This window comes from Absiella sp. AM09-50 (genome assembly GCF_003433845.1).
Taxonomy (GTDB): domain Bacteria; phylum Bacillota_I; class Bacilli_A; order Erysipelotrichales; family Erysipelotrichaceae; genus Hoskinsella; species Hoskinsella hominis.
Genome location: NZ_QVFI01000010.1, coordinates 1 through 57,671 on the forward strand (window position 1 = coordinate 1; position 57,671 = coordinate 57,671).

The following is a 57,671-nucleotide window of genomic DNA, read 5'->3' on the forward strand; positions in this document are numbered from 1 at the left end:
CGGTGCTAATGTTTAATTATTTTTAAGACATTTTCATTTTTGCTTGACATGAAGAAAACAGAAATGAAAACCTTACAAAATTCTGAACTTGTAGCAACTCAAAATCATTTATGATATACTAAAGGACAGGAGGTGAATGCCTTGTTAAGAAATCCATTTCGTGACTTGGATCAAAAAAAATTAAGACGCAGCTCTGATGCATTAAAGACGCAAAATGATTATTATAAAATCGTAAATAAACGAATTGGTGTCTTTGCACTTGTGATTATACTGGTATTCTCAATTGTAGTAGTACGCCTTGCATTCTTACAGATACGAGGAGAAGAAACCTATACTGCAAAGTTAGAAAGCTATACAAGTAAAAAGCAGACAGACATGACACCACGTGGTATGATTTATGATCGTAATGGGAAAGTTGTTGCTGGAACTGTATCCGCATTGAATATTACATACTTTCCACCAAAGAACACGACAAGTGATGAACAGTGGGAGCTGGCACAAAAATTTGCGAAACAGTTTAAAACCAATCATGATCGTTTTACACTAAGCGATTATCAGGATGCCTATTTATATTTACATACAGATGCAAATGGTAAAAAAGATAATGGAAACAATTTGTTATCAGGTAATGAATTAAATCTTGGCAGCGCTGACGCAGAAAAACTAAAACGTGAACGTATCACGCAGGAGATGGTAGAAAAAGAATTTTCTGAAGAAGATTTAAATGCCTATGCAATCTTTGGTGCGATGCGTCGTGCCCCAAGCAGCCAGTTAAAAGTTGTTTTGGAAGATGTAGATAAAGAAATCGTATATTATCTGGAAGAACATAAAGATGAATATCCAGGATTTGATGTCGATATGGGTGGATGGAAACGTGAATATCCATATGGATCAACATTTAGAGATGTATTAGGTGGTGTATCAACCAGTGTACAGGGAGTACCTAGTGAATTAAAAACGTATTATGAAGCAAAAGGTTATTCCATGGTCGATCGGGTAGGTATAAAAGGACTTGAAGAACAGTACGAAGATTTATTGACAGGCACACGAAAAGTCAGTGAAATCACATATGATGAAAACGGCATTGCTGTTTTAAATGAAATCAACAGTGGTAAAAATGGCTATGATTTGCATATGAGCATTGATATTGAACTACAGAAAAAAGTTGATGATGTCCTTGAAAAGGTGTTAAAAAATGCAAGCAATGACAGCCGCCGACAGTATTTTAAAAATGCGTATGTGATCTTGATGAATCCACAAACCGGTGAGATTTATGCGATGAGTGGAAAAGCAAAAGGGGACGATGGCAAAATCACAAATTTTGCGACTGGTAATTATAAAGCTGGTGTTGTACCTGGGTCTATTGTGAAGGGTGCGACAGTATACATGGGACTTACAGAAGGTGTCATTGACGCAAACACCATATTTATAGATGCGCCAATTGAATTCAAAGGATCTCAGATAAAAGCATCTTATCAAAATCATGGTCCAGTCAATGCAGTAAAAGCTTTATCTGTATCCAGTAACGTGTATATGTGGTACACGGTTATGGCATTAGCTGGTGTAAACTATGTGCCAAAAGGCCCATTGATTGTAAACGATTATGCAGGAATTGTTCGTTTGATGCGTTCTTATTATTCTATGTTTGGATTAGGTACAAGTACAGGATTGGATGTTCCTGATGAAACATCAACTTCATTTGTTGGTAACAGTACCGATGTCGGTAAATTTTTGGACTTTGCGATTGGACAGTATGATCTTTACACACCAATTCAGATTGCACAATATGTATCTACGCTTGCCAATGGCGGCAAGAAAGTACAGCCAAAGCTTGTGAATACAGCTACAGAAGTCAATAGTGATTATGTGGTATATAAAAATGAAACAACAATTCTTTCAACATTAAAAGGCAAAGAAAGCGATTTAGATGTTGTCAGAGCAGGATTTCATCAGTGTGTTTTAGATGGTAACTGTGGTGGCGCAATCAAAAGTTTACCTTATGATATCGCTGCGAAAACAGGTACTGCCGAAAGTGCAGAACATGGTGGTAAAACAACCAATGCGGCTTTGATTGGATGGGCACCATATGAAAACCCAACATTAGCTTTTGTTTGTTTAGCACCGGATTCAGATACCAATATAGGTACGAACCTTGCAGGTAATATCTGTTATCAGGAAATTATGCCAGAAATCATTCAAGATTTCTTTAAAAAATATCCAATTGACAAGAAAGATTAAAAAGTATTAGCATTTTCCGATATTGTATGTTATAATTTTCTAGCACTAGTACGAGGAGGGTCAACATGAGAGATAGAATTACATTCAAATGTTCAGAATGTGGCGAAGAAAACTACATTGGAACACGTAATAAACGTAAAAATCCAGAACGTATGCAAATTCAAAAATATTGCCCACGTTGTAACAAGAAAACTTTACATAAGGAGAAAAAATAAGAAGGGCCAAAGACTTGGTCTTTTTTATTATGTGAAATGATATGAAAAAGATAGAAACATATGTATTAGGCATGGTGCAGGTAAACTGTTATGTACTATGGCAGGATAATCATGTATTGATCATTGATCCAGGAACTGCCTCTTCAAAATTGATGAAAGATATTGATGATCGAGGCGGTATTGTAGATGGCATCGTTTTGACACATGGACATTTTGATCATATTGGTGGTGTTGATGCGTTGGTAGAGCATTATCATTGTCCGCTCTATATGAATGCATGGGATAAAGACATGTTGAAGGATGCGTATTTGAATGCTTCTGGAGCAATGGGACTTCCTGAAATCATTGTGCATACAAAACCACAGTTCCTAGATGCAGGTAAGCATACAATTGGCGTGTTTGAATTTCAGTTTATTTATGCGCCAGGACACAGCAGTGGCTGCAGTATGATTTTATGGGATGAAAATCTGTTTAGCGGGGATGTTTTATTTGCGGGAAGTATTGGCAGAACAGATTTGCCAGATGGTGATATGGGCAAAATGCGAAATAGTTTACGTATATTCAAAGATTTAGATCCATCTATTAAGATTTATCCAGGACATGGTCCTGTGACTGATTTGAGATGTGAATTACAACAAAATCCGTACTTAAATATGTGAAAATGAAGGAATTTTAAAATTTCTTCATTTTTTTTAGGATTTTCACCTCCTTTTTACGTATATGTATTAATAGGAGGTGATTTTTTTATGCAAGAGAAAATGAATCAAATGCTTCGTCTTGCGCAACTGCATCATGCGACAGATATTCACTTCGTCATGAAGAAGGAGAAACTGTCGGTTAGTATGCGCGGGCTGTATGGAATGGAGGAAATCTATTCACCAGCCCTGGATGCTTCTTTATTTCATTATTTGAAATATTTAAGCAATCTGGATTTAGGAAATCTCAGTGTGCCCCAGAGTGGAAATTTTCAGTACACGTATGAGGGGAATCTGTTGTATTTTCGTTTTAGTCTGTTAACAACTCTACATATGCAGACTGCTGTGCTTCGTATATTAAACAATCACAGTGAAATTGAATTAAAAGATCTTACCAAAGATCAAGCCCAGCTACAGAGCTTTATGAACTGGACCAAAACAAGGAGTGGGTTAATCGTGTTATCTGGTCCTACCGGCAGTGGAAAGACAACTACTCTGCATGCAATCTTACATCAGATTGCTAATGATCATCATTTACAGGTCGTATCTTTAGAAGATCCTATTGAAATCTTTGATGACAGCTATCTACAATTACAGATTAATGAAAAAAACAATTTTTCTTATGAAGAGGGAATCAAGCAGCTCATGCGACATGATCCAGATGTCATCATGATTGGAGAGATTCGTGATCCTAGCAGTGCCAGGATGTTGCTTCGTAGTGCTCTTAGCGGACATTTGATTTTCACAACGATACACGCAAAATCCTGTAGTGAAGCAATCAAACGATTAAATGAGTTTGGCTTAAGCAATGAAGAATTAACACATACGCTAAGTGCAATCGTGAATCAGCGCTTATATCCATCAGCGAACGGAAAGGGGAGAGTGTGTATTTATGAAATCATGGAAAAAGAAGAACTGCAGTACTGCCTTGCCCATGGACAAAGCAAAAAAACTTATCGAGATATATCTGCCAACATTTGCGCGGCTGTTTCAAAAGGGTGGATTAAAGAAAAAGACGCATCCTACGATCTTGTCACTGAATGAACAGGAGTTTTATTTTCTAAGTGAACTATTGAAAAAAGGATATCCTTTGCTGGAGGCTTTATCCTTTCTGAAAAAGGATGAGGAAAAGGTGAAAGCGGCATTGGAGAATGGACAAAGTATACAGGATATATTTTTGGCTCACCATAAAGGGCGCTTCTATATGCATTTTGCTTTCTTTTTAGAAGTATCGTCTTTGGCAGATGCGATAGAAAGTGCGTTACATATGATGTCTTTTGAGAAAAACATTAAGAAAAAGTTAGTGAAGCAATGCAGTTATCCTTTGTTTCTTCTGGTATTTGCTTTTGTGATTCTGGTGTTTTTTTCACGCTTTATCATTCCCCAAATGTTAAACAGTTTTGATGCTGGAGATGATTTTCAGTTGCTGATATCTTTATTATCCATACTACAATACGTGTTTTACTTGTTTCTGGCGATGGTTTTATGTTTGGCGGGTTTCTTTCTGTATGGAGCTTTTCGTCCACGCAAACAAAGCGTATGGCTTTATCAGCACCACCAGCACATTCCTTTATTGAAAGATATTTTATCTTACCAACTGTCTGGCTATCTTTATGAACTGGAGGCCAAAGGGATCTCCACTAAGGCTGCCTTTCATTATCTGCTGCATTTAAAAAATACATCTATATTGCATCATTTTATGAAGGATATGATCTTCGCTTTGGAAAGTGGTGCCCAGTTACATGAAACCATGGAGAAAAGCACATTGTTAAGTGACGCATTTAAACAGATGTTTTTTATTGGCGCCCATAACGACAATATCTGTGAAATGATGAAGCTGTTTATGAAACAACAGGAACTGTATTGGGAAAAACTGATTAAAAAAGCCGGTATGGGGATTCAATGCCTTGCTTATGCGTTTATCGCATGTATGGTATTAAGTGTTTATCAGATCATGTTAATTCCTTTACAAATGTTAGATACAATGTAGAAAAGAAAGAGAGAACATACATATGAAAAATAATACAAAAGGTTTTACAATTTTAGAGATGATGATTGTTTTATCCATTATTGCACTGGTATTCTTATTAACACTCCCTAACATTCAACAGAAAGAAAAAATCATTCGTGATCAGGGATGCAATGCTTTACAAAAAGTAGTGGACGGACAAATTTTGCTTTATGAAGTAGACAACTTGACGCCTCCCTCCAGTATGAATGATCTCATACGCAAAGGATATTTAAAAGAATCACAGAGAAGATGCCCTAGTGGGGATATGATAGAAATCGTCAATGGTGAAGCACGTGTCAAATAAAGGCTTCACTTTGATGGAAATGCTGGTAGTACTATTTGTGATCAGTATGCTGGTGGTTATTTTTCCATTAATTAAGCCACAGAAACAAATTCAGTTAGGATATGAAATGCAGACAATCAAGCAGCTGCTGTTACAGACACAAGTATCGGCAGTGAATGAACACAGGGAAAAGATGGTGAAAATCTCCTCTAATTCCATGCTTTATGATCATAAGCGCTATACCTTTATGGATGGCATGGATTGTGCTCCTACAACCCTTTATTATTATGCAAACGGAAACGTCAGTCAGGCTAAGACCATTCGCTGTAACTGTCAGGGTAAACAAAAAAGTTTAGTTATAGAACTTGGAAGTGGTGCCATTTATGTCCGATAACAAAGGGATGATTTTAATAGAAACTCTGTTATTGTTTGTGATCGTTTCAATTTTACTGCTGATTATGACTTCCTGCATCTTATCTTTACATCAATTGAATGATACCGAAAGGGGATTGTATCAAAATGAAGAAATACAAAGGCTCTATGAATAATGGATTCACAATGGTTGAAGTGCTGGTGGCACTTTCCTGTTTATCTTTATGTCTGCTTTTATTTAGCGGCGTTTGTGGCTTACTACAAAAGGCATCCGATGATACCCATCAAAATGATGATATCATTGCCATACGGCAGTTACGAATGCTGTTTGCACAGGGATATGATATGCAGTGCGGTAATCAAGAGTGTACCTTTCGTTATCATGATTCAGATATCACATTAAAATTGCATAATCACCGGCTTGTGAAAACACCAGGATATGAAATCTTTGTAAAGGATATAAAGGAGGGATATTTTGCACAAGAAGGAAATTGTATCACATTCCACTGGAATAAGCAGGAAACGACGCTGTATTGCGAATAAACAGGGCTTTGTGTCTATTTACGCACTTGCTGTTTTATGTATTATTCTATCCTTTGTGACCTATTGTGTCATGAAAACACAAACTACGGCATTATTGATAAAACAAAGCAAACAGCATATCATTGAGTTATATTGTATCCATCAGGCAAAAGATAAGTTGAAAGAAACTTTGACAGATGAAAAGGAAACCAGTGAAGAATCAAAAGAAATTGATTTAGATGAACAATCTTTGAAAAAGGTAGAAAAAGTAACAAAGAATTATCAGGGCACAACAATAACTTTTAGCTATACAAAAGAAAGTGTAAATATCAGCTATCGTTTAAATCATATAGCTTATGCTATGGACATTTATGTAAATGAACAACATGAAATAATGGATATCCGCTATACATAGGCATAAAAAAAACAAAACAAGGAACAATAAAAGGGGAGGTGATGTTATGCTGACACTCAGTATTACAACATTATTTTTTCTATTATTTCTATTTCTTGGCAATGTGCTTCAATTCTTAAATGCACAGGCATACTGGATGATGCCAATCTTTCTTTTGCTGTTATGGGGTGTTTCCTTTTTCTATAAAGAAGCAAACACAAAATCTATAGAAGGAAAAGATTTTCTGTTTACTTTGATCATCACTTGGATTTTCTATCTTTGCTACCAGCTGATGGGGTTTACAATTTCCAAAGTATTTTTTACCTATTATTATCTTGTAGTCTTTCTATGTGTAGAACTTTACGCAGATAGTATTCGTTTTAAAAGCCTTATTTAAGAAAATATTTGACAAAAATGCGAAATGCATTACAATATAATAGGATAAATTAAGGAAAGGTGAATACAAATTATGATAAGCTCAAATGATTTAAAACCAGGTATGACAATTCAGCAGGATGGTGATATCTTCGTAGTCTTAGAACAGAGTCAGAACAAAACAGCACGTTCTGCCATGGTTGTTAAAGCAAAAGTAAGAAACCTTCGTACAGGTTCTAACGTAGAACTTTCTTGGGGTGGAGGAGATAAAATCCAGCCTGCTCGTATCGATAAAAAAGAAATGCAGTATTTATATGATACTGATGATGCTCTGGTATTCATGGACAATGAAACTTACGAACAGATTGAAATTCCAAAAGATCACTTAGAATGGGAAATCAATTTCATGAAACCAAATGACAATGTCATGATTTCTATGTTTGAAGGTGAAATCTTAGGTGTTATCCTTCCAGATAAGGTAACATTACAGGTTGTTGAATGTGAACCAGCTGTAAAAGGCGATACTGCAACAAGTGCACAGAAGAATGCTGTTGTAGAAACTGGATTACAGGTAAAAGTACCTTTATTCATCTCTCAGGATGAAATGATCGTCATCAATACAGCAGATGGTAAATATTCTGGCAGATCAAAAGACTAAGAAAACTCATACGAGTTTTCTTTTTTTCATAATTTATAAAAGAATTGCATATCTTTTGTATTCAAGCAAGCTAATTTTTGATATAATAAAGTTTAGGTTGGGAGGTTTACCAATATGGAAAAATTGTCACGCGTTAAAAAATATGAAGAACTTAGAAAATCAATCGAAACTGATAATCATGTAGATAAGAAAGAAGAAGCTACTTTACATAATGATGATACCTTAAAACGTTTTGATTCCTCCGTGCTGAAGAAAGCTGAAATCAAAGAAGATACTTATCAGCCAGGACGTGAAAAAGTAATCGAGGAAGTAAAAGAAGAAACTGGTTCACAAGGGGAAGAAGCCGGTTTCACAAATGAATATCTGGACGATTTTATTCGTGAAGTTCGTCAATATAATATTCGTAAAGGCACAAGAGAATGTGAAAATACACAAGTGGATATTTTAAATCAGCTGAATGCTGTCAATCGTGCAAAACGGACACAGTATGTAGAAAAAATTGAAGATGAAGTAAAAGAAGAGCCAATGGTTTCTACACCTGTGAAACAGATTTTGAAAAAAGAAGATATTGCGTTAGAAGTACAGAATCTTTTAAGAGAAGAAGATGAAGTAGAGGATGAAGAAGAAGTTAAAGAAGAAACACCAGTTTCAGCTGAGGTGAATGAACAGGCAGAAATGGATGTTGAGCAAACATTGTTGATTAAGGATTCCTTTTCCCATCTGGATGATGAAATCGAAGATACTTCAGATGAAAGTGAAGAAGAAATAGAAGAGGAAGAAGAACCAGCGCCTAAAAAACGAGGCTTTTTCAAAAAGAAAAAAGAAGAAACAGATGATGAAGAAGAGGAAAATGATGATATTCCTGTTTCTCCAACCATCCATAAAAAGCTGTTAGAAGAAACGCAGCAGCTTCGTGTACAAATGGATGAATATGAAGATGAATTAACCGATTTAAGTGATGGTGTAGAAAAAACAAATAAATTATTGAATTTTGTATTATGCTTTTTGATTCTGGTATTGTTGGTAATTATCGGATTCATTGCATACTCTTTATTAAAAGCCGGAGGTAAGATTTAATGAATAGAATTAATATCGCAATTGATGGACCTAGTGCTGCAGGGAAAAGCACAATCAGTAAACTGTTAGCCAAAGAATTAGGCTATGCCCATTTAGATACTGGTGCCATGTATCGTTGTGTTGGTTACTATTCCAAAGTGAAAGGAATCGATGAACATGATGAACAAGCACTTGCGGCAATGATTGATGATATGCAGATTTCCTTTGACAGTATGGGGAATGTATTCATCAATGGAGAAGATGTTTCCAAAGCAATCCGTACCAATGATATGAGCATGCGTGCAAGCAGTGTCAGTGCCCATCCTATGGTTAGGGAAAAGCTTGTGGAAATGCAGCAGAAGATTGCGAAGGATAAAGGATATATTCTTGATGGACGTGATATAGGAACAGTTGTACTACCTGATGCCGAAGTCAAGGTTTATATGATTGCAAGTGTAGAAGCACGTGCAAAAAGAAGATTTAAAGAATATGAAGAAAAACATATCGAAGCAGATTATGATGAAATCTATCAGGATATTGAGAAACGTGATTATCAGGATATGAACCGTAAGACATCTCCTTTGAGAAAAGCGGACGACGCGAAAGAAATCGATACCAGCGATATGACGATTGAAGAAGTCGTAAGTGCCATCCGTAATCTGATTCAACCATGTATTGAATAACAGGAGGTGAAGTTTCATCAGCATGCAGCTGATGAACAATGTATATGATAAATGGTATAGTAGCAATTGTCGGAAGACCAAATGTAGGAAAATCCACGATCTTCAATCGAATGATCGGTGAGAGAAAAAGTATTGTAGAAGATACGCCGGGTGTTACTCGTGATCGTATTTATGGTAAAGCAGAATGGTTAACAAAAGAATTTCGTATCATTGATACAGGAGGAATTCAGTTAGCTGATCAGCCATTCCAGGAAGAAATTAAAATGCAGGTAGAAATCGCCATTGATGAAGCAGATGCGATCGTATTTGTGGTAAGTGGTAAAGAAGGCTTGACACCGGATGATGAATATATCGCAAGATTATTACAGCGAAGCGGCAAGCCGGTGATTCTTGCAGTTAATAAAGTAGATAACCAGCAGTTGAATGATTCTATTTATGAATTCTATGCTTTAGGCTTAGGCGATCCTATCGCCGTCAGTGGTGTACATGGTATTGGTATTGGTGATGTATTAGATGCTATCATTCAAAGTTTCCCAAAAGAAACGCGTAAAGAATATGAAGGCATGACAAGATTTTGTGTCATTGGACGTCCAAATGTTGGAAAAAGCTCTTTGGTAAATGCCATTTTGAATCAAGAAAGAGTTATCGTCAGCAATGTAGAAGGTACAACAAGAGATGCTATTGATACACCTTTCAAACGGGAAGGAAAAGACTATGTCGTCATTGATACTGCTGGTATCCGTAAGCGTGGGAAAGTATATGAAAACATTGAAAAATATTCTGTCCTTCGTGCCATGAGTGCAATTGAGCGAAGTGATGTTGTGTTGGTTGTGATTGATGGAGAAACCGGTATCCGTGAACAGGATAAACATGTCGCAGGATATGCCCATGAAGCTGGTAAAGGTGTTATCATTGTGTATAATAAATGGGATACGGTAGAAAAAGATGAACAGACCATGAATAAAATCACAAAAGAAATCAGAACACAGTTTTTGTATCTGAGCTATGCGCCAATTCTGTTTGTATCCGCTAAAAACAAACAGCGTATTCAAACGATTTTACCAGAGATCGATAAAGTACATGATTATTCTTTGATGCGTATTCAAACGAATGTATTAAATGAAGTGTTGATGGATGCACAGTTGATGACGCCTCCACCAACCCATAATGGAAAACGTTTAAAAATCTATTATGCATCCCAGGTTGCAGTAGCACCGCCAACATTTGTGTTATTTGTGAATGAACCTGAGTTATTACATTTTAGTTATCAACGTTTCCTTGAAAACCGTTTACGTGAAGCATTCAGTTTTGAAGGAACAACGTTAAAGATAATCGCAAGAGAAAGAAACAGGTGATAAAATGAAGATCGTAGTCGCAGGAAGTGGCAGCTGGGGCTGTGCACTGGCACAAGTATTATGTGATAATCATGTGGATGTCATGGTTTATGGAAATAATCCAGCAGAAATCAATGATATCAATGAAAATCATCGCAATTCAAAGTTCTTTGAGGATGTAGAACTACATCATGATTTAAAAGCAACTATGGATTTAAATGTATTCCATGACGCTGATGTTGTCTTGTTTGTGGTACCTACTATTGCAATAGAATCTGTATGTAAACAGATTGATCCAATTCTAACAAAGAAGATCATTGCGGTAAATGCATCCAAAGGATTTCATCCTCAGACAAATGATCGTATGTCCAATGTTATTCGCGCCAATATTTCAAAGGAACATTTAAGCAGTGTCGTATCCTTGATTGGTCCAAGTCATGCTGAAGAAGTGGTTATCCGTATGTTAACAACAATTTGTGCGGTATCCTTAAATGAAGAAGATGCGAAAACCATTCAGAAACTATTCAGCAATGATTATCTTCGTGTATATCGTGGCGATGATGAAATCGGCAGTGAAACAGGAGTGGCATTAAAAAATGCAATTGCTGTTGCTAGTGGTGTATTGTATGGCTTAGGCTATGGAGATAATACAAGAGCAGCTTTAATTACACGTGGCTTGGCGGAAATGATTCGTTATGGGGTAGCCATGGGTGGCCGAAAAGAAACATTTATGGGAATGACAGGTATAGGTGATTTAATTGTTACCTGTACAAGTAAGCACTCACGTAATTTCCAGGCTGGATATGATATAGGAAAACACAACAGTGCAAAATACTTCTGGGATAACAACACAAAAACCGTTGAAGGTGTGCGTACAGCAAAAGTTGTACATGATGTAGCACATGAAAAGGGTATTGATATGCCAATCATTGAAGAAATTTACAAAGTGCTGTATGAAGATAAAGATCCAAAAGAAAGTGCAAAAGATTTAATGCTTCGTGATTTAAAACATGAAATGATATAACAATGTAGAAAGAAACGTTATAAATACTTGCGTTTCTTTCTTTTTGGCTAGATAAAGCCGATAATTAATGGTATAATAACTAACGCTGAATGAAAATTTTTCAGGGAGGAATGCAATATGTCTGATTTACAAAAAGAAATCAAGCGAAGAAGAACCTTCGCCATCATATCTCACCCGGATGCCGGGAAAACTACGTTGACTGAAAAACTATTGCTGTATGGAGGAGCCATCCTTCAGGCAGGTAGTGTAAAAGGTAAAAAAGCCAACAAACATGCTGTCAGTGACTGGATGGAAATTGAAAAACAAAGAGGTATCTCTGTTACTAGTTCTGTATTACAGTTTGAATATAATGACTTCTGTATCAATATTCTTGATACACCAGGGCACCAGGACTTTAGTGAAGATACTTATCGTACCTTAATGGCCGCAGACTCTGCCGTGATGGTCATTGATGCCAGCAAAGGTGTCGAGGCACAGACAAAGAAATTATTTAAAGTATGTTTATTACGCCATATTCCTATTTTCACTTTCATTAATAAAATGGACCGTGCTGCGATGGATCCCTTCAAACTGCTTGAACATATCGAATCAGAACTGGGCATGGAAACTTACGCTATGAACTGGCCAATTGGTTCCGGTAAAGAATTCAAAGGAGTTTATGAACGTGACCATAAACGTATCATCGCATTCCATGGTGGAGATCATGGTATGAAAGCCGCAGAAGTTACAGAAGGCAGCTTAGAAGATGAAACATTCCGTTCTGTATTAGGTGATCATTTCTTTGAAAAGCTGAAAGAAGATAGTGAATTGCTGGATATTGCCAGTACACAATTTGATAAAGACAAAATCAATCATGGACAGATGACGCCTGTTTTCTTTGGTAGTGCGTTAACAAACTTTGGTGTAGAACCATTCTTAAGTCATTTCCTTGATATGACAACATCTCCACTTCCAAGGGAATCATCCATTGGGGAAATTGATCCATTTGATGAACGTTTCTCTGCCTTTGTATTCAAGATTCAGGCCAACATGAATAAAGCACATCGTGATCGTATCGCATTTATGCGAATTTGCAGTGGCCGCTTTGAAAAAGGCATGGAAGTCACTTTGATGCAACAGAATAAGAAAGTGAAACTATCACAACCGCAGCAGTTTATGGCACAAGATCGTGAAATCATCGATGAAGCATATGCAGGTGATGTAATTGGTGTCTTTGACCCAGGAATCTTTTCCATTGGCGATACCTTATGTGATCCATCTATGAAATTTGAATTTAAAAAGATTCCAACCTTTGCGCCTGAACACTTCGCACGTGTAACACAGCGTGATACCATGAAACGTAAACAGTTTATCAAAGGAATTACACAGATTGCCCAGGAGGGTGCAATTCAGGTATTCCAGGAAATCAATATCGGTATGGAAGAAATCATTGTTGGAGGCGTAGGTGTCTTACAGTTTGACGTATTGGAACAGCGATTAAAGAGTGAATATAATGTTGATATCAAACTAGAAATTCTGCCATATCAATGTGTTCGCTGGATTGATGATCAAAGCATTGATCCAAATACATTGAATTTGACAAGCGAATCAAAACGTGTTCGTGATTTAAAAGGCAGAAATCTGATCATCTTCATGAACAACTGGGGAATCAAATGGGCAACAGAACAAAATAAAGGCTTAACATTAAGTGAAGTAGGTAACGCTGAATAAACAATGATCAAAAGTTCATACTAAATACGAGGAGTGTTAGATATGAATGATGAAGATATTGTTTGTTATTGCCTTGGTGTCAGTGTAAAAGACATCAAAGATGCAATAGCTTCCGGCTGTCAAAACTTTGCACAGGTACAGGAAAAGACAGGTGCAGGAACAGTATGTGGAGCATGTAATGATGAAGTTGAAGCATTAGTTGCTCAATTATTAAATCAGAAATAAGTCGATGAAAGAAAACATCGGCTTTTTCTTTTATTCAAGAGGCATAAAACATGAACAGATATCATAAGTTTAGAGTGACTAAGGGAGGATAAACAATGAATACCACAGAAATTTTAAAAAATATAGCACAGAGATGCGGTGGTGATATATACTTAGGTATCGTAGGCCCTGTACGTGTTGGAAAATCAACTTTCATCAAAGAATTCATGGAAAAAGCAGTCATTCCTTATGTGAATGACGAATATGAAAAAGCACGTATGATCGATGAACTGCCTCAGGCAGGCGTTGGAAAGACCATCATGACCACCGAACCCAAATTTGTGCCTAATAATGCCGCTACAATCGAATTTGAAGATGGATTTACTGTGAATGTACGTCTTGTGGACTGTGTAGGTTATGTAATACCGGAAGCCAAAGGATACAAGGATGAAGATGGTATCCGTATGGTAAGAACACCATGGAGTGATGAAGCAATGCCTTTTAATGAGGCAGCCAAAATCGGTACACAGAAAGTTATTCAGGATCATTCAACGATTGGCATTGTTGTAACAACGGACGGCAGTATTTCCGATTTATCTAGAGAAGCTTATATTGAGGCAGAAGCAGAAGTCATTGATGAATTAAAAAGCATTGGAAAACCATTTATTGTAGTTGTAAATAGCAGTGATGTAAATTCACTGGCATGTAAGGCAGTTGTAGATAAACTAAAAGAAAAATATGAAGTACCTGTACTTGCAATCGCAGTTAACAATATGAGTGAAAATGATGTCCACGATATCCTGAGAGAAGCACTATATGAATTCCCAGTTTCAGAAATCAATATCAACATGCCACAATGGATTGCAGTATTAGATGATGAACACTGGCTAAAGAAAAGCTTTAATCAAACGATTCAGGACAGTATGTCCAGTGTAGAAAAATTAAAAGAAGTTGAAAATATCAAAGATGTATTAAATGAAAATGAATATATCGATAGCAGTAATATTGCGACAATTGATACAGGTGCAGGGGTTGTGAATGTTGATATCACAATAAAAAACGGACTGTATAATGAAATACTCAAAGAAATCATTGGTGTAGAAATCAAAGATAAAAGCGAATTGATTGCATTGATGCAGGAATACAGCAAAGCCAAACGGGAATATGATACGATTTCCAGTGCCCTTAAAATGGTAAAACAGACAGGCTATGGGTTTGCCAGTGCTTCTTTACAGGATATTGAGTTAAGCAAGCCTGAAATCATCAAGCAGGGAAGCCGCTATGGCGTGAAATTAAAAGCGATAGCACCAAGTATTCATATGATAAAAGTCGACGTAGAATCAAGCTTTGAGCCGATTATTGGCAGTAAAGAACAAAGTGAAGAATTAATACGTTATCTGCTAAGAGATGAAGGAAACGATGATGGTTCTATCTGGGACAGCGATATTTTTGGCCGCAAATTAAGTGATCTGATTCGAGATGGTTTAAACGCAAAACTATCTATGATACCGGAAGCTGCAAGAATCCGTTTACAAGATATTCTGACGAAGCTTGTGAATAAGGGGAAAGGAAACGTTATCGCAATCGTTTTATAAATTATAGAAAAATGATGTGATTTCTTAATTCTTATTTATTTTTCTTAAAATGTATTGAAAAAAAGGCTTTGCAATGGTATTATATACTCATGTTGGAGGTAATAAACATGAGTGAAATTTTAAATAAAAAAGCATTAGTTGAAAGCGTTGCAGAAAAATTAGAAATGACAAAGAAAGATGCGACTGTTGCAGTTGATACAGTATTTGATGAAATTGCTGAAACTTTAGCAAACGGTGGCAAAGTTGATATTTCTGGTTTCGGTAAATTTGAAGTTAGCGAACGTGCTGCACGTAAAGGAATCAACCCAGCTACTAAAGAACCAATCGAAATTGCTGCTTCAAAATCTCCTAAATTTAAAGCTGCTAAAGCATTAAAAGACGCTGTAAAATAAGGATAAATAAAGGACATCGAATTTGTCCTTTTTTTGTTAAATTTTGGTTGTTGTTTCTCACACATTTGTATGTTATAATGTTGAGCAATTAGAGATATATTAGGAGGTAGAATCATATGATCCTGTCTGGTTATTACTCACAACAATATTTATTATATATATTTGCATTTGTAATCATCATGATTGCCCAATCTAGTGTACAACGTGCATATAATCGATATAAACAAATAAGAAACGAAAAAGGCATTACAGGAAAAGATGCTGCACGAATGATCCTGGATGCGAATGGACTTCATAATATTCCAGTAGAAGTTAGCACTGGTGGAAGTTTAAGTGATCATTATGATCCCGTACATCATGTTGTACGTTTATCAAGTGATATCTACTACAACACAAGTATTGCATCCATTGCAGTAGCAGCGCATGAGGTAGGGCATGTTATTCAGCATAAAGAACATTATGGCTTTATCGCAATACGTAACCGCATCCTGCCAGTTGCAAACATTGCATCACAGCTTGGCTGGGTTATATTAACAATTGGTCTATTCATGTTTGTATCAACACCAGTTGTATTATATATTGGATTATCCATGATTGGTGTGGTTCTGTTATTCCAGATTGTCACACTACCTGTAGAATTCAATGCATCCAGCAGAGCAATCAAACAATTACAAAGCATGCATATGATCAACGAAGATGAAAAACCTTATGTCAAAGGAATGTTAAAAGCTGCAGCCTTCACATATGTAGCAGCTGTGCTTGCCACATTGGCACAAATCTTAAGAATTTTACTAATGATCTTAGGTAATAACAGAAGAAACAACGATTAATGAATGAGTGGAAGTTTGGTATTTATTCTCCTGACTTCCACTTCTTATTTTATACGTAACTTCGCATAATATATATTATGTTATAATTTGAGATTATAAAAAATCTTTAAAATATGATATTTCATTAGATTTCTTTATAATTATTGATTCTTTGTTCAGCTTATCTTTTTTGTGAAAGCTATATTCTATTTTGCAACCAGATGTATAATCACCAGTCTTTTTACATCTCATTGCAAATTACATCCAAATAAATACCTATATTATTCCTTATTCCTTTTAGTATTGATTAGTATTAAGCATAATCTTATAATCTATTATACATATGTATCTTATCCTGTATTGTATAAAATCTTGAAATATCGAATCATTATACTTCATATTTTTATAACATATTTATTATAGATATGATATCTTATTGAAAAATCTATAAACTCAATCTTGTTTGCCGTAATAGATATCATATCCCTGTACAAATAACATTCATGATACATGCATTTTCATAAGATACACCATCATATATAAATTATCATTTATCATGTTTTACATCAAAAAAGCCAGGTTTTTTTCAACCTGACTTCCCTTGCCTGCTTTTTATGTATAGTTATTTTGAACTTAATCTTTTTAACATATATTCTTTAGCTTGATGCTCCAGCGTATCATCTAGTGGAGCTAAATCCTGTAATGTAATATCAGGATTTCTTTTCTTTAATGCTTTATAAATAACAAAATCTGTAATTTCTGGATTTTTTGGAAGTAATGGTCCATGCATATATGTCGCAAGTACCTGACCATTATAGAATCCTTCCTGTTTTCCTTCAAAGCTGTTTCCATATCCATGTAGAACATGTCCCAATGGAGTTTTGACATTGCGTGTTTGTCCACCATGATTTTCAAAACCAACAGCAGTAATTTTGTTGCCGTCAAGATCACATTCTATCGCAATATTGCCAATACAACGTGTTCCATTGGAGCCTGTTTCTGTATAATAATCAAAGAATTTCAATCCTTCGATTTTCTCATTGTCTGCGCTTATATAATATTGTCCAAATAATTGATAGCCACCACATATCAATAGTATAAAAGTATTTTCATTCATTGCTTTCGCAATATTTTCTTTTCTTGATAATAAATCGTCAATTAACATTTTTTGTTCTTTATCGGCTCCACCGCCAAGAAATAATAAATCATATGTTGATAAATCACACTCATCTTTGATAGACAAGGTATCTATTTTTATTTGGATGCCACGATCAAGGCAACGTTTCTTTAAAACCATCATATTGCCTTTATCACCGTATAAATCCATGATATCATGATACATCCAACATACATTCAACTCCATGTCAGCACATCCTTTCTTACGCTTTCATTTCGCTTATCAGCAGATTTCTCACTGGCTGTAGTGCGGTATAGGTCGCAATCGCATATAGCGTTGTATCAGCCTTCAATAATGCGCTGACGCTGTCTTTCAAGTTTTCATATACTTCCATTTCACCAGTATATCCACCATATTTGAAACGTAGCGCCATATCATAACACCGTGAACCAGATACAATGATTTTCGTTGTTTCTTCACACATCAATTTTTCAAAGAAGGTATCATAGATCCATGATACATCCGTACCATCCTGTGCATGATCATTTAATACGATCAAAATGGTTTTCTTACTATGATCCTCTTCAATGACTTTCATGACTTCGTTTGCGCCTGTTGGATTTTTCACCAGGTTTAAAATCAGAGAATGGTTATGATATGTAAATGTTTCATTTCTACCATCTGGTACTTTGATTTCTTTAAATGCTTTTTTTGCGCAAGTGGATGGAATGTTAAATAAATCCGCAACTGCTAAAACAGCGATACAGTTATACATCGTATATAAACCACCTTGAGGTGCACAGAATTCTTCGTTTTGCCATTTAAATAATCGTCTTGGGATATCAATCACATCTCCAGCAATATCTAGTTCAGGTGTTTTGAAATCACAGCCAGAGCAATGGAATACACCAATGTGAGAGTATTGATAGAAATCATAATCCAAACGCTTTCCACAACGAGGACAGAATTTTCCTTCACTGGCTTCATTTGTTTTTTTCATACTGGTTGCACATCCATGAATACCAAAGTATTGTGTTTTCGCCTTTGACGCAGCATCTTTTAAACGTACAACATTAGGATCATTGCCATTTAAAACAAGTGTACCATCATAATCTTTGATCGCTGATTCGATTTTTTGAATCAGCTGTTCCATCTCACGAGCACGATCTAACTGATCTCGAAAGAAATTTGTCACAACCAGCGCATCTACATGAAGATTCTTCATAATGAATGGAATATTTAATTCGTCTACTTCCAATACAATGGCATCCGCATGTACCTTTTTGTTAAATCCGGTATTGGTTAAAAGGGCTGTGGTGATTCCTTCTTTCAGGTTATCCCCTTTTCGATTATTGATAACTTTTTTATTGGCTTGCATCATCATATCCGCAATCATATTGCTGGTAGATGTTTTTCCATTGGTGCCTGTTACCAAAATGACGGGACAATTGATTTTCAGACTTTTCAAAACATGTGGGGATATCCTCAATCCTATAGAGCCTGGCATAGAGCCGCCTCTGTGAATCAGCCTTAATAAGAATGCTGAAAGTTTTGTTGCTAAAATAGAAATCGTATTCATATAATTCCTCCCTTGGAAGTAATTGTTCTTTTTAGACTTTTTTATTATACATGGAATGAGTGAAAAGTTCCACGTTAACATGTCTTTTTATGTCATTTTCTTTCTTATTATGTGTTTCCAGCTGTTGATTAATTGAAAAAAGCACCGTTTTTGTGTTTTTGATGAATAAAATCAGAAAAAAATTTTAAAAAAATAGTGTAAATGCCAAATTTTACATAGAAATTCAAAAAAATAATGATATAATAATCGTGTTATGATAAATGGAGGAAAATCATGAAAAAAATTTACGAAGGTAAGACAAAAGATGTCTACGCATTAGACAATGGAAACGTAATGTTGAAATTCAAGGATGATTGCACTGGAAAAGATGGCGTATTTGATCCAGGTGAAAACTCTGTCGGTTTAACAATCGAAGGTATTGGAAAAGCAAACCTTGAAACTTCTATTCACTTCTTTGAAATTTTAAAAGATGCAGGTATCAAAACTCACTATGTTAGTGCTGATATCGAAAATGCTACAATGGAAGTATTGCCTGCCAAAGTATTTGGTAAAGGATTGGAAGTTATCTGTCGTCTAGTTGCTACAGGAAGCTTTATCCGTCGTTATGGTGATTATATCGAAGATGGTACACCTCTTGTTGGGGGCTATGTTGAAACTACGTTAAAAGATGATGCAAAAGGTGATCCACTAATCACAAGTGAAGGTCTTGCAGCTCTTGGTATCATGAGTGAAGAACAATTCGCCAGCATGAAAGAACAGACTTTAAAAATTACACAGATCGTTGCAGATGATTTAAAGAAAAAAGGTCTTGATCTGTATGATATCAAATTTGAATTTGGTTACAACAATGATGAAGTAATTCTGATTGACGAAATTGCTTCTGGAAACATGCGTGTTTATAAAGATGGCGCGATTGTTGATCCTGTTGATTTAACAAACATGATTTTAGGTAAATAGAAAATTTAGAAACTGTAAATAGGAAGTTATATCATTCCCCTATTTACAGTTTTTTTCATATGTTTATTGACATCAAAAAAACACTGCCCTATAATTGAAAGGTAGAAAATTCAGGTGGGTGGTTCAGCTGATTTTTCTTACGCTGAATCATTGCCTCAAAGTGTTCTACATATGGAGGACGAACAAAATGAAAGAGTTAGAAATGTTATACGAAGGTAAGGCAAAAAAGGTTTTTGCTACTGAGAACCCTGATCAGGTGATCGTTGATTACAAGGATGATGCAACAGCATTCAACGGAGCAAAAAAAGGAACGATCATAGGCAAAGGTGTTGTAAACAACAAAATGACTAACTTCTTACTACAAAAGCTGGAAGAAAAAGGCATCCCAACACATTTTATCGAAGAACTGGATGATCGTAGAACGTTAGTGAAAAAGGTGGAAATCGTACCTTTGGAGGTGATTGTCCGTAATAAAGTTGCAGGAAGCTTCGCAAAACGTATGGGCCTTGAAGAAGGTATGGAATTGAAATGTCCAATACTTGAATTCAGCTATAAAAATGATGATTTAGGTGATCCTATGATCAATCACTACATGGCATTGGCAATTGGTATTGCTACCCAGCAAGATATTGATACTATTTCTGATATGGCATTTAAAGTAAATGAAGAGCTAAAACACATTTTCGAAGCCGCAGATATTGAATTAATTGATTTTAAACTGGAATTTGGCCGTTATCATGATCAAATCGTGCTGGCAGATGAAATCTCTCCTGATACTTGTCGTTTCTGGGATATTCATACACATGATCATTTAGATAAGGATCGTTTCAGACGAGATCTTGGAAATGTAGAAGATGCATACCAGGAAGTATATCGCCGTTTAGGCATCAAATAAAAGAAAGGAATCATACATATGTACGATAGATATGAAAGTCCTTTAGGACAGCGTTATGCAGGAAAAGAAATGCAGCAGTTATTCTCTCAGGACAAAAAATTCAAGACTTGGAGAAAGCTGTGGATTGCACTTGCGGAAAGTGAAAAAGAGCTAGGCTTGGATATCACACAGGAACAAATCGATGAATTAAAAGCACATGCAGAGGATATCAATTATGATGTCGCAAAAGAGCGTGAAAAAATCGTTCGTCATGATGTGATGAGCCATGTTTATGCATATGGTGAACAATGTCCTAATGCAAAAGGCATCATTCATTTAGGCGCTACTTCATGTTTCGTTGGAGATAACACAGATCTTATCATCATGTATGAAGCTTTGGAGCTGGTAAAGAAAAAGCTGGTAAATGTTCTTGCAGAATTAGAAAAATTTGCATTGGAATATAAAGATCTGCCAGTTTTGGCATTTACACATTTCCAGCCTGCACAGCCAACAACGCTTGGAAAACGTGCAGCAATCTGGGCACAGGATCTGTTAATGGATTATGAAGATATCTGTTATTTATTAGAAAATAAAAAGCTTCGTGGATGTAAAGGAACTACTGGTACACAGGCAAGCTTTATGGAATTATTTGATAATGATGAAGATAAAGTAAAGAAATTAGACCAGATGGTTGCGGATAAGATGGGATATAAGGAAAGCTATCCTGTATCTACACAGACATATTCCCGTAAGGTGGATTCTCGTATCTTAAATGCTTTAGGGGCTATTGCACAAAGTGCACATAAGTTCTCTAATGATATTCGTTTACTACAAAACTTAAAAGAAGTAGAAGAACCTTTTGAAAAGGGACAGATTGGCTCTAGTGCTATGGCTTATAAACGTAATCCTATGAGAAGTGAACGTATGGCTTCCCTTGCCAACTATGTGATTGCGGATACATTAAATCCTGCCATTGTTGCTGCTACACAATGGTTTGAAAGAACTCTGGATGATTCCGCAAATAAACGTATCAGTATTCCGGAAGCATTCCTTGCCATTGATGGTATTTTAGATTTATACTTGAATATCACTGATGGTCTGGTTGTATATCCTAAGGTTATTGAATCTCATTTGATGAAAGAGCTGCCTTTTATGGCGACAGAAATGATCTTGATGGATGCTGTAAAAGCTGGTGGCGATCGTCAGGAGTTACATGAACATATTCGTGTACATTCTATGGAAGCTGGTAAAATGGTAAAAGTAGAAGGTAAAGAAAATGATTTGTTGGAAAGAATCGCTCATGATGATGCATTCCCGCAGGATATGGAACAACTAAAATCCATCATGTCCCCTGAAAACTTTGTAGGACGTGCACCAAATCAGACAGTTGAATTCTTTAGAGATTATATTGATCCTATTCTGGAACAAGAAAAATCCGCACTAGGCATGCATGCGGATATCAACGTTTAATATATGAAAAAAAGCATCATACAGCTGTGATGATGCTTTTATTTATGCTTTAATGCATATCTCACAAAATTTACAAATAAAGGATGTGGCCGGTTGATACGGCTTTTAAATTCAGGATGATATTGTACACCAATATAAAAATCATTGTCAGAATATTCGATTGCCTCTACCAGTTCATCATCCAATGATGTACCAGATATGATCATACCATGTTGTTCAAAGGCATTTCGATACGCTTGATTGAATTCATAACGATGACGATGACGTTCACTTATTTCTATTTCTTGATAACAGGCATATAATTGTGTGTCTTTTTTTATACGCATAGGATAAGCACCTAATCGCATGGTGCCACCTTTTTGTAAATCATCATTCTGAGTATCCATAAAGTGAATTACAGGATGTGTGGTGTCTTGATCAAATTCAATAGAATTGGCATCCTTGTATTGTAGAACACTGCGGGCAAATGCAATAGAAGCAATCTGCATACCCAAACAGATCCCAAGATATGGAATATTGTGTTCACGTGCATATGTAGCTGCAAGTATCTTTCCTTCTACTCCCCTGCTTCCAAATCCACCGGGGATTAAGATGCCCTGCACATCGCTTAATAACTCCTGTATACTATCGTTTGTAATTGTTTCACTGTCGATCCACTTGATATGAATATGCGCATGGTTCACAAAGCCTGCGTGATGTAAAGATTCTATTACAGACAGATATGCATCATGCAGCTTGACATATTTTCCAATCAGCGCAATATTCACATGGTTCATGTTCTCTGTTTCCTTTATATAAGATGACCATGCAGATAAATCGGCTTGTGGAGTATCAAAGCTGAAACGTTTACATATGATATCATCCAGACCCTGCTGCTGCAGCATAAATGGTACATCATATAAGGAATCCAAGGTTTTATTTTCAATAACACAATCCTTTGGAATATCACAGAACAATGAGATTTTTTCCTTAATTTGTTCGTCAATAGGACGATTACATCTGGCAATCAAGATATCAGGAAAGATACCATAGGAATGTAGCTCTTTGACGGAATGCTGAGTTGGCTTGGATTTAGGTTCATTGCTTCCTTCAATAAAGGGGATCAATGTCACATGCATATAGATGCAATTCGCTCTGCCTTTTTCGAGGGCTACCTGACGTATGGCTTCTAAAAATGGCTGACTTTCGATATCACCAGTAGTACCGCCAACCTCACAGATCAGGACATCTGCCTTGCTTTTTTGCTGGGCCAAATAGATATGTTCTTTGATTTCATTGGTGATATGTGGTATTACCTGTACAGTTTCTCCTAGATATTTACCTGCACGTTCTTTTTGTAGGACATTCCAATAAACTTTTCCTGTTGTGATATTAGAATATTGATTTAAGTCTTCATCCATGAAACGTTCATAGTGACCTAAATCCAAATCCGTTTCACTACCATCTTCTGTCACAAAGACCTCTCCATGCTGATAAGGACTCATGGTGCCAGGATCCACATTGATATATGGGTCTAATTTCATCGCCGTTACATTTAATCCTCTTGATTTTAATAATCTTCCTAACGATGCTGCTGTGATACCTTTTCCAAGACCACTAACAACACCACCAGTCACAAATATAAATTTACACATATACTTATTCTCCTTTTTCTTCATATTTTTTAATATATCTTTGCGCTATCACAAGTTTACTACATCGTTTATCCATCGCTTGTTTTTCAATCATACGATGGGCTTGTGATTCGTTTAAATGTTCCTTTTCCATCAACAGATATTTTGCATGATGAATGATCTTTAATTCCTGATAACGCTGGTTTAATGCCTGCAGTTTTTGATTGTTTTCTTTCATCTGAAGCTGTGATTGTATACAGACCTGTAGGATCTGTGTGAATACATGTTTTTTTATTGGTTTCATCAAGATCACCATATGATGTGCCTTGCATTGATGAAGATATGATTCTTTTACTTGATGTTTCAAGCATACAATGATGCAGGAAAATTTTTTATGATAGATCATGAGGTTATGAATGTCATGGATACTATCCTCATTTACAATCATCATATCATATGTCATTTGTTTACATTCCTCTTCTATTTGATCAAGTCGATCACAGAAAGTGATGATGGATACACTTTCTTTCAATAGTATCTCTTTGATACGTTGATTCAGGCTTCTTTGACTGGATACGATTAAAACATTTAGTTTCATTTGTTCACCTCGTTTATCATTGTTAGTGTATCCACTTCATCCGAAAACAATAAAAAAAGCGTTTATGAAGATAGAAAAAGCAGTTGTTTTTCTCTTCATGAACGCCTTTGTTCAATAGATTATTTTATCATTTCTTTCACAACGATATTACAGTTTCGTTCTGGACCAACAGAGATCATGGAAATCTTTGTCTTTGTAAGTTCTTCGATACGTGCCAGATATTTTTTTGCGTTCTCTGGCAGTTCCTCATACGTATGCATTTTGGATATATCTTCATTCCAGCCTTCAAATTCTTCATAGATAGGTTTGGCTTTTGCTAAATCTTCTACGCTGCTTGGAATATAGTCATAACGTTTTCCATCAATTTCATATGCAACACACATTTTGATTGTTTTGATGCCTGTTAGGATGTCCAGTTTCGTAATGACCAAATCTGTTAAACCGTTGATCATTGCCGCATGACGTACAACATTGACATCTAACCATCCACAACGTCTTGGTCTGCCAGTTGTTGCGCCAAATTCATGACCTTTTGTTCTTAGTGTTTCTCCCATGTCATCAAACAGCTCACAAACAAATGGGCCTTCTCCCACACGGGTAGAATATGCTTTGGCAATACCAATGATCACATCCAGTTTTTTAGGTGATACACCTGCACCTGTACATACACCTGCACTCGTTGGTGAAGAAGATGTCACATATGGATAGTTTCCATAATTGATATCCAGCATAGCTGCCTGCGCACCCTCAAATAATACCTGTTTATTTTCATCTAATGCCTGATTGACTTCAATCTGGGCATTGATGATTCTTGGTGTTAACAAATCTTTGATCTTTTCAAATCTTTGAACCAGTTCTTCATAGTCAAAGCCTTTATGATCATATACTTTCTGAAAGGTTATGTTTTTCATATCCACTGCCGTTTTCAGTTTCTTTTTAAAGCTTTCAAAGTCCAGAAGATCGCCCATGCGAAGTCCTGTACGTGAATATTTATCAGCATAACATGGTCCGATACCACGTTTGGTTGTACCAATTTTATTATCTTTTAATGATTCTTCAATTAATTCATCTAACAATACGTGATATGGCATAATGATGTGGGAACAATCAGATATTTTCACATGATCTGTATGCATTCCTTTGTCTTCCAGTGCCTTGATTTCATCAAGAAACACGAATGGATCTACAACAACACCTGGTCCAATCACACATGTTGCTTTTTGAAGAACACCACTAGGCAAAAGATGTAAAACTACTTTTTCATCTTTTACAACTACCGTATGTCCTGCGTTGTTTCCACCCTGAAAACGAACGACATAATCCATTTTTGATCCAAGATAGTCTACGACCTTCCCTTTTCCTTCATCGCCCCATTGGGTACCTACTACTACATAACCTGGCATAATATGATTCCTCCTTAGGGATTTTTTAAGGTTTTCTTGTGTCAAAAAATCCTTTAATAATATAGCACAAATCATCGTAAAAGGAAATAATTTTCACATTATTTTTCATATTTTTTCACATTGAAAAATATGGATATTTAAAGATATTCTTTTCTAATGCTCTTGTGACAGAAAAAAAGGCCGAAAAATCGGCCTTTCTTGCTTATTTGAATTTTTCTACCAGTTTTTCAGCAGCTGGCTGAATCCATGCTTTCATTTCTTTTGCTGTTTCGCTGTCAAAGTTATCATCTTGATGAATCATATTGATGCTTGGTGTCATAGGCAATTCTGCCCACAATTCCAAATTGTTTTCTTTTAAGAAATCCTCTGTATTCTTCTGCTGGAAGATTTCAATACGTTTACCACAATCAGGACATACAACATAGCTCATGTTTTCAATAACACCTAATACTGGTACTTCTACCTGATGACACATATTGATTGCTTTTGATACGATCATAGAAACCATTGGCTGTGGTGTGGATACCATGACAACTCCATTGACAGGTATATTCTGTAATACCGTCAAAGCAACATCTCCTGTTCCAGGAGGCATATCAATTAACAGGTAATCCAATTCTCCCCAGATGACATCTGTCCAGAACTGACGTACCGCATTGCCAACAATTGGGCCACGCCATACAACTGGCTGGTTTTCATCTTCCATTAAGAAGTTTAATGACATGACTTTGATGCCGTCTTTATCTATAACTGGCTGAATAGCATCATTTGTTCCATATGCTTTTTCTCTTTCCAGCCCCATTAGACGAGGAATACTTGGACCAGTGATATCAGCATCCATAATACCTACCTGATATCCCATATCCGCAAGTGCTTTCGCAAGCAATACGCTCATGCTGCTTTTTCCAACACCGCCTTTTCCACTCATCACGCCAATCACGTGTTTGATCTTGTTGTTGACATTGTTCTGGATTCCACAAGAATCTTCACTTTTGCCACATGTTCCTTTACTAGGACAACTGTTACAGTTACTCATTTTACGTACACTCCTTCTCTATTCTATCTGAGTTCCTCTAATATACTCTTACCAATCGTATGTTCAGGCATTGCCACATCAAAGTTATCCGCAATGGTTGCGCCAACCATCGCAAAGCTATTACTGTATGGCAATAAACCATGACCATTCATCGATGGTGAATATGCTAAAAATGGTACCATTTCCTTGGTATGATCACTGCCTTTATAGGTAGGGTCATTTCCATGGTCTGCGGTGATGATCAATAAATCATCACATTTTAATTTATCTAATACAAGTCCTAAAGACTGATCAAATGCTTCCAATTCTTTTCCATATCCAACAGGATTTCTACGATGTCCCCATAAGGCATCAAAATCCACAAGATTCACAAAGCATAAACCAGTAAAATCCTGATCCATGACTTCTAATGTTTGTGTCATTCCATGCACACTGCTTTTTGATTTATATGCCTGTGTGATTCCTTCACCATCAAAGATATCCTTTATTTTCCCAATGGAAATCACATCATAGCCAGCATTCATCAATGCATTTAATGTTGTTTCTCCATAAGGCTTTAATGCATAGTCATGACGATTGGATGTACGTGTAAAACCATCCTTGCAATTACCTACATAGGGTCTGGCAATCACACGACCAACTTTCCATTCATCTTTCATAGTCAATTCTCTGGCAATTTCACAACAACGGTATAATTCATCTAAGCCAAATGTTTCTTCATTGCCACAGATTTGAAGCACACTATCTGCACTTGTATATACAATCATATCTCCAGTATCATTGGATTGTTGGCCAAGCTCTTCTAATATGGCTGTGCCACTAGCCGCTTTATTTCCAATAATCTTATGACCACAGCGTTTACTTAACTCATCCAGCAGTTCTTTTGGAAAGCCTGTTTCCGTGAATGTTTGAAAAGGTGTCGTGATATGTAATCCCATCATTTCCCAATGACCGGTCATCGTATCTTTTCCAACACTTGCTTCTAACATCTTTGTATAATACCCAAGTGGGTTTACACGTGATTCTACATGTTGAAGAGGATGTAGATTTGCAAGTCCTAAATCAGCAAGATGAGGAATATTAAATGGTTTCATATGTTCATCAATATGTCCTAAGGTATCACTGCCTTCATCATCATAGTGGGCAGCATTTGGCATAGCGCCTACGCCTAAGGAATCGATGACGATTGTAAATATACGCTTATATTTTTTCATCGTTTTTATCCTCCTTTGCGAATGGATGAAAGGATGTATAAGCATCCTTCAATTTTTTATTTTGTATATGGGTATAAATCTGTGTGGTTGCAATATCACTATGCCCCAGCAATTCCTGTACCACACGCAAGTCAGTGCCACCATCAAGCAGATGTGTCGCAAAACTATGGCGAAAGCTATGGGCACTTAATGCTTCATTCAATCCTAACATATGTAATCTGGCTTTGATCAGTTTATGTACATCCTGTCTTAATAACGGGTTTCCATTCGCCTTCACAAACACATACTGTGTTTTTTTCTTCAGCCATTGTGGGCGTACATGAACGATATAATTTTGTAAAGCATCAATGCTTCTTTGATGCATAGGAATCATACGTTCTTTATCCCCTTTACCTATGACCCGTAAAAAGCCATGGTCCAGATTGATCATAGACATATGAAGTCCACATAATTCACTGACACGAAGTCCACAGCCATATAATACTTCCAGTATGGCTTTATCAAACAGTCCCTGATCACTTTCATCAAAGCTGTCTAAGAGTATTTCAATATCATGAACATTAAAATACTTTGGCAGTTTTTTGCTTGTCCTTCGACCATGTATATGCTGGCTTGGATCATCAATGTCTGGATTATTCATACTGATAAAACGATGAAACATATGAATCGATACGATCATTCGATTGACGCTGCCAGCCGCTTTTTGATCACTTTGTATGGCAAGAAAATCCTGTAGATGGGAAACAGTAATATCTTCCATACATGAAATCCCCTGATTATTTAAATATGCAGTATATAAATCTAAATCATGGGTATAGGAAGAAACCGTCGCCAGCGATTTTTGATCAACAACACGGATATAGTGGATATAATCTTCTTTTGCTTCATCGATATTCATTTAAACCACCTAAATTATTATACCACAGCTTTCTTATTATTTCTCATAAAAAGACCCTGAAACTTATGAACGTGTCTTATAGATTGGTTTTAAAATATGACAGTTTGGTTTTCCATCTTTGATTGCTTCAATCAAAACTGAAATTGCTTCCTTTTTGTTTTCATCATAAACAAATTGAATACTCCTTGTTTCCAGACGATATGTACGAAGTGTTGTGACAATATCGATCAGACGATCACTTCGATGCACCAAATAAAAACGCCCCTTTTCATCAAGTGCCTCCCCAGCTTTTTTCGCAAGTGTATCTAAAGATAGATAGATCTCATGACGTGCGATTCGAAGTGCTTCCGTTTCATTTTTTGCGCTTGTGGTGTGATCTGGAAAGTATGGAGGATTACAGATGACCACATCAACCTTTGGCATTTTCATATCCTTGACATCTCCCAACAAAATCTGTGCATGGGGAATGTTTAATTGTTCCATATTATAACGGGCAAGTGCCACTGCTTTTTCCTGTATATCAATACCGATTAAGCAAGATGGTGCAAAGCTGTTTGCGACAGCCAACAGTGCACCATTATTGGTACCGATATCTAATACACGATCGTTTCGTTTGATCTTCATGAAATTTGCCAATAAAGCGGTATCGCTGTTCATGCGAAACATCTCTTCATCCTGATATAAATAAATATCTGTGCCATTGATAAAATCATACGTATAACCCATAGAATCCCTCACTTTTTCCTGTATATTATATCATTGTATCCAAGATTCAGCTACCTTATTTCCCTATGAGATTAAACAGTTTTACAAACCAGACCATCAAATCAGCTTTTACATATGCTTCTGCTATAACCATGATAAAGCAGATGATCAGATCATTTAAAATCGAATTGAATAATCTGTGAAAATCCAGTTTCTCACGATTGCTGCAAGAGATGATCAAATACATACTTAGCTGGATGGCACTTGCGGATATTAAGAAAGTTGCTAAACAATCGATTACTAGTTGAGGAAATAATGTTAATATAATGCCTGCGATACCCTTTAATTGATAGGTATAGACAAACAATGCGCAAGAGAAACCAATCTGCATCCCCTTGGAAAAGATAATGAAACTGATGAGTGGGATGCCGATGATACTGGTACCTAATAAAAACACAAAAAGGATGAAGATGATACCTGAAAACAGCTGTGCTGAAAAAGAGGTAGAATCACTGGATATGGAATTCATATAACTGGTAAAATTTTTCATATCATTGATGTCGATGGTCTTACTGAAATAAAGTCCAGCCGCAATTCCTGCAATCAACAATATCCCGATAAACAGATATACGTGACGATATTTCCTGAAAAAGCCATGATATGCTTGTTGTTTCATGTACTCACCTCTACTAGAGCATATGAAAAAAAAGAAGTTTCATAGCTTCTTTTCGTTCGACATATTCAGCTTTTTTTCATTCTGCCTAGTGTGGTAAGATTGGCATTGGGTAATTGTTTATTTAATTCTTCCAGTACCAGATCTACTTTATTGGTGTTTTCGATTGGCTCTTGAAACATATTTATTTGATGAACGCTTTTCGCACTTTGAAATGATGCCAGCCCAATCCCTAAATGTCGAATGGGTGCACCACTGTAGTTGTGGTCAAATAGATATAACGCATGTTCAATCAATACATTCACATCATTGGTATAGTGTTGTAAACTGACACTTCTTACCATATTGGAAAAATCACTATAGCGTATAGATATAGAAATCAGTTTTCCCTGTAGTCGTTCTTCTTTAGCTCTTGTGCTTAATGACTTCGCCAAACGGATAAATACGGTTTTTACTTCATCATATTCACTGATATCGCGATCAAGTGTTGTTGATTGGGATATGGATTGTACACCCTGGTTGTAATTTAATTTACTGCTTCCATTGCCTCTAGCATTCTGGATAAAGCCATATGCATGTTTACCTAGTAATGTCATCACTTTTTTCTCATTTTCTTCACTTGCCAGATCACCAATGGTTTCGATGCCATTCTCGATTAATAAAGGAACACTTTTCTTGCCAATACCCCACATATCACTAATGGGTAATGGCCATAATTTTCTTGGTACCTCCTGTTTTCGAAGCACTGTGATTCCCATAGGTTTTCGCATATCACTGGCCATCTTAGCTAAAAATTTATTTGGCGCAACACCGATACTGCAAGGCAGCCTTAAATCATCCATAACATTTTTCTGTATGATCCAAGCAAGATCTAAAGGACGTTTATAAGCCTTGATTGCCTCGGTGACATCCATGTAGCACTCATCAATACTGGCTGGTTCAATAAAAGGAGAAAACTTTCTTAAATATTTAAAGAAACGCTCACTCAATTCCTCATACCAGCTGTAATCGCCTTGTACAACTACCAGCTCAGGACATTTTTCCATCGCCATATGAAGAGGCATAGCACTATGTACGCCATAGCTTCTGGCTTCATAACTGGCAGTAGATACAACACTTCTGCGGTTTAATCCTGCGACAACGACCGGTTGTCCTGCCAATGCGGAGTTTTTTAAAATCTCAGCACTGGCAAAAAATGAATTTAAATCGATATGAAATATTACTCTTGCACTCAAACACAACACATCCTTTATGGATAAGTATAAAGGAATTTTGTGAAAAAATCTACCTTAACGATATTGTTTTATCATACTGTTTTTATTCTTCATACGATGTTCCAAACGCAGCTTATCAGAAATCATCGCAATAAATTCTGAATTGGTTGGTTTTGCTTTACTGGCGGATATCGTATAACCAAAGATATCATCAATGGCATCAATATTGCCCCTGTTCCATGCAACCTCAATCGCATGACGTATTGCTCTTTCTACTCGAGAAGCAGTTGTCGCATATTTCTTCGCTATCTCAGGATATAATACTTTGGTGATCTGTCCTAGAAAATCAACATTTAAATAGGTTTCCAATATCGCTGTTCTTAAATACATATATCCTTTGATATGCGCAGGTATTCCAATTTCATGTAAGATTTCTGTGATTTCTCCTTCCAGTTCCAGTTTTACCATACGTTTCTTTTCATCCTCATTCAGATTGACCTTTGCTATACTGGCGGCCATGTTCTGTTTTTTACTGAATCCAATCACGAAATTTAATTTCTCTACCAGCTCTGTTATTTCAAAAGGCTTCATCAATATGTAATCAATCTTATAATTCGATACTGCATTAACGATAAGATCATTGACAAATGGCGTCGTACATACGATATGTTCAATTTCAATCTTATTCTTTTTTAAATCCGAAAGCACACTGATGCCATCTTTCTTCGGCATAATTAAATCTAACAATAATACATCAATATGCTTTCCATGTAATTCTTTAATACATTGTTCTCCATTCGTTGCACTGCCAACGATTTGATACACATCGCTCTTCGCAAATGCTTCCTTCATACAATGAATCATTTCTAAGCTATCGTCTACTACATAAATCTGAATCTTGTTGTTCATATTGTTCCTCTCTCTCCTTTTACCTACTTTATTATACGGTGTATTGGTGCAGAATAGCACGAGTTTTGTCAAATGAAAAAAGAATTTTAGCAAAGTTTGCAGAAAGAAAATGAAAAATCGACCTTTTTTACCATTGTTTTTGACATATTGCCAAATACGGTAGTTAAAAAGGTCGAAGATTCATTATAAAACGCTTTCTTCCAGCATCCAATCAATGAAAACTCCATATCCACGCATGGGATCTGATGTCACAACATGAGTCAGGGCACCAACGATTTGCCCATCCTGTATGATAGGAGAACCACTCATCCCCTGTATGATGCCATTGGTTTGACTTGTCAATGCAGGATCATCTACAGTTAATTCGATTCCCTTCATATCCCTGCTGTTTTGTTTATTCACTTTTGTAATGGTAATTTGATACATTTCTATCTGATTACCAGATAATACTGTATAAATCATCGCTTTCCCTGTATGCACCTTCGTATGATCGCCGACTTCGATTGCCTGCTTGTTTTCAGGCAACAAATCATATTGTCCAAAGATTCCAAGACTGCTGTTTTTTTCAACATCGCCAAGACTTTTTGTGAAATCAATGGTTGCTTGTTTCTCACCAGGAACATTCTTTTTCGCCTTTTGGATACCATCTACAATGGCAGGATAAATATTTCCTTCATGAACCTTCGCAAATGTATGAGTATCGGAATCCATAATTTCATGACCTAAAGCGCCATACCTTCCTGTATCTGGATCATAATAAGATATCGTACCAACACCTGTGATTTTATCTTTGACATATAATCCGCTGTGAAAACCAGTTTTATCATAACTTGTTTGTATCGATACATCCATCTTTGCATCATTTCGGATAATCGTCATTGTCAAATCATTGATTTCTTTCTGATATTTATTCATCTCATTGGCCATATCCTGTAAAGAAGCAACTTTTACACCATTGATTGCGATAATCAAATCATTTGCCTTGATGACATGGGATGGATCAATTCGCTGGCTGCCTGCCATAAATGTATAGGTTCCACTAACCAGCACACCATCATAACTCACCTGTATACCAATACTTTCACCTCCTGGCACCAGTTCTTTAGCGGAAATACTTCCAAAGAAAAAAGCGAAGGATGTCAGGATACATAAGACTTTTTTATACAAAACGCATCACCTCCTGAAAGTTAGTCTACTCTCATTAGATGATGCGCACTCTAGTAAATTATTCCCTATGACCTTGGGCTGTTTCATATAGTTCTTTCGCAGAACTGATGGCATGTTCACTTTGTGAACCACTGGCAATATTTGCCAACTCCATGATTCTTTCCTGCTCATTTAAATAAACGATATTGGTATGTGTTGTTTCTTCATCCTGATGTTTTTCTACCATGTAATGGGTATTGGCACATGCCGCTACAGGTGCTAAATGTGTCACACAGAATACCTGTGCTGTTTCACTTAACTGTTTCATCTTTCTACCAATGGCGAATGCTACTTTACCACTGACACCTGTATCAATTTCATCAAAAATGACAGTTTCCATTCCCATAAGAGAAGTAAATACGGTTTTTAATCCCAGCATCAAACGAGATAATTCCCCACCGGATGCTGTTTGGGATAATGGCTTTAAAGCTTCACCAGCATTCATGGAAATCATAAATTCTACTTTATCAATTCCATGGGCATTTCCTTCCATTGTTTCAAATTGGATCTTGAAACGGGCATGCTCCAGCTGTAAATCCTTTAACTGCTGCACAACTAAATCAGAAAGCTCATTTGCTTTCAGTTGTCGGATATCATGAAGTTTATGTGCTGCCTTTAAAAAGGTATCTTCTGCCTTTTTCAAATATGTTTCCTGTTTTGCGATAAAATCCTGACGATGCAGGATGCTGTCAATCTTTCGATCCAATTCTTCACGTTTTTTCATTACAGATGAATAATCTCCACCATATTTACGATAGATTTTACGTATCAAGAAGATACGGTCCTGTATGGTATTGAACATTTCTTCATCATACTCCATTTGATCCATGAAATCGTGCAGTTCACTGATCATATCTTCCATTTGATAGTAATGGTCACTTAATGTTTCAGACATCTTTGTCAAACGATCATCTGGCAATGTGGAAAGTGGTTTAAAAGCCTGATATAAACCAGGATGCACTTCCTGCTCCAGCTTGTCGATGGCGATTTGTACGCCTTCACTGATTTTTTCAAAAGACTGCATGCGTTTTAACTGTGTTTCCAGTTCATCCAGTTCTTCTTCTCTAAGCTCTGCCTGATCGATTTCATTTAACTGAAATGTCAGGTACTCTAAATCATCTTCATTATAGTCACTGGATAAAGCTGCTTCCAGTTCATCTTTGATTTTCTTATAAGCATGATATGTATGGTATACCTCCTCACGCAGCGCATCTTCTTTCACAAAGTTATCTAATAAAGACAGATGATAACGTGCATTCAACAGATATTGTGTATCATGCTGAGAGTGGATATCCACGATTCGTGATATGATTTCTTTCACATAGGAAACAGAAGAAACGCGATGATTCACGCGTGTTGTGCTTTTTCCTTCTTTTGTGATTTCTCTTGTGATAATCAAAAGGCCTTCTTCCATATCAAAACCATCTGCTTCTAACTGTTTGATCAAAGCTTCATGTTCAATAAGAAAAGCACCTTCAATGATTGCTTTATCACAGCCTTTTTTTACCATACCGGCATTGGCACGATCACCTTTTAAGACACCAATGGCATCCATTAAAAGCGACTTACCAGCACCTGTTTCACCAGTAAATGCAGATAATCCCTTTTGAAATTCCAGGGATACTTCATCAATTAATACAAAATTCTTCACAAAAATACTCTGCAGCATATACAACACCTACCTTTGCTTATGTACGAATGATTTTTTGTTCCTCTACAATACGTTTTAAATCAAAACTTTTCTTAGTTGGTTCAGATTTGATATGCATAACAAATTCTTTATTTCCATCACGCCCCAATATACTGCTGGATTGTAAATGGTGCACATATAATCCAACTTCCTGTACATAGGATATCATATCTTTTAACACCTGTACATGAATTTTTTTATCTTTTACAATTCCATGTTTGCCGATATGTTCTTTTCCTGCTTCAAATTGTGGTTTTACTAATGCCACAAGCTCTACATCATCCATGACTTCTTTGATAGCCGGAAGAATCAGTTTGATAGAAATAAAGGATACATCCATGCAGGCGAATGTAGGGATCTGATCAAACATATCTTTGGTTAAATAGCGGCAATTGGTATGCTCCATATTGATGATACGAGGATCATTTCTTAATGCAGGATCTAATTGATCACTTCCTACATCTAGTGCATAAACAAGCTTTGCGCCTTCCCGCAGACAGACATCACTAAATCCTCCCGTACTGGCACCTACATCCATACAGATACGATCTTTTAAGTTTAATTGAAAATCTTCTATGACATCATATAGCTTAAATCCAGCCCGTGACACAAAAGAAAGCTGGGATGATGCCACTTGAACATCATCCTCATCTTTGACTTGAAAACTATTTTTTGTTATGATGTGCTGATTTACAGAAACACGTTGTGCTTTAATCGCATCCTGTGCCTTGCTTCGGGTTGTCACATAGCCATGTTCCACTAAGTATTGATCAATTCGCATGATGTTTCTCCTTGATTAAATCTAATATCAGTTCACATAAGGAATTGATATCCAAATGCTCCAGTTTACGAAGCTGTGGCAGAGAACCATGTGTTACATAATGATCACGAATACCCAAACGTATGAATTCTGTAGCTAAATGATGATCATTGACATATTCTAAAATTGCACTGGATAAGCCTCCTGCCAGCATATCAGATTCATAAATGATGACAGGCTTCTTCTGTGCACATATTTCTTCCAGCATCATGGTATCGATTGGTTTAAAGAAGCGTGCATTCACAACTCTAACTGGCAATTGATTCACCTTGGCTTTTGAGATGATACGATCAACATCCGGTCCATAAGTGATAATGATGACTTCATATGTATCCATCTGCCAGCTGGTCCAGCTGCCAATTTCAAGTGGTGTATAATGCTTTAGCTTTTGATAAGGGGTATTTCCCCTTGGATACCGGATGGTAAAAGGATGAGATTGCATGAAGGCTGTATACATTAGATTTTGTGCCTCTATCGCATCTTTTGGCTGTGATAAAATCATATTGGGAATACTTCTGAGCATCGTAATATCAAAAACGCCATGATGGGTTTCACCATCTTCACCAACTAGACCACAACGATCAATACCAATGACAACAGGTAAATCCATTCTAGCAACATCGTGATTGATTTGATCATATGCACGTTGTAAGAATGAGGAGTATACGGAGATAAAAGGACGAATGCCGCTTGTGGCAAGCCCTGCCGCAAATGTCATAGCATGTTCTTCCGCAATGCCACAGTCAAATGCCCGCTCAGGAAATTCATTGAAAAAATCACGCAGTTTGCTGCCGCCAATCATCGCAGGCGTAATTCCTACGATACGCTCATCCTGTTGGGCTAAGTCTATCAGTGTTTTGGAAATCACTTCACTCCAGCTTAAATGACCTGCTGGCATCTTCGCAAGTGTTTGACCACTTTGTGGATCAAATTGAGAAACGCCATGCCAGTTTCCTTCCTTATCCTCTTCCGCAAAGGAATATCCTTTTCCTTTTTTCGTCATGACATGAACAACAATTGGCCCATCATGATTTTTCGCATTATGTAATACTTTGATCAAGGTACGAAGATCATGTCCATCTACAGGGCCGATATAATCCAGATTAAATTCACCAAAAATCGATGTATCTACTACGTTGGCTTTTACAGCATTTTTCACACTGCGCATGCTTTTTAATACTGCAGAACCCGTTTTTGTGCCAGATAAAGCACCTTTTAAGTCCTCTTTCAGATTATTATATGGACGGCTGGTGCGCAGTCTTGTGAACGCCTCATCCATTGCTCCGACATTTTTTGATATGGACATATTGTTATCATTGAAGATGATGACCATCTTGCTGTTTAACGCACCAATCTGATTCAATGCTTCCATTGCCATGCCCCCGCTCAATGCACCATCGCCTATCACAGGAACAACTTCAAAATCTTCATGGCGCAGATCTCTTGCGATTGCCATACCCAGTGCACCAGACAGCGATGTACTGGAATGTCCAGCCTCCCAGGCATCATGCTCGCTTTCATTACGTTTCTGAAACCCTGCTAATCCTTTATATTGACGTAAGGTTGGAAATTGTGAAACACGACCGGTTAATATTTTATGTACATATGACTGATGCCCAACATCAAACAGAAATTTATCCTGTGGAGTTGAAAAAACATAGTGCATGGCGACACTTAATTCCACAATTCCAAGATTGCTAGACAGATGTCCTCCGGTTTTTGATACACTGTCAATTAAGAACTCACGTATCTGCACACACAGATCTTCTAATTCTGGGATGGAACAGTGTTTGATATCATCCGGGCTTTTGATATCATAAATATTCATAAAAAGACACCTCTCAATGTTTTCTGTTGATTAATAACTGTAATAGCTCAGTCACTTTTTCATCATGTACGGTCAGACTCTTTAATTCTGCCATCGCTTCATCATAATACTTCTGTGCATCAACCTGTGCACCCTCTACTCCACGAAGAGATACATAAGTGGTCTTATCATTCGATAAATCACTATGGATATTCTTTCCAAGTTCTTCTTTGGTACTTGTAACATCCAAAATATCATCCTGAATCTGGAAGCTTAAGCCGATAGCACGGCCAATTTTCTTCCATACGGAGATATCACCTTTACGCTCTGCGATAAAGCAGGCACATACCATTGGCAGTGTTAAAAGCTTGCCTGTCTTATATTCAAAGATATCCAGCAGTTCTTCCAATGTGACAGAAGCTTTTGCTTCGCCTTCGATATCTTTAATTTGTCCTAAAATCATACCATCCGCACCACTGTATTGAGCAAGTGCACGCAAGATATCTGCTTTTAATGCAGAAGTTGTATCTACTTCACTTGCGATGATAAATGCCTGTGTCAATAAAGCATCCCCTGCAAGTATGGCAGTTGCTTCATCAAATTGTACATGACATGTTGGTTTTCCTCTGCGCAGGGTATCATTATCCATTGCAGGAAGATCATCATGAATCAAAGAATATGTATGAATCATTTCAATCGCAGCAGCTACAGGATAACCTGCTTCTTCACGAACACCATATGCTGATAATACCGCAAACAATAAACGTGGACGTATACGTTTGCCTCCTGCCATCAAAGAATACTTCATCGCTTCTTTGACTTTAGAATCCTGCACACCATCCAAGGTATGTAGTAAATATTCTTCAAAGTTATTCATGGTTTGCGTCCTCCTGGTAGCTTTCTAACAGACTGGCTACTTTATTCTCAAAGTTTTTTAACTGTCCATCACATGTTTGAACAAGCGAAAGTCCTTCTTCAAACAGGGCGATTGCTTCTTCCAGTTCCAAATCATTTTTTTCAAGTGCGCCAACGATTTCATTTAAACGCAGCATTGATTTTTTAAATGATGGTGTTTTGGTTGTCATGATAATTCCTCCTTTTTCTTTACATCTGCATGAATGAAACCATCCTGCATTCTTACACGAATAAAATCATTTTCTTTTATATCATGGATGCTTTTTACCACATGATCATCCTGATAAGTGATTGCATAGCCTCTTTCAAGGATCTTTAAAGGACTATACGCATCTAATAAAGATAGCTTTGTGGCATAAGCCTGTTTCTGTTTATTTTCAAACTGCTTCATCGTATAGATCAACAGATCTTTTTGACTTTGCATTTGTTTCTCATTTTCACTGGCGATTTTTTTAGCATAGATTGCCAATGCATTGGATAATTGTTGTAAAGAACTTTTCTGTGTTTTGATCATTGATTCCACTTTACCTAAACTTTGTACATGCATGGCAAGTGTCATCTGTTCTTTCATAATATACGACATAGGATCTTTTAAATAACGGTTTTCCTTTATCTGCACCAGCTGATGTTTCTTTTCCATATATAACTGGCGCATATCCTGTATCATACGCACTCTAATATCAGAAAGCGAACTTTTTACTTCTTCTATATTGGGAGTAATCAGTTCAGCTGCTGCAGTAGGTGTTGGTGCTCGTGCATCAGAAACATAATCTACCAGAGTGGTATCTGTTTCATGCCCAACACCAGTAACTACTGGCGTTTCACATTTTAAAATAGCACGTGCCAATGCTTCTTCATTAAAGCACCACAAATCTTCAATCGCTCCTCCACCTCTTGCTAGTAGTATGACATCATGCTTCATCGCATCTGCCTTTTCAAGGTTTTCAATCAGATTTTTAGTGGCTGAGATACCCTGTACTAAACTTGGATATACACTTACTTCACAAATCGGCCATCTGCGGGAGATCGTTGTTAGAATATCCTGCACAGCTGCACCTGTTTTAGCAGTAATAATTGCGATATTCATTGGATAAGCAGGTAAAGGTTTCTTACGTGCTTCATCAAAACAACCTTCTAAACGCATTCTGTTTTTTACTTCTTCTAATTGTAAAAACAAATCACCCAGTCCATCCTGCTGTACTGCAGTGACATATAATTGTGTCGTTCCACTTGCTTCATACATGGAAACACTTGCGCTGACAATGACTTTCATGCCTTCTTTCAATAGCATTTTACATCTGCATGCATAAGAAGAAAACATGACGCAACTGATTTTTGCTTTATTGTCTTTTAAGGAAAAGTACCAATGACCGCTTCGATGATTCGTAAAATTACTCACTTCCCCTTTGACCAGGATACTTTGAAGATTCATATCATGATCAAGGGAACCCTTGATATATTTTACAAGTCCAGCGACACTGTACATTGGTTTACTCATAGACGATCTAAAACTCCATTGATCAATTTATATGCTTCATCATCACAATATTTTTTCGCAAGTGTAATTGCCTCATCAATAACGATAGGTTTTGGTGCTGTTTCCAAATCCAGTTCGCAACAAGCCATTAATAAAATTGCCTGTTCCACAAAACCCAGACGTGCAAATGTCCATTCCTCATTTAGTCTTTCATTGATTTTATCAATATATACATCTTTATAAGTAATTGCATCCACTGTAATTGTATAAAGGAAAGGATCTACTTCATTTCCTTCACAGTTGTCATATAATGCCAGTTTGATATCTTTGTTCAATAATAAATGTTGATAAAGACATGTCATGCCTTTTTCTCTTAACTGATGTCTGCTTGCCATAATATAAATCCTCCGCTCATATGTTATTTTATCATAGTTTCATCATATATTTCTATTCTTGTGCTATGGTTTTCTTATTTTCGATAAGGGACCTGCGCGCTTGGAACTACGCTGCTTGCCGGCTTGGCATGTACCTCCTGATCATCAAAGAAGATATGTGGATGAAAAGCCTCTAATATATCTTTCTTTGGTAAACCACCTAAAAAGAATGCTTCATCAATTCTTACATCCCACGCCCGCAGTGTTCGTATGACACGTTCATGTGCAGGGGCATTTCGTGCAGTCACAAGTGCTGTACGAATCGGTGATGCATCATGTGGAAATTGTTTTTGAAGATCAGAAATTGTCTTAAGAAAATGGGCAAACGGGCCTTGTGGTAGTTCTTTTTTCGCAAGACGCTTTTCATTTTCCACGAATGCTTCCAATCCATCCTTTTGAAAGATACGCTCGCTTTCATCCGAGAACAATACAGCATCTCCATCAAATGCGATACGTATCTGGTCAATGTCTTTATATACTTCCGGCTTACGGATAGGATCTGTATAGATTCTTCCAGCCGCAAAGCCTGCATTGATTGCATCTTCTACATCACCTTCATTGGCACTCAAAAACAAATCTACACCAAATGCGCCAAGATATTCTGCCAAAGAGCTTCCTCCCGCAAGTACTGCACGAGAGATTCCCAGTTTGTAATGGGCGATACTGTTAAAAATACGTAAAGAAGTATCTGCACTGTTTCTTGACATAATAATGATTTCCACGCGATGCTTATCTTCATTCAGCTTTAACAAAGCCTTTACCAACGCAAAGCCACTGCCTGGTTTTAATATATCATTTTCATGTTCAATCTGATATTGGGCATACGCTGTCAACCCTTGTTCATCAAAGATGCGGTTTTCTTCATCTAAATCAAACAATGCTCTGGAACTGATCCCAATGACCAGACAATCATCTAATGTAACTGCCATATCATTCACTCCTTTCACGAAAAAAAGAAATCCTGTAAGGATTTCTTTTAAAATATAAAGCCAACGACACGGATATCAATTACATCCGGAGTATATCCAGTCATATGTTCAATATTCTCAAAGATCTTACCTTGTACCTTACTGCAGGTATCATTTACATTCACACTGTATTTCACTTTCACATCCAAGTTCAAAATCAGCTGATCATTTACGATCTTGCATGATAATGGATATTTAAATGGTTTACTTCCAGCTGCCAGCTTCAGATTTTCTTCTTCATCAATCACATTCTTTGCTATTGCTTGGAAAGCTGCTGTGCTTAATGCAATCACACCAACGTCGTTGTTTTCTTTTAATGCTATATATTCTTGTGCCATATTCATCACCTTCTATGGATATTATAACAGAACAGGCTTTCTTATTCAACGTTTTATTTACCCATTGTGCTCTACACTTTCACAAAATTCCAACCATTCGATACACGAATGATTTGTATATCATCTACCTGGATATGCAGATCATTCGCAAATCCTTTTATCAATGCATCTTCCTCCATGCTGGTATGACCACGAAAACCATCCGCATATGGATCCCATGGACCACTTTGTAGTCCTGTTGGACAAGCATTAAATGTTTTCCTGTTAATGTGTACCCCATTCTTGAATTGAATGATGAAATCATGTTTCAGCTTTTCACCTTTTGGTAACGGCTTGAAAAACTGAAGAAAAGGATGATCTAATATGCTCATCATAAGCGCCTTCTTTCTTCTTTGAATATAACGTTATAAATGGATGAAGTCAATAGAAAAGACTGCTTTTACACAGTCTGTTTCATTATTTAAAGGCTACTTCAATCAGATATTGATTTTTTACGATATCCTTGGCAGTTTTCATGATATTTGCGGCTGTTTTCTTATCGGCTTTTGTATCAAAAATGGTTATGGTACAAGTGGTATCCTTGATTTCTACAGCACTGTTCAGCTTTTGTTTTGTTAAGGCATTCTTGATATCTGTTTGTAACTGTTGTTCGCTTTTTACTTCTTCCATGGTCGATAAAGCATCTTCCTTATCTTTTTCTTCACTGTCCTTATCCGCAACCACCTGGTTATTGTCATTGATCTGTGTTTCTTTCTTCTGATCGATTTGATCCTGTAATTCTTCTGCAGAATCCTTTTTCTCATTATCCTGTTTGGATGTATTTTCCTGTTCGCTGTCCTTGGAATCTTCTTGTTCCCCGCTGGCTGTCTGATTGCTCATCACGCTTGTGGAATCAGATGGTAATGTTACATAATACACAGATAACATGAGCACCAGAGAAAACATTGTTAGAAATGCCAATGCCTGTTTATTCATGGTCTTGCCCTCCTGTCTTGTTCTATCCTATGTTTTCATTAGAAGGGTTATGACAAAAAAAGAGTGGAAAATCTCCACTCTTAAGACTGAAAAATCTGATATACACGTTTCATCCATTCATCATAATAGGCATTGCGATATTCCATAAAATCTGAATAAGAAATAACACGACCTTCCAGTTCTTCAATGAATGTCACAAAAGCATGATTGATAGCGACCATTTTATCATCATAGATAATATGAATCGTACCAATCTCACATAAAGATTCTGCTAAGATCTTACTACACTCTTCATGCAACAGATCACTTTGATCCATAGGCAGTTTCACAAAGCTTGTATTTAACCAATAATTATCCACAAGATAATTTTTGATTACATTTAAAAACATACAGAAATCTTCCATATTGTTTCCAGGCTCTATCGCAAACAGCATATTGAAGAATACATACCAATCATAATCGGTATTGATAATACTTAACAAATAGTTGCCCAGGATATGAATAAAAATATCCTGTGATAAGAATTCTTCCTCAATTTCTATTTCATTTTCAAAATCCAGATCAATACTGTTCAGCTTTTTAAACGTCTTGAATAAAGAGGTTACACGATCATTACTACCTCCATCATAGCGGATATCCTTTAAAAAGATATAATGGCCCAGTATGGTAGAAGTATTTTTGATATTCATGGTAAAACCAATGGATTCATTCATTTTTCTTGCGAATAAGTCATTGATTGCTTTGGATATCTGTTTTTCAAATGTGCCTTCTGTAATGCTTGTATCACTCACACTGGATTCCTGCATCTGATTATAAATGATATTCAACTGACGATCTGTAATGGTTAAATTCGCCTTGATACTTGCCAGTAGATCTTTCATGAAATCATCATATACATAGTAGTTGGTATTCTTATATACCAGTTTATGTTCAATCTCGCCCCAGAAGGAATGTACCAGTGCCTTAATTTGCAGTTCTACATTCACACGCATGCCATCTTTTAAATAATAGCCGTCAATACGATAAATCGCAAAACCATTTTTTTGAATCTGCGGCTGACGGGACGCAACATCTAAAAAGAAATTTGGATTTACTTCATTATAGTAATAACCATCTTCTTCATGGAAACGATTCAGCTTATCCCGTAACACTTTTAATACATTAAATTCATCCTCGATAAAACGACATTCGATAATAAATCCAACCAGATCACTCAAGCTGTCTAATATCTCCTGAGCACTGTTGTTTTCTACGTAGAAACGATTACGTATGATTTTTTCACGTAAACTGTCTTTTGATTTTATACGGGAATTGATATCCACAACCATCTCTCGTTTTCCACGCATCAAAAATTCAATGTATTCATGTAATTCATCTTCTACTTCACGATAAAAGGAATGGTTTTTCTCTAATAAATCCAACGTAGAATCAATGGTATCAAATACCTTTAAACGCATGCTGATCCTTCCTTTCTCTTTTGGAAATATGTACGGGCAGTCTGTTCATCTTTCTTTAACTGTTCCATGAATGCGTCTTTCCCAGGAAAACGACATTCTTCTCTTAAAAACGACAGAAAGCGAAAAACAACTGCTTCTCCATAGATGTCATCCTGAAAATCTAATAGATGCGCTTCCATAGATGTATCCTTTTGATAATTAAAGCTTGGGTTATGCCCTACATTCATAATCGCAGGATACCATATTCCTTTACATAAAACTTCACCGACATAAACACCTTGTTTTGGTGTTATATAATGATCATCCATTAATAGATTAGCTGTAGGAAAGCCTACAGTTCTGCCAATATGGTTTCCTTCTTTTACATGTCCTTCGATTTCATAAGCTCTCCCCATAATGGCAGCTGCTTTCTCCATTCTTCCATCTTCCAGCAGTTTTTCTATACGAGTACTGGATATTTTTTGATGTTCACTGTCAACTTCTTCAACAACTTTTACCTCAAATTCTCTTTGACTTTTCAGCGTATCTACGTTTCCTTTGCCCATGCCGGCATAATGGAAATCATATCCGCATACAAGTGTATGTAGATTTAATTTTCCAAGTACTTCCTGATGAAATCCTTCTACACTTAAATTTGCCATGCTTTTTGTGAAATCCAAGATGATCCAATTTTTGATTCCCAGCGATTCTCCAATCTGCATACGTTTTTTCATTGGTGTTATGTGCGGGATATGTTCCATATGTTTAATTACCTTCCATGGGTCTGGTTCAAATGTAATCAAAGAAGGCTCCGTATTTGTATTTTTAGCCGTTTCCACAACACATTCTACCAGTTTTTGATGTCCCAAATGCAAACCGTCAAAATATCCGATACATGCTGTAATTGGTGTTTTTATCTCATCTCCATGATCGATTCCTATATGATATATCTTCATTCTTTCACCTACCATAATCCACGTGCACAACGATATACATCGTTTTCCACTCTTTGATAAACAGCAACAATTTCCTGATTATGCGTAATCATGACTTCATCAGCATCACATTGCAGTTTAATTTTCTTCCCATTAAAAACATCCTGAATGGGTTCATATGCGATTTGTGTATATCCCGCAAACATATCCATTAAGGTATGTAATTTGAAATTTCCATTTCTCGCATCATCTAATGTACAGGCATCGTTTAAAGAAAATCTGCCTACTTTTGTGCGCACCAAAGATGACATACAGCCAAGATTGCCTGTTTTCTCTGCGATATCCACACATAAAGAGCGAATATATGTACCAGAACTGCAAGCAACACGAAACTCTAGTTTTTGATCATCTAATGCTTCAATATCATAAATCGTGACATCTCTTAAAGGACGTTCCACCGTTTCATGATTTCTTGCATATTCATATAGTTTTCTGCCATTGACCCGAACACTGCTGACCATTGGCGGATATTGTTTGATATTCCCTTGAAACGTTTGTAATACAGAATCAAAATTCTGGATTGGCATTACTTCTCTTGTTTCCTGTAACGCTCCCCAGATGTCATCAGTATCATATTTTTCTCCCAAACGCATGGTTGCGATATATTCTTTATCTGTATCCTCTAAATAAGGCAATGCTTTACATGCCTTGCCTACCAGTACCAATAAAACACCGGTTGCTTGTGGATCCAAGGTTCCACTATGTCCGATTTTTTTTATATGTAAAATTCTTCTTAGCTGGGCTACAACATCATGACTTGTCATACCCGCTTCTTTATGAATTACTAAAATTCCATCCATGTTATCACCGTTCTTTATTATACAACAAACGAAATGAAATAGCTATCTATTCGTATTTTGTTATGATAGAAAAAAAGCCTGAATTTTCTATGTCATCTTAAAAATTTACATTCCAGATTTAAACAAAAGCATGCTATAATGTTGTACGTTATGTAAGGATGTGTAAAAATATGAAATTACAGGAGATATTACGCAATATCAGGAAAGCGGATCAGGATTATCGTATGATTCAGGATGGTGATCGTATTGCGGTTGGGGTAAGCGGTGGAAAAGACAGTATGGTACTGCTTGCGGCGTTACATATGTATTCAAAATTTCAGGGTAAAAACTTTCATGTTGTTGGTATTCATATCAAAATCGGTTTTCCCAATATGGATTTTTCAGAAGTAGAAGCTTTCTGTGAACGTGAAAGCATAGAATTTCACAGCTTTGATTCTATGATATATAAAATCTTACAACGTAATCTGGATAAAAACGGCGATTTAAAATGCAGTCTGTGTTCAAAATTCAAAAAGGCTTCTGTCATTGAAGAAGCCAAAAAGCTCAACTGTAATAAAATCGCATTTGGTCATCACAGCAATGATGCTGTAGAAACTTTATTTATGAATATGATCCATGGTGGCAAGATTGCGACATTCTTACCAAAGATGTATATGTCACGTACCGATGTGATGTTTATACGTCCTTTGATTTACTGCTTTGAAGAAGATATTTTAAATGCACAATGCAATAATGAAATCCCTTTTGTGAAAAGCACCTGTCCAAATGATGGTTATACAGAACGACAGGAAATGAAAGACATGTTGAAAGAGCTATATGAAAAATATCCAATGGCAAAAGGTAATTTCGTACATATGTTAAGCAATGAAAAGCAAGTAGATCTATGGCATAAGCTGCAGGATGATGAGGAAGATCCTTTTGAAAAAATGATGAAAGAAAACGATGTGTAATCAAATCACATCGTTTTTACTTTCCTTCAATATAATAAGTTGCCTCCATATCCGCACAGCTTAATGCAAAAGATAATGGAAACTGTTCAAAGCTTTGTCCAACATTTCTTACTTCATCATTACCGCTAAATCCCATATGATAGCGAATTGCGAATGCTTCTTCCCTGCTTAAACGCATAAAGCCTGTGATGATGTATACACTTTTTTCTCCATGCCCATATGGCAGTTGATCATCAAATTCATAATATGGTACCTGTGTCCATGTACCGTTCACCTTCACATTCCGTGTACTTTCCTTATAACAGTTGACCTTACAGATATCATGTAACAGGGCCACGATTGCGATTGTTTCATCTGAATAATTCATATGATAAACCTGCTTTGCCCGCTCTCTTGATAAATAATCACAAAGACAGTCATAAACGTTTAAACTATGCTCAAGAAGTCCTTGTGGATATGCGCCATGAAATCTGGTAGAAGCGGGAGCAGTGAAAAAATCACAGTGTTCACTTAATAAATAATCTAACAATTTATCACTGCCTTCACGATGAATCATCTCTTTATATATGTTGATAAAACGTTCTTTTGCGTCCATAAAAATCCTCCTGAATGTTTGTATGATATGGCTTCATTATAACATTACCGTACGGAAATAAAAAGTAAAAATAAACGAAACAATATTTTATGAAAATATAATTTTTTATTACAAATCTATTTAGTATCCCCCCTTTAATATATTATATTTCCCGTCATATCAATAAAGCATAAAAAAAGCAGATGAAACATTCTTCATCTGCTTTTTTAAGTCCAAGAGGAGAGATCTTTCCCTGTATATACAGGTGGGTGTCCTGCGCAAATTTTCAGGATCCCTGCACGTAGCAGGTCTTCAACACAAAAATGCGACGTCCGGGCTCCCTTATCTCTAAGTGTAGGAAAAATGTATACCTCTTGGACAAATATAGTATATCATGGTTTCTAAAAAAATATACCCCTTGACATTATTTTTTTTCTTGTTCTAAATCGTGCTGTTTCCTCACTTGCTGATTGTTTCCTATCTTCATGGAATGATTTGTCAAAAACCTTACAGAATAATATAGAGGTGATAACATGGCAGTCGCACATAAAGGCGCTATTTCATTTGGACTTGTACATATTCCTATCCAAATGTATCGTACAACACAGGATAATGATATTTCTTTTAATCAGTTATGCAAGGATACGAAAGAACGTGTCAAATATAAGAAATATTGTCCTAATTGTCAGAAAGAATTAAAAAGTGATGATATCGTGAAAGGATACCAATATGAAAAGGATAAGTATGTCATTATGACAAATGATGAAATTGAAGAATTAAAGGCAGAAAAAGATCGTACCATTCATATCCTTCAGTTCAGTGAGCTGGAAGGGATACGCGATATTTTCTATGAAAAAAACTATTATGCGATACCTGAAAAACATGCGGAAAAAGCATATGAGTTATTATATGCCGCAATGAAGGATCTAGGTGTTGTCGCTATTGCGAAAACCGTGATTGGCACAAAGGAAACACTATTGGCATTATGTCCAGAAGAGGAAGGCATTTTAGTGAAAACATTATTTTATGATGATGAAATTGTGGATATGCCTAAAACTCTTACACATCCAAAAATTGAAAAAGCTGAAAAAGATATGGCAAAACAATTGATTGAAAGTATGAAGAAACCATTTGAACCAGAGTTATATCATGATGAGTTTCAGGAACGTTTAAAAGAAGCCATTGAAGCTAAAATTCATGGAGATGATGTTGTCCATGGCAGTGATGCACGTAAAGATAACATTACACCAATGGATTTAATGGAAGCTTTACAACAGTCTATTGCGCAAAGTAAGCCAAAAGCCAAAGGTAGAAGACGGCGGGTTACTCACTGATGGACTTTGATAAACGGGATATCCGCCCTATGTTGATTGGTGTTGAACAGCCGGCATTTGATGATGAAGATTATATCTATGAATGGAAGATGGATGGTGTTCGCTGTCTGGTTTATGTAGATGAGCATAAAGCTGTCTTGCAAAATAAACGTGGATTATTATTGAATCGAAAGTTTCCAGAGTTAAAAGATATTGGCAAACAAGTAAAGCACCGTTGTATTCTGGATGGTGAGTTATATATTTTCAAAGATGGCATCAACGATTTCTTTGAAGTACAGAAACGTACTCTAACAAGTGATCCTTTCAAAATCAGGCTGCATGCTTCCAAATATCCAGCTACCTTTACAGCATTTGATATCTTATATGATAAAGATCAATTTCTTGTGGATCTACCCTTGATGAAAAGAAAGCAGCATTTATCAAAAATCATCAAAGAAAATGAAAGAATCAATATCAGCCGCTATATTGAAAAAGATGGCATCCGTTTGTTTGATTTGGCGAAACAACATGGATTAGAAGGCATCGTTGCCAAACGCAAGGAAAGCAAATATCATATAGATAAACGTACAAAAGAATGGATCAAATGTAAAAATCTTTTAGATGATGACTTTGTGATTACAGGATATATTTTAAAAGAAAAAGGTGTTGTTTCACTGGTAATGGCACAATATGATCATCAACATCTTACCTATATGGGGCATGTCAGTATGGGTGTTTCCCTTTCCTATCTACAAACGCACAGTAAGAAAAGTGAAGACTGTCCATTTGATATTTATCCTGAAGGAAATGAAAATGCGATATGGATCAAGCCATTTCTAGTTGGTACCGTTAAGTTTATGGAATATACAAAACAAGGTGGCCTTCGTCAACCGGTATTTAAAGGTTTTCGTGATGATAAATTACCTGAAGAGTGTATGAAAAAAGCACAATAGTATAAAGTACAATTTTTCTAATTACAGATGAAAAAAGATTTTTAAAATGATTAATGATACTCATCATTTTAGAAATCTCTTTTCGTTTATGATTTCCTATTATTATTCTCCATTTGGTCTTTATTTTTTCAGATTTTCCTGAAGCGTATTTCGGTTCATCAAATACATGGATACACTAAACATTATAAAATCTAAAACTGTAATTGTAATCATCATGAAAATAAAGTAATCTGTATAATATCCGTTATGTCCATATACAAACATGATAAAATAGGATAGTATACATTCTATGAGTATAAAGCCAATTTCTTTCAATATCTTTTTACGATGAATCCTTCGTTCACTATATCCTAATAACTGTCTTACCATGATTTGTTTCCAGTTACTTTTCTTATAGAAACTTATGTCCATACTAAGAATGACTATAATCATTGTAAAATAGACTAGAAAATTGAAAATATCATTTTCTGCTCGTTTCATCCAACGATCATATTCATAATTGCTTAAAACAGCTAAATCATCATATAAAAGATGATTTTTTATACCAGCTTCCTGAAGTGTTGCTTTCAACTCCTCTGGTGTTGCTTTAAAATATATATATGATTGATTCATGGAAGATGTCAGTAATTGTGTATCTGTAAATAAGACGTAATCCTCTCCTTTTCCTGTCGCATATTTTTTATCTTGTACATCAAACAAGAATATTGGTTGATCTTCTTTTAAATATGTCACATAAGTCGATAATATTGGATATACTTTTTCAATTTCTTTTTGCTGATCTTTATATTTTTCACTCATAAGTAGATGTTTTCCGCTTTGAGGTTCAATATGTACGACATTTCCATCTACATCTATCAACTTAAGACGGTTGATATACTCATAATTCGTTGTACGACCAATTTCATCATATAAGTCGATTTCTACGTTTGTTGCGACACTAATCCTTTCTCTCCAATAAATTAGTTCATATTTCTTACTCAGTGCATCTACTGTGTTTGTGAAATAATTATTATCATCAAATTCATAGTTCCAGTTCTCATCTAACTGAATCTTAGAAAAACCTGTACATAATTTTTCATACACTTCTTTATGCTGAATATTATGATATGCCCTTTCAATACTGAACATATATTCACAACTACTCACAATACATAAAGAGACCAAGATTACTTTTAAAACCGAAATGGTTATTTTGGCTGGTCTTAAATTTAACTTTCCCTTTAATAAATTAACAATTTTTTGTCTTGTGCACAAATATAAGCTTGGGAAGCTGAGCAGCAAATATAGAATAAACAAAAACAAAACAGAAAGTAAATTTATCCATAGGTAAAACAAAATGTTTTTAAATGCTGTTTTCATTATAAACAGATAGATGATTTTTATACCGAATATGATAACAGTACAAATACAACCTATTTTTATAATTTCTTTCATCTCATCTAAATATGTCCGTATAAATGCATATCCATGAAGATTTTTTACAGCAAACGTTTTGCTCTGATCGACAAAATATAATAATGTGATAACTAGTAAAACAATAATGGCAACCAGATAGGGTTTTGTATCTTCCATAAATACTGTGCCAATCATGGATACAACTAGACTATTGTGAATCTCATATCCCGGCATTTCTTCAGTTGTTACTTTCATATCTGGAAATAATTTAGATAACTTTGTTTGTATATCAGTTAGTTCTTGTATGTTTCCACTTATGTAAAATATTGTAGGATCAATATTTTCATAATTTTTAATTGTTACCTGATTTTTTTTATCACTAAATTCAATTTGACATTGATGATCATTCTCCCAATCAGAACAAATTTCATTCATCTGTTGAGGATTACCCACAATGGCTTCAAATTCTTCTTGCACTGGCATATTAGGATAAAATATTTTTTTCGTTTTTGTAAAAAACATATTTAAGTGTTCTTCTTTGGCGAATTGTTGTAATTGATTAGTGATATCTTTATTTGTATCATTAGCGATATTGTATCGCCACACATTATCGTTCGTATAAAGGAAGGAAAAACTTCTTTGTTGATCTATTTTAGAAACTGTTTGTATAGACATATACCCCATAATTGCAGATATGAACAGCCATACAAGAATCAGCACTTTTTTCATTTATGTTTTTCCAATGTGATGATATGATCACATGCATTTGCCACAAATGGATCATGAGTCGCAATAATCACACATTTTCCTTCTTTTTTCATCCCTTTTAATATTTCGATAACTTCATCACGATTTTTTTCATCTAAATTTCCGGTCGGTTCATCTGCTAATACCACATTACATGGCTTTAACAAAATTCTTGCCAATGCTACTCGTTGTTGTTCTCCACCACTTAATTCATAAATCATTTGCTTTTCATAGCCACTCAGTCCAACAGTTTCGAGTACCTGAGATATAGATTTTTCTTTATTTTTTTGATAAGCCAAAGCGATTTTTAAATTTTTTTCTACATTTTGTTCTTCGATCAACGCATAATTTTGAAACAAATAACCAATTTCACTTCGTAAATAATTTCTTACGTTCTTAATTGGCTTTTGATGATATAAAACTTCTCCTTGTGTTGGTTTATCCAATTTTCCAATGATATTTAATAAGGTGCTCTTGCCACAGCCGCTTACACCAGTGATGGCATACATATTGTTTGCCTCAAACTCAAGGCTTAAATCTTGTAAAACGACATGCTTTCCAAATTGTTTTGTTATGTTGTTTAATGAAATCATAGAAATCTCCTTTCTTACATTGTGGAATCCTTTAAATATTAATCTAATATGATTTTGCTTACCATATAATTAATAATATATCAGTTTTAATAAAAAAGCAAACGTTTTCATTTTTTTGAAATATAATAAAAAAATAGATTATATATGTATGTCGTGTCATCATTTTGGAAATTAAAAGATAATCTTTAACCATTTTTCAATAAACTCCATTTTAAAAATAAAAAAAATCGATTTTTCAACCGATTTTTTTTATATATTCATTAGTGTTCTTTTACAGGATGTGTAATACCAATATGCAATTCCTTCAATTGTTCATCATATACCGGACTTGGTGCTTCACTCATTAGATCAGATGCACTAGCTGTTTTAGGGAATGCGACAACATCACGGATATTGTCAGTTCCTGCCAGAATCATGACCAAACGCTCTAATCCAATACCTACACCACCATGTGGAGGTGTACCATATTTAAATGCATCAATGAAGAATCCAAATTTATTATAAGCTTCTTCTAAAGACATGCCAATTGCTTCAAAGACTTTCTTTTGAAGTTCTTGATCATGAATACGGATAGAACCACTTAACAGTTCATAGCCATTTAATACAAGGTCATATGCACGAGAATAGCAATTTGCCGGATCACTCATTAGTTTATCTACATCTTCTAAATTTGGACAAGTGAATGGATGATGTGCCGCAACATATCGATCCTCTTCTTCTACATATTCAAACATTGGGAAGTTTGTGACCCAAAGGAAGGCGAATTTTGATTCATCGATCAGATTTAAATCATGACCAAGCTTGTTTCTTAAGGCACCAAGTGATGTTTGGGCAACTTTTTTCTTAGCCGCAACCATGAACAATAAATCATTATCTTCTAAACCAAGCTGTGCTTTTAGTACAGCTTTTTCTTCATCACTTACAACTTTTGCGACAGAGCCACTGAATTCCCCATTCGCAAGTTTTAAATACGCCAGCGCTTTTGCGCCATATACTTTTACAAATTCCTGCAGCTTGTCTAAATCTTTACGTGAGAATTTATCTGCGCCGCCTTTCACAACCATTGCCTGAATAACGCCTTTATTTTCTAATACGTCTGCGAAAATCTTAAAGGTTGTGTTCGCAAAAATATCATTTACATTGCACAATTCCATACCAAAACGCATATCAGGTTTATCGCTTCCAAAGCGTTCCATACATTCATCATATGGAATACGTACAAATTCAGGAAGATCCACATGTTTGATTTCTTTAAATATCTTGCGCATCAGTTCTTCTGTAATATTCCAGATATCTTCTTCTTCGATAAAGCTCATTTCAATATCGATCTGTGTAAACTCAGGCTGACGGTCTGCACGTAAATCTTCATCACGGAAACATCTTGCGATCTGGAAATATTTTTCTAATCCACCCACCATCAATAATTGTTTATAAATCTGTGGTGATTGTGGAAGTGCATAAAATTCTCCAGGACTTACACGACTTGGGACCAAATAGTCACGAGCACCTTCTGGTGTAGACTTACATAGGATTGGTGTTTCAATTTCCAAGAATCCATGATCTGACAAGAAGTTTCTTGTGATCATTGTGACCTGATGGCGAAGCATCAGATTCTTTTGTATCGGACTTCTTCTTAAATCAAGATAACGATATTTCAAACGTGTATCTTCCAATGCATCTGTTTCATCCGCAACAATGATTGGCGTAGTTTCTGCTTTATTTACGATGGTAACTTCTTCTACCTGGATTTCGATATCCCCTGTCGCAAGTTTTGGGTTCTTATCTTTACGTTCCACAACAATGCCGCTTACCTGTAATATGTATTCATTACGTACGTCACTGATCTGTTTTGCCAGTTCTTCATTGAATACCAGCTGTGTGATACCAGAGCGATCACGTAAATCAATGAAAACAAGTGCGCCAAAATTTCTGCGTTTTGCGACCCAACCAATAAGTGTCACCTGTTCATTCACATTGGATAATCTTAATTCTCCATTTGTATGTGTTCTTTTCATGCTTATTCTCCTATTCTTTATGCTGTCCACATGTACAGTTTCCATCTTCACATGTACAAACATGTTCATGTTCTTCTTCACCAAACAATGCATCCATTGCATCCACAACACCATCTAATGCAACTGTCTGTTGTGTTTGTGTAGCGATATTTTTGATATTGACGGTACCCTGTTCAATATCCTTTTCACCAACGATGATTGCAGTCTTAGCTTTCTTGCGCTCTACAGTTTTAAACTGCGCTTTAAATGAACGATTTAAGAATTCACATTCACTGCGATAACCGGCAGCTCTTAACTCTGTAACAATCTGTAAAGCTTCAATTTGTACCTTTGGTGATAAACATAATACATAAGCATCCAAGCCTTCATCTTCACCTAATACGATACCTTCTGCTTCACATGCGATAATCAAACGTTCAATACCTAGTGCCCATCCAATACCACTCATCTTTTCAGGACCACCAAAATATTCAACCAGTCCATCATAACGGCCACCAGCAAGTACAGTAGACTGTGCACCCATTTCTTTATTTTCACTTACGATTTCAAATACGGTGTGTGTATAATAATCTAACCCACGTACTAATGTATCCTCAATTTCATATGGGATACCCAGTGCATCCAAGCCATCTAATACTGCCTGAAAATAAGCTTTACTCTCTTCTGTAAGATAATCACTCATCTTAGGCGCTGTTTTCATTAATTCAGAATCATGATCGACTTTACAATCTAAGATACGTAAAGGATTTTGTTCATAACGACGTTGACAATCTCCACACATATCCTTAATACCGTCTTTAAAGTGTTCTTTTAATGCCGTACGATAAGCATCACGTGATGCATCATCACCCAAAGTATTAATTAATACCTTCATATCCTGTAAACCAACAGCAGATAAAAATGAATACCCTAAAGCGATGGCTTCTACATCTAGCATTGGACTTTTTGCGCCGACGACCTCCACACCAAACTGGTTGAAGATTCTCATTCTGCCTTTCTGTGGACGTTCATGACGGCACTGTGGACCGACATAATACATTTTCATTGGTAAATCCGGATATCCAAACATTTTATTTTCCACGAAGCTTCTGACAACACCAGCTGTTCCTTCTGGGCGAAGTGTCAATGATGTGGAGCTGTTTTCCAATGTAAAAGTATACATTTCTTTATTGACCATATCACTGGAGTCATTTCCTCTTTTGAATACGTTAGTGTGCTCAAAAATTGGTGTACGGATTTCTTCAAAGTTGTATACATAACAAAACTGACGGATCATTTCTTCAATCTGGTGCCATTTACTAATATCCTTTGGCAATACATCCTGTGTTCCTCTTGGGACCTGATAGTTCATACTGATTTCCTCCTTTTTATCATATGTTATCACCACGTTCATCCTAAAAAAAACGTCCTTTACATGAAAGGACGTTGTTCACGCGGTACCACCTAACTTCATTCATAACGAATGCACTTTTATCTTTAACGCAAGAACTACGGTTATCCATTTCCTGATAACTCCTCCAAAGTGTCCATCATGCAATCGTCTAGTGAAAACTTCCAGCCAAGGTTTTCTTCTCTATCTAAACATCCATGCACATGCTCTTTTTCATCGGATGTACTTTTAGTTTACTCATTTCGTATCGCTTTGTCAACTGAAAATTACGCTTTTTTACCTTGTTTTACATATTCTTCAAACAAACGCTGGATTCCTAGATAATGAACCCCCTCCATTACATCAAGTAATGGAACATTGCGAAATTCTAAGTGCAGATCATATCGATCCCCTAAATATGTTTTACAACTTTCTTTGATTTCTTTTTCTAAATGAAAAGGAATATTTTTACCTGCAATAACGATACATTGTGGATCAATGGTTACCGATACAATGGTGATGATCTGTGTGATAATATTTTTCATTAACTGATCATCTACACCAGATTGAATGATTTCATTGATACTTTTTCCATAAAATGGAATCATTCCTAGTTCTCCACTGTAATGATGAACCCCCTGTATCATCTGTTTATGAAAACAATAACTGCTTCCTACACCTGTCGTACTAAAATATACATATGCTAGATCTTTCATTGTATGATTGGCAACATATCCCATCATCATCGTTTTTACATCATTTTGAATTATGACAGGAATTGACAAACGTTTGCTTAGTTGTTCGCATATGCCAAATTGACCAAGCGTTCCTTTTTGATTACGATAAAAATACAGACCATCCACGATACCGGCAGCCGCAACACTGACACATGTCACCGCAAAACGTTCTACCAGTGTCACAATAAAATCTTCCAGTTCTTTTGTTTCTTTCAGATAGAGATGGTTTTCATAATGCGTATGTGATAAAGCATCTCGTATGGATATATCCACTGTTCGCTCATCAATAAATAATCCCAAAATCATAAATTTCTTATGATTTAAACTATATACA

The 57,671-nt window shown here is 36.1% G+C and carries 60 protein-coding genes (1 of these 60 running past the window's edge); 27 read left to right on the top strand and 33 right to left on the bottom strand.

What is annotated here, in order from left to right; all coding sequences use genetic code 11:
* The first annotated feature begins 141 nt into the window (after nt 1-141).
* The 21 genes from DW114_RS10010 to DW114_RS10105 all read left to right on the top strand — a co-directional run bounded on the left by DW114_RS10010 (nt 142) and on the right by DW114_RS10105 (nt 16,591).
* Nucleotides 142-2,238, top strand: coding sequence for a peptidoglycan D,D-transpeptidase FtsI family protein (locus tag DW114_RS10010; RefSeq protein WP_117453613.1), 2,097 nt, complete (start codon nt 142-144; stop codon nt 2,236-2,238).
* Between the two features lie 65 nt (nt 2,239-2,303).
* Nucleotides 2,304-2,453 carry a 50S ribosomal protein L33 gene (gene rpmG, locus DW114_RS10015; RefSeq protein WP_002609076.1) on the top strand — a complete coding sequence of 50 codons (150 nt, stop codon included), beginning with the start codon at nt 2,304-2,306 and terminating at the stop codon, nt 2,451-2,453.
* Between the two features lie 41 nt (nt 2,454-2,494).
* Nucleotides 2,495-3,112, top strand: a complete 618-nt coding sequence (locus DW114_RS10020) for an MBL fold metallo-hydrolase (RefSeq protein WP_117453614.1) — start codon at nt 2,495-2,497, stop codon at nt 3,110-3,112.
* 87 nt (nt 3,113-3,199) lie between these two features.
* Nucleotides 3,200-4,192, top strand: coding sequence for an ATPase, T2SS/T4P/T4SS family (locus DW114_RS21655; RefSeq protein WP_117453615.1), 993 nt, complete (start codon nt 3,200-3,202; stop codon nt 4,190-4,192).
* Complete coding sequence (locus tag DW114_RS22140) at nt 4,083-5,138, top strand: type II secretion system F family protein (protein WP_117453616.1); 1,056 nt, start codon at nt 4,083-4,085, stop codon at nt 5,136-5,138. Before DW114_RS21655 ends, DW114_RS22140 begins: the two co-directional genes overlap by 110 nt.
* 22 nt (nt 5,139-5,160) lie before the next feature.
* Nucleotides 5,161-5,463, top strand: coding sequence for a competence type IV pilus major pilin ComGC (gene comGC, locus DW114_RS10035; protein ID WP_117453617.1), 303 nt, complete (start codon nt 5,161-5,163; stop codon nt 5,461-5,463).
* Nucleotides 5,453-5,836 (top strand): competence type IV pilus minor pilin ComGD, encoded by a 384-nt coding sequence (comGD, locus tag DW114_RS10040; protein WP_158552229.1) that lies wholly within the window; start codon nt 5,453-5,455, stop codon nt 5,834-5,836. The genes comGC and comGD overlap by 11 nt, the downstream gene beginning before the upstream one ends.
* On the top strand, nt 5,826-5,990 hold the full coding sequence (locus DW114_RS21260) for a hypothetical protein (protein WP_158552228.1): 165 nt from the start codon (nt 5,826-5,828) through the stop codon (nt 5,988-5,990). Before comGD ends, DW114_RS21260 begins: the two co-directional genes overlap by 11 nt.
* Nucleotides 5,962-6,357 (top strand): prepilin-type N-terminal cleavage/methylation domain-containing protein, encoded by a 396-nt coding sequence (locus DW114_RS10045; RefSeq protein ID WP_158552227.1) that lies wholly within the window; start codon nt 5,962-5,964, stop codon nt 6,355-6,357. The genes DW114_RS21260 and DW114_RS10045 overlap by 29 nt, the downstream gene beginning before the upstream one ends.
* Nucleotides 6,290-6,751, top strand: a complete 462-nt coding sequence (locus DW114_RS10050; protein WP_147322625.1) for a hypothetical protein — start codon at nt 6,290-6,292, stop codon at nt 6,749-6,751. Before DW114_RS10045 ends, DW114_RS10050 begins: the two co-directional genes overlap by 68 nt.
* A 46-nt stretch (nt 6,752-6,797) precedes the next feature.
* On the top strand, nt 6,798-7,127 hold the full coding sequence (locus DW114_RS10055; RefSeq protein ID WP_117453621.1) for a hypothetical protein: 330 nt from the start codon (nt 6,798-6,800) through the stop codon (nt 7,125-7,127).
* 72 nt (nt 7,128-7,199) lie between these two features.
* Nucleotides 7,200-7,763: an elongation factor P gene (gene efp / locus DW114_RS10060; RefSeq protein WP_117453622.1), complete on the top strand. Its 564-nt coding sequence runs from the start codon at nt 7,200-7,202 to the stop codon at nt 7,761-7,763.
* 114 nt (nt 7,764-7,877) lie between these two features.
* On the top strand, nt 7,878-8,840 hold the full coding sequence (locus DW114_RS10065) for a hypothetical protein (protein ID WP_117453623.1): 963 nt from the start codon (nt 7,878-7,880) through the stop codon (nt 8,838-8,840).
* On the top strand, nt 8,840-9,502 hold the full coding sequence (cmk, locus tag DW114_RS10070; RefSeq protein ID WP_117453624.1) for a (d)CMP kinase: 663 nt from the start codon (nt 8,840-8,842) through the stop codon (nt 9,500-9,502). The genes DW114_RS10065 and cmk overlap by 1 nt, the downstream gene beginning before the upstream one ends.
* Nucleotides 9,503-9,546: 44 nt before the next feature.
* A complete protein-coding gene (gene der, locus DW114_RS10075; RefSeq protein WP_117453739.1) occupies nt 9,547-10,857 on the top strand; it encodes a ribosome biogenesis GTPase Der in 1,311 nt (436 codons plus the stop codon).
* A gap of 4 nt (nt 10,858-10,861) precedes the next feature.
* The gene (locus DW114_RS10080; RefSeq protein WP_117453625.1) at nt 10,862-11,860 is read left to right on the top strand and encodes an NAD(P)H-dependent glycerol-3-phosphate dehydrogenase; all 999 of its coding nucleotides are present in this window, start codon (nt 10,862-10,864) and stop codon (nt 11,858-11,860) included.
* 117 nt (nt 11,861-11,977) lie between these two features.
* On the top strand, nt 11,978-13,570 hold the full coding sequence (locus DW114_RS10085) for a peptide chain release factor 3 (protein ID WP_117453626.1): 1,593 nt from the start codon (nt 11,978-11,980) through the stop codon (nt 13,568-13,570).
* A 42-nt stretch (nt 13,571-13,612) separates the two neighbouring features.
* A complete protein-coding gene (locus DW114_RS10090) occupies nt 13,613-13,795 on the top strand; it encodes a (2Fe-2S)-binding protein (protein WP_117453627.1) in 183 nt (60 codons plus the stop codon).
* 95 nt (nt 13,796-13,890) lie between these two features.
* The gene (gene spoIVA, locus DW114_RS10095; RefSeq protein ID WP_117453628.1) at nt 13,891-15,369 is read left to right on the top strand and encodes a stage IV sporulation protein A; all 1,479 of its coding nucleotides are present in this window, start codon (nt 13,891-13,893) and stop codon (nt 15,367-15,369) included.
* A 107-nt stretch (nt 15,370-15,476) separates the two neighbouring features.
* Nucleotides 15,477-15,761, top strand: a complete 285-nt coding sequence (locus DW114_RS10100; protein ID WP_117453629.1) for an HU family DNA-binding protein — start codon at nt 15,477-15,479, stop codon at nt 15,759-15,761.
* Between the two features lie 116 nt (nt 15,762-15,877).
* Complete coding sequence (locus tag DW114_RS10105) at nt 15,878-16,591, top strand: zinc metallopeptidase (protein ID WP_117453630.1); 714 nt, start codon at nt 15,878-15,880, stop codon at nt 16,589-16,591.
* A 601-nt stretch (nt 16,592-17,192) separates the two neighbouring features.
* Here DW114_RS10105 and DW114_RS10110 read toward each other — a convergent pair.
* Nucleotides 17,193-17,933 (bottom strand): type 1 glutamine amidotransferase, encoded by a 741-nt coding sequence (locus DW114_RS10110; RefSeq protein WP_117453631.1) that lies wholly within the window; start codon nt 17,931-17,933, stop codon nt 17,193-17,195.
* A gap of 16 nt (nt 17,934-17,949) precedes the next feature.
* Nucleotides 17,950-19,266: a Mur ligase family protein gene (locus DW114_RS10115; RefSeq protein ID WP_117453632.1), complete on the bottom strand. Its 1,317-nt coding sequence runs from the start codon at nt 19,264-19,266 to the stop codon at nt 17,950-17,952.
* Nucleotides 19,267-19,539: 273 nt separating this feature from the next.
* Here DW114_RS10115 and DW114_RS10120 point away from each other — a divergent pair, with 273 nt between their 5' ends.
* From DW114_RS10120 to purB, 3 genes are all read left to right on the top strand, one after another.
* Entirely contained in the window at nt 19,540-20,223 is a 684-nt protein-coding gene (locus tag DW114_RS10120; protein ID WP_117453633.1) for a phosphoribosylaminoimidazolesuccinocarboxamide synthase, read from the top strand.
* Nucleotides 20,224-20,410: 187 nt separating this feature from the next.
* Nucleotides 20,411-21,118: a phosphoribosylaminoimidazolesuccinocarboxamide synthase gene (gene purC / locus DW114_RS10125; protein WP_117453634.1), complete on the top strand. Its 708-nt coding sequence runs from the start codon at nt 20,411-20,413 to the stop codon at nt 21,116-21,118.
* Between the two features lie 18 nt (nt 21,119-21,136).
* A complete protein-coding gene (gene purB / locus DW114_RS10130) occupies nt 21,137-22,567 on the top strand; it encodes an adenylosuccinate lyase (protein WP_117453635.1) in 1,431 nt (476 codons plus the stop codon).
* A 38-nt stretch (nt 22,568-22,605) separates the two neighbouring features.
* Here purB and DW114_RS10135 read toward each other — a convergent pair whose 3' ends face one another.
* From DW114_RS10135 to truB, 25 genes are all read right to left on the bottom strand, one after another.
* Complete coding sequence (locus DW114_RS10135; RefSeq protein WP_117453636.1) at nt 22,606-24,201, bottom strand: CTP synthase; 1,596 nt, start codon at nt 24,199-24,201, stop codon at nt 22,606-22,608.
* A 4-nt stretch (nt 24,202-24,205) separates the two neighbouring features.
* Nucleotides 24,206-24,778 (bottom strand): ANTAR domain-containing response regulator, encoded by a 573-nt coding sequence (locus tag DW114_RS10140; protein ID WP_117453637.1) that lies wholly within the window; start codon nt 24,776-24,778, stop codon nt 24,206-24,208.
* 119 nt (nt 24,779-24,897) lie between these two features.
* On the bottom strand, nt 24,898-26,181 hold the full coding sequence (locus tag DW114_RS10145) for an adenylosuccinate synthase (protein WP_117453638.1): 1,284 nt from the start codon (nt 26,179-26,181) through the stop codon (nt 24,898-24,900).
* A 202-nt stretch (nt 26,182-26,383) separates the two neighbouring features.
* On the bottom strand, nt 26,384-27,217 hold the full coding sequence (locus DW114_RS10150; RefSeq protein WP_117453639.1) for an Mrp/NBP35 family ATP-binding protein: 834 nt from the start codon (nt 27,215-27,217) through the stop codon (nt 26,384-26,386).
* A 23-nt stretch (nt 27,218-27,240) separates the two neighbouring features.
* Nucleotides 27,241-28,431 carry a phosphopentomutase gene (locus tag DW114_RS10155; protein WP_117453640.1) on the bottom strand — a complete coding sequence of 397 codons (1,191 nt, stop codon included), beginning with the start codon at nt 28,429-28,431 and terminating at the stop codon, nt 27,241-27,243.
* Nucleotides 28,418-29,329, bottom strand: coding sequence for a tyrosine recombinase (locus DW114_RS10160; RefSeq protein WP_117453641.1), 912 nt, complete (start codon nt 29,327-29,329; stop codon nt 28,418-28,420). Before DW114_RS10160 ends, DW114_RS10155 begins: the two co-directional genes overlap by 14 nt.
* Before the next feature lie 63 nt (nt 29,330-29,392).
* A complete protein-coding gene (locus tag DW114_RS10165) occupies nt 29,393-30,055 on the bottom strand; it encodes a tRNA1(Val) (adenine(37)-N6)-methyltransferase (protein WP_117453642.1) in 663 nt (220 codons plus the stop codon).
* 55 nt (nt 30,056-30,110) lie between these two features.
* Complete coding sequence (locus DW114_RS10170; protein WP_117453643.1) at nt 30,111-30,710, bottom strand: stage II sporulation protein M; 600 nt, start codon at nt 30,708-30,710, stop codon at nt 30,111-30,113.
* A 65-nt stretch (nt 30,711-30,775) separates the two neighbouring features.
* Entirely contained in the window at nt 30,776-31,951 is a 1,176-nt protein-coding gene (gene dinB / locus DW114_RS10175; RefSeq protein WP_233509561.1) for a DNA polymerase IV, read from the bottom strand.
* 45 nt (nt 31,952-31,996) lie between these two features.
* On the bottom strand, nt 31,997-32,830 hold the full coding sequence (gene spo0A, locus DW114_RS10180) for a sporulation transcription factor Spo0A (RefSeq protein ID WP_117453645.1): 834 nt from the start codon (nt 32,828-32,830) through the stop codon (nt 31,997-31,999).
* Nucleotides 32,831-33,013: 183 nt separating this feature from the next.
* Nucleotides 33,014-33,997 carry a SpoIVB peptidase S55 domain-containing protein gene (locus tag DW114_RS10185; RefSeq protein ID WP_117453646.1) on the bottom strand — a complete coding sequence of 328 codons (984 nt, stop codon included), beginning with the start codon at nt 33,995-33,997 and terminating at the stop codon, nt 33,014-33,016.
* A gap of 58 nt (nt 33,998-34,055) precedes the next feature.
* Nucleotides 34,056-35,705 (bottom strand): DNA repair protein RecN, encoded by a 1,650-nt coding sequence (gene recN, locus DW114_RS10190; RefSeq protein ID WP_117453647.1) that lies wholly within the window; start codon nt 35,703-35,705, stop codon nt 34,056-34,058.
* A gap of 19 nt (nt 35,706-35,724) precedes the next feature.
* Nucleotides 35,725-36,507, bottom strand: coding sequence for a TlyA family RNA methyltransferase (locus tag DW114_RS10195; RefSeq protein ID WP_117453648.1), 783 nt, complete (start codon nt 36,505-36,507; stop codon nt 35,725-35,727).
* On the bottom strand, nt 36,497-38,374 hold the full coding sequence (gene dxs, locus DW114_RS10200) for a 1-deoxy-D-xylulose-5-phosphate synthase (RefSeq protein ID WP_117453649.1): 1,878 nt from the start codon (nt 38,372-38,374) through the stop codon (nt 36,497-36,499). Before dxs ends, DW114_RS10195 begins: the two co-directional genes overlap by 11 nt.
* Before the next feature lie 13 nt (nt 38,375-38,387).
* A complete protein-coding gene (locus DW114_RS10205) occupies nt 38,388-39,230 on the bottom strand; it encodes a polyprenyl synthetase family protein (RefSeq protein WP_117453650.1) in 843 nt (280 codons plus the stop codon).
* The gene (xseB, locus tag DW114_RS10210) at nt 39,223-39,438 is read right to left on the bottom strand and encodes an exodeoxyribonuclease VII small subunit (protein ID WP_117453651.1); all 216 of its coding nucleotides are present in this window, start codon (nt 39,436-39,438) and stop codon (nt 39,223-39,225) included. Before xseB ends, DW114_RS10205 begins: the two co-directional genes overlap by 8 nt.
* Entirely contained in the window at nt 39,435-40,766 is a 1,332-nt protein-coding gene (gene xseA, locus DW114_RS10215) for an exodeoxyribonuclease VII large subunit (protein ID WP_117453652.1), read from the bottom strand. The genes xseB and xseA overlap by 4 nt, the downstream gene beginning before the upstream one ends.
* Entirely contained in the window at nt 40,763-41,140 is a 378-nt protein-coding gene (locus DW114_RS10220; RefSeq protein WP_117453653.1) for a transcription antitermination protein NusB, read from the bottom strand. The genes xseA and DW114_RS10220 overlap by 4 nt, the downstream gene beginning before the upstream one ends.
* 74 nt (nt 41,141-41,214) lie before the next feature.
* Entirely contained in the window at nt 41,215-42,108 is an 894-nt protein-coding gene (locus DW114_RS10225; protein ID WP_117453654.1) for a 5'-nucleotidase, read from the bottom strand.
* Nucleotides 42,109-42,155: 47 nt separating this feature from the next.
* On the bottom strand, nt 42,156-42,485 hold the full coding sequence (locus tag DW114_RS10230; protein ID WP_117453655.1) for an Asp23/Gls24 family envelope stress response protein: 330 nt from the start codon (nt 42,483-42,485) through the stop codon (nt 42,156-42,158).
* Nucleotides 42,486-42,556: 71 nt separating this feature from the next.
* Nucleotides 42,557-42,856, bottom strand: a complete 300-nt coding sequence (locus DW114_RS10235) for a hypothetical protein (RefSeq protein WP_117453656.1) — start codon at nt 42,854-42,856, stop codon at nt 42,557-42,559.
* An 85-nt stretch (nt 42,857-42,941) separates the two neighbouring features.
* Complete coding sequence (locus DW114_RS10240; RefSeq protein WP_117453657.1) at nt 42,942-43,460, bottom strand: stage III sporulation protein AH; 519 nt, start codon at nt 43,458-43,460, stop codon at nt 42,942-42,944.
* Between the two features lie 80 nt (nt 43,461-43,540).
* Entirely contained in the window at nt 43,541-44,917 is a 1,377-nt protein-coding gene (locus tag DW114_RS10245) for a RelA/spoT family protein (RefSeq protein ID WP_117453658.1), read from the bottom strand.
* Nucleotides 44,908-45,852, bottom strand: coding sequence for a riboflavin biosynthesis protein RibF (gene ribF, locus DW114_RS10250; protein WP_117453740.1), 945 nt, complete (start codon nt 45,850-45,852; stop codon nt 44,908-44,910). The genes DW114_RS10245 and ribF overlap by 10 nt, the downstream gene beginning before the upstream one ends.
* A gap of 8 nt (nt 45,853-45,860) precedes the next feature.
* The gene (truB, locus tag DW114_RS10255) at nt 45,861-46,691 is read right to left on the bottom strand and encodes a tRNA pseudouridine(55) synthase TruB (protein ID WP_117453659.1); all 831 of its coding nucleotides are present in this window, start codon (nt 46,689-46,691) and stop codon (nt 45,861-45,863) included.
* Nucleotides 46,692-46,861: 170 nt separating this feature from the next.
* Between truB and DW114_RS10260 the strand changes: the two genes are divergently transcribed.
* Nucleotides 46,862-47,641 carry an ATP-binding protein gene (locus DW114_RS10260; protein WP_117453660.1) on the top strand — a complete coding sequence of 260 codons (780 nt, stop codon included), beginning with the start codon at nt 46,862-46,864 and terminating at the stop codon, nt 47,639-47,641.
* A gap of 16 nt (nt 47,642-47,657) precedes the next feature.
* Here DW114_RS10260 and DW114_RS10265 read toward each other — a convergent pair whose 3' ends face one another.
* Entirely contained in the window at nt 47,658-48,236 is a 579-nt protein-coding gene (locus DW114_RS10265) for a hydrolase (RefSeq protein ID WP_117453661.1), read from the bottom strand.
* A 512-nt stretch (nt 48,237-48,748) separates the two neighbouring features.
* Between DW114_RS10265 and DW114_RS10270 the strand changes: the two genes are divergently transcribed.
* Together DW114_RS10270 and DW114_RS10275 are read left to right on the top strand one after the other, a co-directional pair.
* Nucleotides 48,749-49,549: a Ku protein gene (locus DW114_RS10270; protein ID WP_117453662.1), complete on the top strand. Its 801-nt coding sequence runs from the start codon at nt 48,749-48,751 to the stop codon at nt 49,547-49,549.
* The gene (locus DW114_RS10275; RefSeq protein WP_117453663.1) at nt 49,549-50,481 is read left to right on the top strand and encodes an RNA ligase family protein; all 933 of its coding nucleotides are present in this window, start codon (nt 49,549-49,551) and stop codon (nt 50,479-50,481) included. Before DW114_RS10270 ends, DW114_RS10275 begins: the two co-directional genes overlap by 1 nt.
* A gap of 120 nt (nt 50,482-50,601) precedes the next feature.
* On the opposite strand, the gene DW114_RS10280 is transcribed toward DW114_RS10275, so the two are convergent.
* From DW114_RS10280 to DW114_RS10300, 5 genes are all read right to left on the bottom strand, one after another.
* Nucleotides 50,602-52,605 (bottom strand): hypothetical protein, encoded by a 2,004-nt coding sequence (locus DW114_RS10280; protein ID WP_117453664.1) that lies wholly within the window; start codon nt 52,603-52,605, stop codon nt 50,602-50,604.
* A complete protein-coding gene (locus tag DW114_RS10285; RefSeq protein ID WP_117453665.1) occupies nt 52,602-53,216 on the bottom strand; it encodes a putative bacteriocin export ABC transporter in 615 nt (204 codons plus the stop codon). Before DW114_RS10285 ends, DW114_RS10280 begins: the two co-directional genes overlap by 4 nt.
* Nucleotides 53,217-53,476: 260 nt before the next feature.
* Nucleotides 53,477-55,231 carry an aspartate--tRNA ligase gene (aspS, locus tag DW114_RS10290; RefSeq protein ID WP_117453666.1) on the bottom strand — a complete coding sequence of 585 codons (1,755 nt, stop codon included), beginning with the start codon at nt 55,229-55,231 and terminating at the stop codon, nt 53,477-53,479.
* A gap of 10 nt (nt 55,232-55,241) precedes the next feature.
* Nucleotides 55,242-56,582, bottom strand: coding sequence for a histidine--tRNA ligase (gene hisS / locus DW114_RS10295; protein WP_117453667.1), 1,341 nt, complete (start codon nt 56,580-56,582; stop codon nt 55,242-55,244).
* Nucleotides 56,583-56,887: 305 nt separating this feature from the next.
* Nucleotides 56,888-57,671, bottom strand: the 3' portion of a protein-coding gene (locus DW114_RS10300; protein WP_117453668.1) for an ROK family transcriptional regulator. Its footprint extends 185 nt past the window's final position; 784 of the gene's 969 nt are visible here — the last part of the coding sequence; its start codon lies off the right edge, out of view — the gene reads right to left on this strand; the stop codon is at nt 56,888-56,890.

Bases quoted from the DNA above. Each gene is read 5' to 3' on its own strand.
- rpmG (WP_002609076.1), top strand. From the start codon at position 2,304: ATGAGAGATAGAATTACATTCAAATGTTCAGAATGTGGCGAAGAAAAC.
- DW114_RS10020 (WP_117453614.1), top strand. From the start codon at position 2,495: ATGAAAAAGATAGAAACATATGTATTAGGCATGGTGCAGGTAAACTGT.
- DW114_RS21655 (WP_117453615.1), top strand. From the start codon at position 3,200: ATGCAAGAGAAAATGAATCAAATGCTTCGTCTTGCGCAACTGCATCAT.
- DW114_RS22140 (WP_117453616.1), top strand. From the start codon at position 4,083: ATGGACAAAGCAAAAAAACTTATCGAGATATATCTGCCAACATTTGCG.
- comGC (WP_117453617.1), top strand. From the start codon at position 5,161: ATGAAAAATAATACAAAAGGTTTTACAATTTTAGAGATGATGATTGTT.
- DW114_RS21260 (WP_158552228.1), top strand. From the start codon at position 5,826: ATGTCCGATAACAAAGGGATGATTTTAATAGAAACTCTGTTATTGTTT.
- DW114_RS10045 (WP_158552227.1), top strand. From the start codon at position 5,962: ATGAAGAAATACAAAGGCTCTATGAATAATGGATTCACAATGGTTGAA.
- DW114_RS10055 (WP_117453621.1), top strand. From the start codon at position 6,798: ATGCTGACACTCAGTATTACAACATTATTTTTTCTATTATTTCTATTT.
- efp (WP_117453622.1), top strand. From the start codon at position 7,200: ATGATAAGCTCAAATGATTTAAAACCAGGTATGACAATTCAGCAGGAT.
- DW114_RS10065 (WP_117453623.1), top strand. From the start codon at position 7,878: ATGGAAAAATTGTCACGCGTTAAAAAATATGAAGAACTTAGAAAATCA.
- cmk (WP_117453624.1), top strand. From the start codon at position 8,840: ATGAATAGAATTAATATCGCAATTGATGGACCTAGTGCTGCAGGGAAA.
- der (WP_117453739.1), top strand. From the start codon at position 9,547: ATGATAAATGGTATAGTAGCAATTGTCGGAAGACCAAATGTAGGAAAA.
- DW114_RS10080 (WP_117453625.1), top strand. From the start codon at position 10,862: ATGAAGATCGTAGTCGCAGGAAGTGGCAGCTGGGGCTGTGCACTGGCA.
- DW114_RS10085 (WP_117453626.1), top strand. From the start codon at position 11,978: ATGTCTGATTTACAAAAAGAAATCAAGCGAAGAAGAACCTTCGCCATC.
- DW114_RS10090 (WP_117453627.1), top strand. From the start codon at position 13,613: ATGAATGATGAAGATATTGTTTGTTATTGCCTTGGTGTCAGTGTAAAA.
- spoIVA (WP_117453628.1), top strand. From the start codon at position 13,891: ATGAATACCACAGAAATTTTAAAAAATATAGCACAGAGATGCGGTGGT.
- DW114_RS10100 (WP_117453629.1), top strand. From the start codon at position 15,477: ATGAGTGAAATTTTAAATAAAAAAGCATTAGTTGAAAGCGTTGCAGAA.
- DW114_RS10105 (WP_117453630.1), top strand. From the start codon at position 15,878: ATGATCCTGTCTGGTTATTACTCACAACAATATTTATTATATATATTT.
- DW114_RS10110 (WP_117453631.1), bottom strand. From the start codon at position 17,933: ATGGAGTTGAATGTATGTTGGATGTATCATGATATCATGGATTTATAC.
- DW114_RS10115 (WP_117453632.1), bottom strand. From the start codon at position 19,266: ATGAATACGATTTCTATTTTAGCAACAAAACTTTCAGCATTCTTATTA.
- DW114_RS10120 (WP_117453633.1), top strand. From the start codon at position 19,540: ATGAAAAAAATTTACGAAGGTAAGACAAAAGATGTCTACGCATTAGAC.
- purC (WP_117453634.1), top strand. From the start codon at position 20,411: ATGAAAGAGTTAGAAATGTTATACGAAGGTAAGGCAAAAAAGGTTTTT.
- purB (WP_117453635.1), top strand. From the start codon at position 21,137: ATGTACGATAGATATGAAAGTCCTTTAGGACAGCGTTATGCAGGAAAA.
- DW114_RS10135 (WP_117453636.1), bottom strand. From the start codon at position 24,201: ATGTGTAAATTTATATTTGTGACTGGTGGTGTTGTTAGTGGTCTTGGA.
- DW114_RS10140 (WP_117453637.1), bottom strand. From the start codon at position 24,778: ATGAAACTAAATGTTTTAATCGTATCCAGTCAAAGAAGCCTGAATCAA.
- DW114_RS10145 (WP_117453638.1), bottom strand. From the start codon at position 26,181: ATGCCAGGTTATGTAGTAGTAGGTACCCAATGGGGCGATGAAGGAAAA.
- DW114_RS10150 (WP_117453639.1), bottom strand. From the start codon at position 27,217: ATGAGTAACTGTAACAGTTGTCCTAGTAAAGGAACATGTGGCAAAAGT.
- DW114_RS10155 (WP_117453640.1), bottom strand. From the start codon at position 28,431: ATGAAAAAATATAAGCGTATATTTACAATCGTCATCGATTCCTTAGGC.
- DW114_RS10160 (WP_117453641.1), bottom strand. From the start codon at position 29,329: ATGAATATCGATGAAGCAAAAGAAGATTATATCCACTATATCCGTGTT.
- DW114_RS10165 (WP_117453642.1), bottom strand. From the start codon at position 30,055: ATGGGTTATACGTATGATTTTATCAATGGCACAGATATTTATTTATAT.
- DW114_RS10170 (WP_117453643.1), bottom strand. From the start codon at position 30,710: ATGAAACAACAAGCATATCATGGCTTTTTCAGGAAATATCGTCACGTA.
- spo0A (WP_117453645.1), bottom strand. From the start codon at position 32,830: ATGAACAACAAGATTCAGATTTATGTAGTAGACGATAGCTTAGAAATG.
- recN (WP_117453647.1), bottom strand. From the start codon at position 35,705: ATGCTGCAGAGTATTTTTGTGAAGAATTTTGTATTAATTGATGAAGTA.
- DW114_RS10195 (WP_117453648.1), bottom strand. From the start codon at position 36,507: ATGCGAATTGATCAATACTTAGTGGAACATGGCTATGTGACAACCCGA.
- dxs (WP_117453649.1), bottom strand. From the start codon at position 38,374: ATGAATATTTATGATATCAAAAGCCCGGATGATATCAAACACTGTTCC.
- DW114_RS10205 (WP_117453650.1), bottom strand. From the start codon at position 39,230: ATGAATAACTTTGAAGAATATTTACTACATACCTTGGATGGTGTGCAG.
- xseB (WP_117453651.1), bottom strand. From the start codon at position 39,438: ATGACAACCAAAACACCATCATTTAAAAAATCAATGCTGCGTTTAAAT.
- xseA (WP_117453652.1), bottom strand. From the start codon at position 40,766: ATGAGTAAACCAATGTACAGTGTCGCTGGACTTGTAAAATATATCAAG.
- DW114_RS10220 (WP_117453653.1), bottom strand. From the start codon at position 41,140: ATGGCAAGCAGACATCAGTTAAGAGAAAAAGGCATGACATGTCTTTAT.
- DW114_RS10225 (WP_117453654.1), bottom strand. From the start codon at position 42,108: ATGGCAGTTACATTAGATGATTGTCTGGTCATTGGGATCAGTTCCAGA.
- DW114_RS10230 (WP_117453655.1), bottom strand. From the start codon at position 42,485: ATGGCACAAGAATATATAGCATTAAAAGAAAACAACGACGTTGGTGTG.
- DW114_RS10235 (WP_117453656.1), bottom strand. From the start codon at position 42,856: ATGAGCATATTAGATCATCCTTTTCTTCAGTTTTTCAAGCCGTTACCA.
- DW114_RS10240 (WP_117453657.1), bottom strand. From the start codon at position 43,460: ATGAATAAACAGGCATTGGCATTTCTAACAATGTTTTCTCTGGTGCTC.
- DW114_RS10245 (WP_117453658.1), bottom strand. From the start codon at position 44,917: ATGCGTTTAAAGGTATTTGATACCATTGATTCTACGTTGGATTTATTA.
- ribF (WP_117453740.1), bottom strand. From the start codon at position 45,852: ATGAAGATATATCATATAGGAATCGATCATGGAGATGAGATAAAAACA.
- truB (WP_117453659.1), bottom strand. From the start codon at position 46,691: ATGGATGGAATTTTAGTAATTCATAAAGAAGCGGGTATGACAAGTCAT.
- DW114_RS10260 (WP_117453660.1), top strand. From the start codon at position 46,862: ATGAAATTACAGGAGATATTACGCAATATCAGGAAAGCGGATCAGGAT.
- DW114_RS10265 (WP_117453661.1), bottom strand. From the start codon at position 48,236: ATGGACGCAAAAGAACGTTTTATCAACATATATAAAGAGATGATTCAT.
- DW114_RS10270 (WP_117453662.1), top strand. From the start codon at position 48,749: ATGGCAGTCGCACATAAAGGCGCTATTTCATTTGGACTTGTACATATT.
- DW114_RS10275 (WP_117453663.1), top strand. From the start codon at position 49,549: ATGGACTTTGATAAACGGGATATCCGCCCTATGTTGATTGGTGTTGAA.
- DW114_RS10280 (WP_117453664.1), bottom strand. From the start codon at position 52,605: ATGAAAAAAGTGCTGATTCTTGTATGGCTGTTCATATCTGCAATTATG.
- DW114_RS10285 (WP_117453665.1), bottom strand. From the start codon at position 53,216: ATGATTTCATTAAACAACATAACAAAACAATTTGGAAAGCATGTCGTT.
- aspS (WP_117453666.1), bottom strand. From the start codon at position 55,231: ATGAAAAGAACACATACAAATGGAGAATTAAGATTATCCAATGTGAAT.
- hisS (WP_117453667.1), bottom strand. From the start codon at position 56,582: ATGAACTATCAGGTCCCAAGAGGAACACAGGATGTATTGCCAAAGGAT.